The 54856-nt window shown below is 66.4% G+C and carries 58 protein-coding genes and 4 tRNA genes (1 of these 62 only partly in view); 35 read left to right on the forward strand and 27 right to left on the reverse strand.

Annotation, left to right across the window (positions count from 1 at the left end; translation table 11 throughout):
• The first annotated feature begins 31 nt into the window (after positions 1–31).
• From rbfA to pnp, 4 genes are all read left to right on the forward strand, one after another.
• Positions 32–415, forward strand: a complete 384-nt coding sequence (rbfA, locus tag TEP_RS05735; RefSeq protein WP_025876229.1) for a 30S ribosome-binding factor RbfA — start codon at positions 32–34, stop codon at positions 413–415.
• A gap of 109 nt (positions 416–524) precedes the next feature.
• Positions 525–1433, forward strand: a complete 909-nt coding sequence (gene truB, locus TEP_RS05740) for a tRNA pseudouridine(55) synthase TruB (protein WP_132824589.1) — start codon at positions 525–527, stop codon at positions 1431–1433.
• 178 nt (positions 1434–1611) lie between these two features.
• Positions 1612–1872 (forward strand): 30S ribosomal protein S15, encoded by a 261-nt coding sequence (gene rpsO / locus TEP_RS05745; protein ID WP_005410445.1) that lies wholly within the window; start codon positions 1612–1614, stop codon positions 1870–1872.
• A 147-nt stretch (positions 1873–2019) separates the two neighbouring features.
• On the forward strand, positions 2020–4128 hold the full coding sequence (gene pnp / locus TEP_RS05750; protein ID WP_132824590.1) for a polyribonucleotide nucleotidyltransferase: 2109 nt from the start codon (positions 2020–2022) through the stop codon (positions 4126–4128).
• Between the two features lie 124 nt (positions 4129–4252).
• On the opposite strand, the gene TEP_RS05755 is transcribed toward pnp, so the two are convergent.
• Positions 4253–5245, reverse strand: a complete 993-nt coding sequence (locus TEP_RS05755; protein WP_132824591.1) for a hypothetical protein — start codon at positions 5243–5245, stop codon at positions 4253–4255.
• Between the two features lie 205 nt (positions 5246–5450).
• Here TEP_RS05755 and TEP_RS05760 point away from each other — a divergent pair, with 205 nt between their 5' ends.
• Both TEP_RS05760 and TEP_RS05765 read left to right on the forward strand, forming a co-directional pair.
• On the forward strand, positions 5451–6641 hold the full coding sequence (locus tag TEP_RS05760; RefSeq protein ID WP_132824592.1) for a glycoside hydrolase family 18 protein: 1191 nt from the start codon (positions 5451–5453) through the stop codon (positions 6639–6641).
• Positions 6642–6744: 103 nt separating this feature from the next.
• On the forward strand, positions 6745–7137 hold the full coding sequence (locus TEP_RS05765; RefSeq protein ID WP_132824593.1) for a VOC family protein: 393 nt from the start codon (positions 6745–6747) through the stop codon (positions 7135–7137).
• Between the two features lie 26 nt (positions 7138–7163).
• On the opposite strand, the gene TEP_RS05770 is transcribed toward TEP_RS05765, so the two are convergent.
• From TEP_RS05770 to TEP_RS05780, 3 genes are read right to left on the reverse strand one after another with little or no spacing between them, the layout of a single operon-like run.
• Complete coding sequence (locus TEP_RS05770) at positions 7164–8723, reverse strand: PepSY-associated TM helix domain-containing protein (RefSeq protein ID WP_132824594.1); 1560 nt, start codon at positions 8721–8723, stop codon at positions 7164–7166.
• A gap of 10 nt (positions 8724–8733) precedes the next feature.
• Positions 8734–8997: a hypothetical protein gene (locus TEP_RS05775; RefSeq protein ID WP_093820578.1), complete on the reverse strand. Its 264-nt coding sequence runs from the start codon at positions 8995–8997 to the stop codon at positions 8734–8736.
• Positions 8997–9293: a hypothetical protein gene (locus TEP_RS05780; protein ID WP_025876254.1), complete on the reverse strand. Its 297-nt coding sequence runs from the start codon at positions 9291–9293 to the stop codon at positions 8997–8999. The genes TEP_RS05775 and TEP_RS05780 overlap by 1 nt, the downstream gene beginning before the upstream one ends.
• 427 nt (positions 9294–9720) lie before the next feature.
• Between TEP_RS05780 and thrS the strand changes: the two genes are divergently transcribed.
• From thrS to TEP_RS05830, 10 genes are all read left to right on the forward strand, one after another.
• Positions 9721–11622 (forward strand): threonine--tRNA ligase, encoded by a 1902-nt coding sequence (gene thrS, locus TEP_RS05785; protein ID WP_132824595.1) that lies wholly within the window; start codon positions 9721–9723, stop codon positions 11620–11622.
• Between the two features lie 49 nt (positions 11623–11671).
• Positions 11672–12214: a translation initiation factor IF-3 gene (gene infC / locus TEP_RS05790; RefSeq protein WP_025876259.1), complete on the forward strand. Its 543-nt coding sequence runs from the start codon at positions 11672–11674 to the stop codon at positions 12212–12214.
• A gap of 273 nt (positions 12215–12487) precedes the next feature.
• Complete coding sequence (gene rpmI / locus TEP_RS05795) at positions 12488–12685, forward strand: 50S ribosomal protein L35 (protein ID WP_002811096.1); 198 nt, start codon at positions 12488–12490, stop codon at positions 12683–12685.
• A 10-nt stretch (positions 12686–12695) separates the two neighbouring features.
• On the forward strand, positions 12696–13055 hold the full coding sequence (rplT, locus tag TEP_RS05800; protein ID WP_005410435.1) for a 50S ribosomal protein L20: 360 nt from the start codon (positions 12696–12698) through the stop codon (positions 13053–13055).
• A gap of 194 nt (positions 13056–13249) precedes the next feature.
• Positions 13250–14245 carry a phenylalanine--tRNA ligase subunit alpha gene (gene pheS, locus TEP_RS05805; RefSeq protein WP_032978609.1) on the forward strand — a complete coding sequence of 332 codons (996 nt, stop codon included), beginning with the start codon at positions 13250–13252 and terminating at the stop codon, positions 14243–14245.
• A gap of 83 nt (positions 14246–14328) precedes the next feature.
• Positions 14329–16710, forward strand: a complete 2382-nt coding sequence (gene pheT, locus TEP_RS05810; protein WP_132824596.1) for a phenylalanine--tRNA ligase subunit beta — start codon at positions 14329–14331, stop codon at positions 16708–16710.
• A gap of 27 nt (positions 16711–16737) precedes the next feature.
• On the forward strand, positions 16738–17037 hold the full coding sequence (locus TEP_RS05815) for an integration host factor subunit alpha (protein WP_005410432.1): 300 nt from the start codon (positions 16738–16740) through the stop codon (positions 17035–17037).
• Positions 17018–17374: a MerR family transcriptional regulator gene (locus TEP_RS05820; RefSeq protein WP_005410431.1), complete on the forward strand. Its 357-nt coding sequence runs from the start codon at positions 17018–17020 to the stop codon at positions 17372–17374. Before TEP_RS05815 ends, TEP_RS05820 begins: the two co-directional genes overlap by 20 nt.
• A gap of 67 nt (positions 17375–17441) precedes the next feature.
• A tRNA-Pro gene (locus TEP_RS05825) sits at positions 17442–17518 on the forward strand.
• 297 nt (positions 17519–17815) lie between these two features.
• Positions 17816–18700 (forward strand): hypothetical protein, encoded by an 885-nt coding sequence (locus tag TEP_RS05830; RefSeq protein WP_206140189.1) that lies wholly within the window; start codon positions 17816–17818, stop codon positions 18698–18700.
• 255 nt (positions 18701–18955) lie between these two features.
• Here the strand turns inward: TEP_RS05830 and TEP_RS05835 are convergent, their stop codons facing one another.
• Positions 18956–19459: a DUF3011 domain-containing protein gene (locus TEP_RS05835; RefSeq protein ID WP_132824597.1), complete on the reverse strand. Its 504-nt coding sequence runs from the start codon at positions 19457–19459 to the stop codon at positions 18956–18958.
• Positions 19460–19733: 274 nt separating this feature from the next.
• Between TEP_RS05835 and TEP_RS05840 the strand changes: the two genes are divergently transcribed.
• Positions 19734–20102 (forward strand): hypothetical protein, encoded by a 369-nt coding sequence (locus TEP_RS05840; protein ID WP_240790636.1) that lies wholly within the window; start codon positions 19734–19736, stop codon positions 20100–20102.
• A 51-nt stretch (positions 20103–20153) separates the two neighbouring features.
• Here TEP_RS05840 and TEP_RS05845 read toward each other — a convergent pair whose 3' ends face one another.
• Entirely contained in the window at positions 20154–20846 is a 693-nt protein-coding gene (locus TEP_RS05845) for an aspartate/glutamate racemase family protein (protein ID WP_132824599.1), read from the reverse strand.
• 137 nt (positions 20847–20983) lie between these two features.
• Between TEP_RS05845 and TEP_RS05850 the strand changes: the two genes are divergently transcribed.
• The 3 genes from TEP_RS05850 (at position 20984) to TEP_RS05860 (ending at position 22635) form a co-directional block, all read left to right on the forward strand.
• Entirely contained in the window at positions 20984–21616 is a 633-nt protein-coding gene (locus tag TEP_RS05850) for a cation transporter (protein WP_025876315.1), read from the forward strand.
• Between the two features lie 99 nt (positions 21617–21715).
• Positions 21716–22357 carry a LysE family translocator gene (locus tag TEP_RS05855; RefSeq protein WP_032978625.1) on the forward strand — a complete coding sequence of 214 codons (642 nt, stop codon included), beginning with the start codon at positions 21716–21718 and terminating at the stop codon, positions 22355–22357.
• Positions 22358–22461: 104 nt separating this feature from the next.
• On the forward strand, positions 22462–22635 hold the full coding sequence (locus TEP_RS05860; RefSeq protein WP_132824600.1) for a DUF1328 domain-containing protein: 174 nt from the start codon (positions 22462–22464) through the stop codon (positions 22633–22635).
• A 25-nt stretch (positions 22636–22660) separates the two neighbouring features.
• Here the strand turns inward: TEP_RS05860 and TEP_RS05865 are convergent, their stop codons facing one another.
• The 5 genes from TEP_RS05865 to TEP_RS05885 form a co-directional block, all read right to left on the reverse strand.
• Complete coding sequence (locus TEP_RS05865) at positions 22661–22993, reverse strand: SMR family transporter (RefSeq protein WP_025876322.1); 333 nt, start codon at positions 22991–22993, stop codon at positions 22661–22663.
• Between the two features lie 13 nt (positions 22994–23006).
• Complete coding sequence (locus TEP_RS05870; protein WP_132824601.1) at positions 23007–23579, reverse strand: TetR/AcrR family transcriptional regulator; 573 nt, start codon at positions 23577–23579, stop codon at positions 23007–23009.
• Positions 23580–23656: 77 nt separating this feature from the next.
• Positions 23657–24412 (reverse strand): transporter, encoded by a 756-nt coding sequence (locus TEP_RS05875; protein WP_165933891.1) that lies wholly within the window; start codon positions 24410–24412, stop codon positions 23657–23659.
• Between the two features lie 70 nt (positions 24413–24482).
• Complete coding sequence (locus TEP_RS05880; protein WP_049468868.1) at positions 24483–24716, reverse strand: DUF1653 domain-containing protein; 234 nt, start codon at positions 24714–24716, stop codon at positions 24483–24485.
• An 8-nt stretch (positions 24717–24724) separates the two neighbouring features.
• Positions 24725–24988 carry a hypothetical protein gene (locus TEP_RS05885; RefSeq protein ID WP_132824603.1) on the reverse strand — a complete coding sequence of 88 codons (264 nt, stop codon included), beginning with the start codon at positions 24986–24988 and terminating at the stop codon, positions 24725–24727.
• Between the two features lie 415 nt (positions 24989–25403).
• Here TEP_RS05885 and TEP_RS05890 point away from each other — a divergent pair, with 415 nt between their 5' ends.
• The 4 genes from TEP_RS05890 (at position 25404) to TEP_RS05900 (ending at position 26638) form a co-directional block, all read left to right on the forward strand.
• Positions 25404–25610, forward strand: coding sequence for a hypothetical protein (locus TEP_RS05890; protein WP_132824604.1), 207 nt, complete (start codon positions 25404–25406; stop codon positions 25608–25610).
• A gap of 94 nt (positions 25611–25704) precedes the next feature.
• Positions 25705–26103, forward strand: coding sequence for a DUF3011 domain-containing protein (locus TEP_RS20000; RefSeq protein ID WP_276321355.1), 399 nt, complete (start codon positions 25705–25707; stop codon positions 26101–26103).
• Positions 26081–26260 (forward strand): DUF3011 domain-containing protein, encoded by a 180-nt coding sequence (locus TEP_RS20005; RefSeq protein WP_276321356.1) that lies wholly within the window; start codon positions 26081–26083, stop codon positions 26258–26260. The genes TEP_RS20000 and TEP_RS20005 overlap by 23 nt, the downstream gene beginning before the upstream one ends.
• 174 nt (positions 26261–26434) lie before the next feature.
• Positions 26435–26638, forward strand: coding sequence for a hypothetical protein (locus TEP_RS05900; protein ID WP_032978640.1), 204 nt, complete (start codon positions 26435–26437; stop codon positions 26636–26638).
• Positions 26639–26811: 173 nt separating this feature from the next.
• On the opposite strand, the gene dxs is transcribed toward TEP_RS05900, so the two are convergent.
• The 7 genes from dxs to TEP_RS05940 all read right to left on the reverse strand — a co-directional run bounded on the left by dxs (position 26812) and on the right by TEP_RS05940 (position 33189).
• Positions 26812–28719 (reverse strand): 1-deoxy-D-xylulose-5-phosphate synthase, encoded by a 1908-nt coding sequence (gene dxs / locus TEP_RS05905; RefSeq protein ID WP_132824605.1) that lies wholly within the window; start codon positions 28717–28719, stop codon positions 26812–26814.
• Between the two features lie 105 nt (positions 28720–28824).
• The gene (locus TEP_RS05910; protein WP_025876340.1) at positions 28825–29490 is read right to left on the reverse strand and encodes an HNH endonuclease; all 666 of its coding nucleotides are present in this window, start codon (positions 29488–29490) and stop codon (positions 28825–28827) included.
• A gap of 284 nt (positions 29491–29774) precedes the next feature.
• The gene (locus TEP_RS05920) at positions 29775–31565 is read right to left on the reverse strand and encodes an acyl-CoA dehydrogenase C-terminal domain-containing protein (RefSeq protein WP_132824607.1); all 1791 of its coding nucleotides are present in this window, start codon (positions 31563–31565) and stop codon (positions 29775–29777) included.
• 65 nt (positions 31566–31630) lie between these two features.
• Positions 31631–32107, reverse strand: coding sequence for an LEA type 2 family protein (locus TEP_RS05925; protein WP_132824608.1), 477 nt, complete (start codon positions 32105–32107; stop codon positions 31631–31633).
• Positions 32108–32270: 163 nt separating this feature from the next.
• The gene (locus tag TEP_RS05930) at positions 32271–32822 is read right to left on the reverse strand and encodes a lipocalin family protein (protein WP_165933892.1); all 552 of its coding nucleotides are present in this window, start codon (positions 32820–32822) and stop codon (positions 32271–32273) included.
• A 173-nt stretch (positions 32823–32995) separates the two neighbouring features.
• Positions 32996–33071 (reverse strand) — tRNA-Phe (locus TEP_RS05935).
• A gap of 42 nt (positions 33072–33113) precedes the next feature.
• Positions 33114–33189, reverse strand: a tRNA-Phe gene (locus TEP_RS05940).
• 336 nt (positions 33190–33525) lie between these two features.
• On the opposite strand from TEP_RS05940, the gene TEP_RS05945 reads away from it, so the two are divergent.
• Positions 33526–34545: an NADP-dependent oxidoreductase gene (locus tag TEP_RS05945; RefSeq protein WP_165933893.1), complete on the forward strand. Its 1020-nt coding sequence runs from the start codon at positions 33526–33528 to the stop codon at positions 34543–34545.
• Between the two features lie 9 nt (positions 34546–34554).
• Here TEP_RS05945 and TEP_RS05950 read toward each other — a convergent pair whose 3' ends face one another.
• Positions 34555–35397: a methylated-DNA--[protein]-cysteine S-methyltransferase gene (locus tag TEP_RS05950; RefSeq protein ID WP_132824611.1), complete on the reverse strand. Its 843-nt coding sequence runs from the start codon at positions 35395–35397 to the stop codon at positions 34555–34557.
• A gap of 131 nt (positions 35398–35528) precedes the next feature.
• Here TEP_RS05950 and TEP_RS05955 point away from each other — a divergent pair, with 131 nt between their 5' ends.
• Positions 35529–36290 (forward strand): SDR family oxidoreductase, encoded by a 762-nt coding sequence (locus tag TEP_RS05955; RefSeq protein ID WP_132824612.1) that lies wholly within the window; start codon positions 35529–35531, stop codon positions 36288–36290.
• A gap of 6 nt (positions 36291–36296) precedes the next feature.
• On the opposite strand, the gene TEP_RS05960 is transcribed toward TEP_RS05955, so the two are convergent.
• Positions 36297–36782, reverse strand: a complete 486-nt coding sequence (locus TEP_RS05960) for a hypothetical protein (protein WP_132824613.1) — start codon at positions 36780–36782, stop codon at positions 36297–36299.
• 165 nt (positions 36783–36947) lie between these two features.
• On the opposite strand from TEP_RS05960, the gene TEP_RS19730 reads away from it, so the two are divergent.
• On the forward strand, positions 36948–37121 hold the full coding sequence (locus tag TEP_RS19730) for a hypothetical protein (protein ID WP_165933894.1): 174 nt from the start codon (positions 36948–36950) through the stop codon (positions 37119–37121).
• A 54-nt stretch (positions 37122–37175) separates the two neighbouring features.
• Here TEP_RS19730 and TEP_RS05965 read toward each other — a convergent pair.
• From TEP_RS05965 to TEP_RS05980, 4 genes are all read right to left on the reverse strand, one after another.
• Positions 37176–37251 (reverse strand) — tRNA-Ala (locus TEP_RS05965).
• Positions 37252–37389: 138 nt separating this feature from the next.
• Positions 37390–38304: an alpha/beta hydrolase gene (locus TEP_RS05970; protein ID WP_132824614.1), complete on the reverse strand. Its 915-nt coding sequence runs from the start codon at positions 38302–38304 to the stop codon at positions 37390–37392.
• On the reverse strand, positions 38294–39187 hold the full coding sequence (locus tag TEP_RS05975) for an alpha/beta hydrolase (protein WP_132824615.1): 894 nt from the start codon (positions 39185–39187) through the stop codon (positions 38294–38296). Before TEP_RS05975 ends, TEP_RS05970 begins: the two co-directional genes overlap by 11 nt.
• A gap of 20 nt (positions 39188–39207) precedes the next feature.
• Positions 39208–40263 (reverse strand): sugar phosphate isomerase/epimerase family protein, encoded by a 1056-nt coding sequence (locus tag TEP_RS05980; RefSeq protein ID WP_117310883.1) that lies wholly within the window; start codon positions 40261–40263, stop codon positions 39208–39210.
• A gap of 101 nt (positions 40264–40364) precedes the next feature.
• Between TEP_RS05980 and TEP_RS05985 the strand changes: the two genes are divergently transcribed.
• Both TEP_RS05985 and TEP_RS05990 read left to right on the forward strand, forming a co-directional pair.
• Positions 40365–40955 carry a TetR/AcrR family transcriptional regulator gene (locus TEP_RS05985; protein ID WP_132824616.1) on the forward strand — a complete coding sequence of 197 codons (591 nt, stop codon included), beginning with the start codon at positions 40365–40367 and terminating at the stop codon, positions 40953–40955.
• Positions 40956–41108: 153 nt separating this feature from the next.
• On the forward strand, positions 41109–43439 hold the full coding sequence (locus TEP_RS05990; protein ID WP_132824617.1) for a TonB-dependent receptor: 2331 nt from the start codon (positions 41109–41111) through the stop codon (positions 43437–43439).
• A gap of 68 nt (positions 43440–43507) precedes the next feature.
• On the opposite strand, the gene rnd is transcribed toward TEP_RS05990, so the two are convergent.
• Positions 43508–44587: a ribonuclease D gene (rnd, locus tag TEP_RS05995; RefSeq protein ID WP_132824618.1), complete on the reverse strand. Its 1080-nt coding sequence runs from the start codon at positions 44585–44587 to the stop codon at positions 43508–43510.
• Positions 44588–44671: 84 nt separating this feature from the next.
• Here rnd and TEP_RS06000 point away from each other — a divergent pair, with 84 nt between their 5' ends.
• Both TEP_RS06000 and TEP_RS06005 read left to right on the forward strand, forming a co-directional pair.
• Positions 44672–46558 carry a formylglycine-generating enzyme family protein gene (locus tag TEP_RS06000; protein ID WP_132824619.1) on the forward strand — a complete coding sequence of 629 codons (1887 nt, stop codon included), beginning with the start codon at positions 44672–44674 and terminating at the stop codon, positions 46556–46558.
• Positions 46559–46660: 102 nt separating this feature from the next.
• Positions 46661–47551 (forward strand): M48 family metallopeptidase, encoded by an 891-nt coding sequence (locus tag TEP_RS06005; RefSeq protein ID WP_132824620.1) that lies wholly within the window; start codon positions 46661–46663, stop codon positions 47549–47551.
• A 283-nt stretch (positions 47552–47834) separates the two neighbouring features.
• Here TEP_RS06005 and xseA read toward each other — a convergent pair whose 3' ends face one another.
• Both xseA and queG read right to left on the reverse strand, forming a co-directional pair.
• Positions 47835–49175, reverse strand: a complete 1341-nt coding sequence (gene xseA / locus TEP_RS06010; RefSeq protein WP_132824621.1) for an exodeoxyribonuclease VII large subunit — start codon at positions 49173–49175, stop codon at positions 47835–47837.
• Positions 49176–49220: 45 nt separating this feature from the next.
• Positions 49221–50291, reverse strand: coding sequence for a tRNA epoxyqueuosine(34) reductase QueG (gene queG / locus TEP_RS06015; RefSeq protein WP_132824622.1), 1071 nt, complete (start codon positions 50289–50291; stop codon positions 49221–49223).
• Positions 50292–50314: 23 nt separating this feature from the next.
• Here queG and TEP_RS06020 point away from each other — a divergent pair, with 23 nt between their 5' ends.
• The 4 genes from TEP_RS06020 to mutL all read left to right on the forward strand — a co-directional run.
• Positions 50315–51799: an NAD(P)H-hydrate dehydratase gene (locus TEP_RS06020; RefSeq protein ID WP_132824623.1), complete on the forward strand. Its 1485-nt coding sequence runs from the start codon at positions 50315–50317 to the stop codon at positions 51797–51799.
• Positions 51796–52278 (forward strand): tRNA (adenosine(37)-N6)-threonylcarbamoyltransferase complex ATPase subunit type 1 TsaE, encoded by a 483-nt coding sequence (gene tsaE, locus TEP_RS06025; protein ID WP_132824624.1) that lies wholly within the window; start codon positions 51796–51798, stop codon positions 52276–52278. The genes TEP_RS06020 and tsaE overlap by 4 nt, the downstream gene beginning before the upstream one ends.
• A gap of 82 nt (positions 52279–52360) precedes the next feature.
• Positions 52361–53938: an N-acetylmuramoyl-L-alanine amidase gene (locus tag TEP_RS06030; RefSeq protein WP_127564530.1), complete on the forward strand. Its 1578-nt coding sequence runs from the start codon at positions 52361–52363 to the stop codon at positions 53936–53938.
• Positions 53939–54082: 144 nt separating this feature from the next.
• Positions 54083–54856, forward strand: partial view of a DNA mismatch repair endonuclease MutL gene (mutL, locus tag TEP_RS06035; RefSeq protein ID WP_132824625.1) — the 5' portion only. 1131 nt of this gene lie beyond the right edge of the window; only the first 774 of its 1905 coding nucleotides appear in the window; it begins with the start codon at positions 54083–54085; its stop codon lies off the right edge, out of view.

Below are 54856 nucleotides of genomic sequence, written 5' to 3' on the forward strand. Positions count from 1 at the left end.
GGGGGGGCGACAACTGAATCAAGAGTCCCTCGTGCCCAAGACTTTCCATCGAACCGACCGTGTCTCCGCCCAGCTGCGCCGTGAACTCGGCACCCTGGTGCACAACGCCGTGCGCGAACACGGGTTGCCCTCGGTGAGCGTGTCCGACGTGGAAATCACCCGCGACATGGCTCATGCGAAGGTGTTCGTCACCGCGCTGATGCCGGAACGTTCGGTTGAAGCCGTGAAGGGCCTGAAGGAACTGGCCTGGGGCCTGCGCATGGAGCTGGCCCGCGCGATGAAGCTGCGGCATGTGCCGGAGCTGCATTTCCACTACGACGACTCGGTCGATCGTGGCGAGCGCATCGACAACCTGCTGCGCGACCTGCCAGATACCGTCGCCGCCGAAAAGCGTCGCGAAGGCGACGAAGAATAACCGCGCGACGCCGGGCATGCCCGGCGTTGTTGCATTCCGGCTGCGCGATGTCTGATGCAGATCGCGCTGCGCGCTCGCCGGGCATGGCCCGGCGCTATCCGTACCTGTCATGACCCGAATTCAGTTCCGCCGCCTGGATGGCATCCTGCTGCTCGACAAGCCGACTGGCATGAGCTCCAACGCCGCGCTGCAGGTCGCCCGTCGCCTGTTCCGTGCGGAGAAGGGCGGCCACACCGGCAGCCTCGACCCGTTGGCCACCGGCCTGTTGCCGCTGTGCTTCGGCGAGGCGACCAAGATCGCCGGCCTGCTGCTGGGCTCGGCCAAGGCCTACGACGCCGAGATCGTGCTGGGCCAGACCACCGATACCGATGACGCCGAGGGCCAGGTGCTGCTCGAGCGGCCGGTGCCCGTGATCAGCCCCGAGGCCCTGCAGGCGGCGATCGCGCCGCTGCTTGGCGAGATCCTGCAGCGTGCGCCGATCTATTCCGCGCTCAAGCAGGGCGGGGAGCCGCTGTATGTGAAGGCCCGCCGCGGCGACGCCATCGAGGCGCCCGAGCGCCAGGTGATGGTTCACGCCATCGAGATTGTGGAGCAGCAGCCCGAGCGGCTGCGGCTGCGGGTCACCTGCGGCTCGGGCACCTATATCCGCAGTCTGGCCCGTGACCTGGGTGAAACGCTGGGCTGTGGCGCGCACATCAGCGCCCTGCGGCGCCTGTGGGTGGAGCCGTTCCGCGAACCGGCGATGGTCACCCTGGAGCAGCTGAGGGCCCTGGTGGACGCGCAGGACGAAGCCGCCATGGACGCGCTGCTGCTGCCGCTGGCGGCGGGCCTGTCCGAGTACCCACGGGTCGACCTGGATGCCGGGCAGACCCAGCGCTTCTGCGTGGGCCAGCGCCAGCGCGACCTCTCCTGGCCGCGCGGCCTGGTGGCGGTGTTTGGTCCTGGATCGGTGGTGCAGGGCCTGGGCCAGGTCGACGACAGCGGTCTGCTGGCCCCGCAGCGCCGCTTCAACCTCTGAACGGGGAGGCCCGGTTCAGCCCCGGACCTTGTTCCAGAAGCCCCTGGCCGTTACAATTCCGCGGCCGTTTTACGGCAGCCTGCCGCAGGCGGGTTTCATCCATTTGTTGGTTCACGGCGAGCCAGGCGGTGCGCGAAAGCGCGTTCCTGCCGGCCACGCATCACAGAGAAAAAAAGACATGTCGATCGACACCCAGAAGGTCATTGAAGACAACAAGCGCAGCTCGGCTGACACCGGCTCCCCGGAAGTCCAGGTTGCACTGCTGACCGCCCGCATCGAACTGCTGACCGGCCACTTCAAGACCCACAAGAAGGATCACCACAGCCGCCGCGGCCTGCTGCAGATGGTCAACCGCCGCCGCAGCCTGCTCGACTACCTGAAGAAGAAGGACGTCGAGCGTTACAAGGCCCTGATCGAGAAGCTTGGCCTGCGTCGCTAAGCAACGAATACCCCGCGGCGCAGCGATGCGCCGCGGTTTTGTTTTGTAGCACCGCAATACCATTTTCAGACCGGAACGACCGGTCATCCGTTGGCGGCAAGGGTCGCCCACGGTCCATTCGCAGACAGCATCCCAAGGACACCATCCGTGGCAAAAATCACCAAAACCTTCCAGTACGGCAAGCACACCGTCACGCTTGAGACTGGCGAAATCGCCCGTCAGGCCGGTGGCGCCGTCATCGTCAAGTTCGACGACACCGTGCTGCTGGTCTCCGCCGTTGCCGCCAAGAGCGCGCGTGAGGGCCAGGACTTCTTCCCGCTGACCGTCGATTATCAGGAGAAGTTCTACGCCGGTGGCCGTATCCCGGGTGGCTTCTTCAAGCGCGAAGGCCGCGCGACCGAGAAGGAAACCCTGATCTCGCGTCTGATCGACCGTCCGATCCGTCCGCTGTTCCCGGAAGACTACAAGAACGAAGTCCAGATCATCGCCACGGTGATGTCGCTGAACCCGGACATCGACGGTGACATCCCGGCCCTGATCGGCGCTTCGGCCGCCCTGTCGCTGGCCGGCACCCCGTTCATGGGCCCGATCGGCGCTGCCAAGGTCGGCTACAAGGATGGCCAGTACATCCTCAACCCGACCGTGACCGAGCTGAAGGATTCGCAGCTGGAGCTGGTCGTCGCCGGTACCTCCAACGCCGTGCTGATGGTGGAATCGGAAGCCGCGCTGCTGTCCGAAGAAGTGATGCTGGGCGCTGTGACCTTCGGTCACCGCGAGATGCAGAAGGTCATCAACGCCATCAACGAGCTGACCGTCGAAGCCGGCACCAAGCCGTCGACCTGGGAAGCCCCGGCCAAGAACGAAGCGCTGATCAGCGCCCTGAAGGAAGCCATCGGCCCGCGTCTGGGTGAAGCCTTCCAGGTGCGCGACAAGCTGCAGCGTCGCGATGCCATCTCCGCGATCAAGAAGGACGTGCTGGAGACCCTGGCTGGCCGCGTCGCCGCCGAGGGCTGGAACCCGGCCGAGCTGTCGAAGGAATTCGGCGAGCTGGAATACAGCACCATGCGCAACTCGGTGCTGGACACCAAGGTCCGCATCGACGGCCGTGCGCTGGACACTGTCCGCCCGATCGCCGTGAAGACCAGCGTGCTGCCGCGTACCCACGGTTCCTCGCTGTTCACCCGTGGTGAGACCCAGGCCATCGTGACCATCACCCTGGGCACTGCCCGTGACGGCCAGGTCATCGACGCCGTCTCCGGTGAGTACAAGGAAAACTTCCTGTTCCATTACAACTTCCCCCCCTACTCGGTGGGTGAGTGCGGCCGCATGATGGGCCCGAAGCGTCGCGAGATCGGCCACGGTCGTCTGGCCAAGCGCGGCGTGCTGGCAGTGATGCCGTCGCTGGAATCCTTCCCGTACACCATCCGCGTCGTCTCGGAAATCACCGAGTCGAACGGTTCCTCGTCGATGGCGTCGGTCTGCGGCTCGTCGCTGGCCCTGATGGACGCCGGCGTGCCGGTGAAGGCTCCGGTGGCCGGTATCGCCATGGGCCTGGTCAAGGAAGGCGATCGCTTCGTCGTCCTGTCCGACATCCTGGGTGACGAAGATCACCTGGGCGACATGGACTTCAAGGTTGCCGGTACCGCTGAGGGCATCTCCGCTCTGCAGATGGACATCAAGATTGAAGGCATCACCGAAGAGATCATGAAGCAGGCTCTGCAGCAGGCCAAGGCTGGCCGTCTGCACATCCTGGGCGAAATGGCCCACGGCCTGACCGCCCCGCGTGAGGAGCTGTCGGACTACGCGCCGCGCCTGCTGACCATCAAGATCCATCCGGACAAGATCCGCGAAGTGATCGGCAAGGGTGGTTCGACCATCCAGGCCATCACCAAGGAAACCGGCACCCAGATCGACATCCAGGATGACGGCACCATCGTCATCGCTTCGGTCAATGCCATCGCTGCCCAGGCCGCCAAGGCCCGCATCGAGCAGATCACCTCGGACGTCGAGCCGGGCCGCATCTACGAAGGCAAGGTCGCCAAGATCATGGACTTCGGTGCGTTCGTCACCATCCTGCCGGGCAAGGACGGCCTGGTCCACGTGTCGCAGATCTCCAGCGACCGCGTCGAGAAGGTCGGCGACGTGCTGAAGGAAGGCGATGTGGTCAAGGTCAAGGTGCTGGAAGTCGACAAGCAGGGCCGTATCCGCCTGTCGATGAAGGCCGTCGAGGAAGGCGAAGGCGCCAGCGCCGAGTAATCGACCGCAGGTCGATTACGGTAGGTGTCAACCTTGGTTGACACGCCGCAGCTGACATCGCTGGAATGAAAAAGCGGGCTTCGGCCCGCTTTTTCTTTGCCTGTAACCTCTGCCGCGCATCAGCCTACGGCGACTGTTCCTCTGCTTCTTCCTGACCCAGCCACCACACCTGGCCCAGCTGCGGATCCTGCTGCGGGTGCTCACGGTGTTCGATCGCATCGAGCGCGCGCCCGGTGCCTGCCGCGGCCCAGGCCGACATCAGTTTTTCGACCGCAGCGCGGCCCTGTGCGGCAATACCGAGATTGCGTTCGCGCGCCCAGCTCCCGTCATCATCGTGGCTGTCGTCACCGTGCTGGTGAGGTGCGCCATAGCTGCAACGCAGGCACAGGTGACGTACCGAATGGGTCCAGTCTTCGACCAGGCCGATGCCGGGCAATGTCATTGCGCGCAGCGCGGCGATGTCGTCCTGCGAACCGCATTGCACGAACACGGCGTAGGTCGCCATGTCCGACTGCTGCAGGCGCTGCATGGCATTGAACACCGGTACGTCGCGCTCGCCGTAGGGGCGGCGCCCTGTGGAGGCACCGTCGTGCAGCACGATGTCGCCGAAGCGGAACCCGCTCTCTGGAAGCGGCACGTTCTCCAGCCGCGCGCGCACCGGATCGAGCCGCCGCATGTACACGGTCTCGCCGCTGGACCACGGGTTCAGGCGAACACAGGCAACGCCGAAATTGCCGTCGATCGGGCCTTCACCCTCGGGGAGGGTGATGCCGCAGCGGGTCCATTGCCGACGCGCCTCGGCCCAGTCACCGGCGCCGGTGGCGGCAATTCCGGCATTCCACGTGGTGGCCTCATCGACTTCATCGCGCAGCTGCTCGGCGCGGAGGTTGTCCTGCAGCGACAACGACCACTCGCGCAGGTACTTGTGTGCCAGCCCGCGCATGTAGTGCAGGTGGGGGATGTCGGGCGTCCATTCGACGAGCTGGCCGAACAGGACTGCTGCATCAGCCAGGTTGCCCGCATCGAAGGCCGCATAGGCACGGGCCTCCAGCGCCTGCAGTTTCTCCAGAGTCTCGTCGTCGAGCAGTGCGTCGTCTGCGTCGTGGTCGGTGGTCATGTCCGTGTGCCAGTGAAATTCCAGCGCTACCTTAGCCCAGCCGGGACCCGCGTTGTCCTGCTGCGGAATGCCGCAGCAACCCGTCGGCCACGTCGATGTCATCTTGCATCGATCTGCGCCTGTCCGTCGGACGACATGCACGGACATCTGCACCACGGGCCGATCTGTTTGCTAACGTGGCGGCGCCTTCGACCCGGGAGTTTCCATGTTCCGCCAGACCTTGGCCGTACTTGCAGTGCTGATCGCCGGCACCCTGCCCATTGCCGCGCAGGCGCAACCGGCGCAACCGCCGATCTTCGGTGCGTACTATCCCGGCGGTTCCGCCGAGCGCTATCCGGTATCGAGCATCCCGGCCGAACGACTCACCCATCTGTTCTATGCGTTTTCCACCATCGAGAACGGACGCTGTGCGATCGGTGCCGAGGCGCCAGCCAACTTCGCCGCGTTGGCCGAGCTCAAGCGCAGGCATCCGCATCTGCGCACGTTGATTTCGATCGGGGGCTGGGGCGCGGGCGGGTTCTCCGATGCGGCGCTGACCGAGACCAGCCGCAGGCGCCTGGTCGATTCGTGCATGGCGTTGTTCTTCGAGCGCCATGCCGGCAGCTTCGATGGCGTGGACATCGACTGGGAGTTCCCCGTCAGCGGTGGCCCGAAGGAACTGGCGCACCGGCCGCAGGACCGTGCCAACCTGACCAGGCTTGCGCAGGCCTTCCGGTTGGCGCTGGATGCCCGCGGCAGAATGGCGGGGCAGCCGATGCTGCTGACCGCCGCGCTGGCCGCCGGCCGCCTGCAGACCGATGGGCCCTATGACCCCGCCGCCAGCTACGATCTGCCGGCGTTGGCCAAGGTGTTCGATTTCATCAACCTGATGAGCTACGACATGGGCACTGGCTTCTCGGCGGTGTCGACTTTCAATGCACCGCTGCATGAAGTGCCTGCAGACCCGCTGGCGCCGGAACTGCGGCGCTGGAACAACGTGGCCGGTGCCGTGCAGTACTACCGCGAGCATGGCGTGCCGGCGACCAAGCTGGTGCTGGGCGTGCCGTTCTACGGGCGCGGCTTCAAGGTCACCGGCGAGTCGGCGGACGGCCTGTACCAGGCCTACAGCGCGCCGGCCGATGCCGGTGACTGGCGGGTGATCAAGGCGCGCTATCTCGACCAGCCGGGTTGGACGAAGCAATGGCAACCGCAGGCGCAGAGCCCGTGGCTGTACAACCCGGCGCAGAAGATCTTCATCAGCTACGAGGATCCGCGCTCCATCGGCCTGCGTGCGCAGTTCGCGCGCGAGCAGGGCCTGGCCGGTGTCTTCATGTGGGAGCTGACCGGTGACGACGAGCAGGCCAGCCTGCTCAACGCCATGCTTGCTCCGTGGCAGAAGGCCCGCGTCGGCGACTGACCGGTTCGACATTTTCGGCCAGAGGCCGGTCCGGCGGTGACGGGCAAACGCTGTGGCCCGAAACCGCACATCGGCGCCATGCACGCAGCGCTAAGCTGCGCGCATGATCATCATCGACCGCTTGGACCATCTGGTGCTTACCGTTGCCGACATCGAGCGCAGCTGCGACTTCTACCAGCGCGTGCTGGGCATGCAGGTCGTGCGCTTCGGCGCCGGCCGCGTCGCCCTGCAGTTCGGCCAGCAGAAGATCAACCTGCACCCGGCCAGCGCGCCGCTGCAGCCCCACGCGCTGCGACCGACCCGTGGCAGCGCCGATCTGTGCCTGATCACCCCGCTGGGCGTACAGGCGGTGCTGGCCCACCTGCAGACCCAGCAGGTAACGATTGAAGAAGGACCGGTGCCGCGTACCGGAGCGTTGGGGCCGATCGAGTCGGTGTACTTCCGTGATCCGGATGGGAATCTGATCGAAGTGGCCCGCTACGTGGAAGCCATGTAAACCCAGCGTGCTGCGAGCTGGCCTGGTCAGTTCGCCCACACGCTGTTGGGGTCACCGTTGCGGGCCCGCCGCTGGCTCGCGTACGCCAGGCGCGCAAAGCCAAACGCCATCGCCAGTGCCATCGCATCGATCCAGAACAGCGGCCAGTGACCGCGTGCGGCGGCCAGCCACAGCCAGTCACCGCTGAGTGCGCCATGTGCCAGCGGCACCAGCGCGGTACTGATTGCCGCCGCCCACAGCAGCTCGCGCGCGGCCTGTGCCGGGCGGCGCAGGGCTGCCCACAGCGCACACGCCGCCCAGGTCACGAAGCAGGCCCAGCGGATGCCGTGGTCGACCATGGCCGGCGCGGCCAGCTCCAGTACCTGCGCGGCAACGAACGCCACTGAGATCGCCACGCACAGGCCGATGCAGACGCCCACCGTGGCCCGCGCCATGTTGACGGCCGCGCGCAACTGCTGCGGCTGACGGCGCTTGCGGCGCGATTCGATCCACAGCAGGTTGCCCGAATAGAACAGGAAGGCGCCGCCGAGGCCGAGCAGGAAGTACAGCCAGACCACCACGCCGTTGCCGAACTCGCCGAAATGCAGGGCGTAGGCCGCACTGAGCGTGGCGTGGTTGGCATCGCGCTGGCCGGGCAGCTGGCTGGCCAGCACGCGGCCGCTCTCGACATCCAGTGCAACAGCGCCGAGCGGGCCGAGGGTGCCGCTGGCCTCGCCGGTGATCTCGATGGTCGCGTTGGCATCACCGCCATTGGCCAGCTTCAGGTACACCGGTTCGAAGTTGGCCACGCCCTGTGCGCGCGCCACTTCCAATGCCCGTGCATGCAGTTCACGCAGGCTGCCCGGTGCGGCAGGGATGCCACTGGCTTCGCGCAGCGGCGCCGTATCCATCGCCGTCGGTACCGCCTGCAGCGCCTTGCCGTCGTAGATCAGGGGATCGAGTACCGCCATCTGCATGAACACCAGGCAGAGCAGGGTGCCGGTCACCGAGAACATGAGATGGAACGGCAGGCTGAGCACGCCGATCACGTTGTGTGCGTCCTGCCACTGCTGCTTGAGATTGCGGCCCGGGCGCAGCGCGAACAGATCGCCCAGCAGCTTGGGCAGGTGGATCACCAGGCCGCTGAGCAGAGCCATGCCGTACAGCAGGCTGACGATGCCCATCACGTAGACGCCGGCCACCGGCAGGCCCAGGCTGTAATGCAGTTCGTTGACCAGTTCGGCCAACCCGGTCTGCGGTGGCGTCGGGCTGCCGCCGGTCTGTCCCGGCCATGCATAGCGCCAGCTGCCGTCTTCGGCCTGCCAGTAGGCCAGCGGCTGCGGATGATCGGCGCCCGGGAAGGTCATGCCGACGTGGCGTCGCGCTTCCGCATGCGTGGCCAGAACATCGTCGAGCAGGTACTGGGCGTCATCCAGGCCGGCGGGCAAGGCGGTTGCTGCGCCGGGCGTCTGCCATAGCGGCAGATCGTGGTGGAACAGGGTCAGTGCGCCGGCATAGAACGCCACGAACAGCCCGAAGCCGGCGACCAGGCCGACCCAGGTGTGCAGGGTGGTGAACGTGCGCAGGGTCTGTGAACTGAACTTCATGCAGTCGATCTCATTGTACTGCGCCGGCCAAGCGCAGCAGGCCGAGTACGGCGAAGCCAAGGGCCGCGCAGCCGGCCAGGGTCAGCCAGGCGCGCAACGCGCTGCGGAAACTGAACGCCCACAGCGCAGCCAGCATCCACAACGGGACGAACGCGATCAGGCTCGGCACCAAGGCCTTCTGCCAGGGGCCCGGCGGCAGCCATGCGACCAGGCCGGTCGCCGCAGCGGCAAGGAAGAAGCCGGCGAAGATGCCGGCCAGTGCGCGCGACCACATCAGCGCGGCTCCACATCGGGGCGGTGCCACGCGGCCAGTGCCGGCAGCAGCATGGCGGCCAGCATCCAGGTGCACAGCATCGCCACCAGGCCGGCGGCAAAGCCCAGTTCGGCCATCCACAGCCACAGCGCAGCAACGGCAGCGACCAGACCGATCTGCCGGCCCAGGCGCCCGGCACGGCGCAGGCGTGGCCAGCGGCAGTGCGGGGAGGCGGCATAGAAGGCCAGCGCGGAGAACATCGCCGACAGCATGCCGAGACTGCAGAAACCCAGGGTCGACAGGCCAACGGTGATCATCGGGGGCTCCGGGCTCGGCATATGGCCGGTGAACGCGGGGCACGGGCGGGACCGGCAGGCGCCGGTCGGGGCGGGTGGCGCATTGCAGGGTCCTGGGGGTCCTGGGGGAAGCGGGCAGGCTGGCACGGGGCGGGCTGCGCGGACATGGTAATCATTGCGTTTTCACGCCGCCAGCCATCGCCATTCAGGCACCGCTTGGGCTTTGTCCGCCGCTGGTTTAAGATCACGGGCAACCACATCCTGGAACCAAGGTGGCCCGCGCACTGCGCCGGCCGAGCGTGCGACATGAGCACTACCACCGCCCACTGTTGACCTGCCCCGAAGGCCCTGCATTCCAGGCGCCCTCGCGGCGCTTTTTTATTGCCCGGACGACCGCCCGGGAGCGCTTTCCAGCCCGCCACGGCGGGCCCCGCATGAAGTCATTGCAATGATCACGATTACCCTTCCCGACGGCAGCCGCCGCGAATTCGAAAACCCCGTCAGCGTCATGGACGTCGCCCAGTCGATCGGCGCCGGCCTGGCCAAGGCCACCATCGCCGGTTCGGTGGATGGCGTGCTGGTCGATGCCAGTGACGTCATCGACCACGATGCGTCCCTGCGCATCATCACCGCCAAGGACGAGGAGGGCGTGGAAATCATCCGCCACTCCAGTGCCCACCTGGTCGGCCACGCGGTCAAGCAGCTCTATCCGGACGTGAAGATGGTGATCGGCCCGGTGATCGCCGAGGGCTTCTACTACGACATCTACTCCGAGCGCCCGTTCACCCCCGAAGACATGGCGGCGATCGAAAAGCGCATGGGCGAGCTGATCGCGCAGGACTACGACGTCATCAAGAAGATGACGCCGCGTGCGGAAGTCATCGAGATCTTCAAGGCCCGTGGCGAGGACTACAAGCTGCGCCTGATCGAAGACATGTCCGACGACATCCAGGCGATGGGCATGTACTACCACCAGGAATACGTGGACATGTGCCGCGGCCCGCACGTGCCGAACACCCGCTTCCTGAAGGCTTTCAAGCTGACCCGCATTTCCGGCGCCTACTGGCGTGGCGATGCCAAGAACGAACAGCTGCAGCGCATCTATGGCACTGCGTGGGCCGACAAGAAGCAGCTCGAGGCGTACATCAAGCGCATCGAGGAAGCCGAGATGCGCGACCACCGTCGCATCGGCAAGCAGCAGGACCTGTTCCACCTGCAGGAAGAAGCACCGGGCCTGGTGTTCTGGCACCCGAAGGGCTGGGCGCTGTGGCAGGTGGTCGAGCAGTACATGCGCAAGGTCTACCGCAACAGCGGCTATGGCGAAGTGCGCTGCCCGCAGATCCTGGACGTGAGCCTGTGGAAGCAGTCCGGCCACTGGGACAACTACCAGGACAACATGTTCTTCACCGAATCGGAGAAGCGCACCTACGCGGTCAAGCCGATGAACTGCCCGGGCCACATCCAGGTGTTCAACCAGGGCCTGCACAGCTATCGCGACCTGCCGATCCGCTACGGTGAATTCGGTTCCTGCCACCGCAACGAGCCTTCCGGCGCGCTGCACGGCATCCTGCGCGTGCGTGGCTTCACCCAGGACGACGGCCACGTGTTCTGCACCGAGGCGCAGATCGAATCGGAAGTGACCGCGTTCCACCAGCAGGCACTGGCGGTATACCAGCACTTCGGCTTCGACGAGATCCAGATCAAGATCGCCCTGCGCCCGGAATCGCGCCTGGGTGACGATGCCACCTGGGACAAGGCCGAGGGCGCGCTGCGTTCGGCGCTGACCGCCTGTGGCGTGGAATGGCAGGAGCTGCCGGGCGAGGGCGCCTTCTACGGCCCGAAGATCGAGTACCACCTGAAGGACGCCATCGGCCGCACCTGGCAGCTGGGCACCATGCAGGTCGATTTCATGATGCCCGGCCGTCTGGGCGCTGAATACGTGGACGAGAACAGCCAGAAGAAGCATCCGGTGATGCTGCACCGGGCCATCGTCGGCTCGATGGAGCGTTTCCTGGGCATCCTGATCGAGCACCATGCCGGCCAGTTCCCGGTCTGGCTGGCACCGACCCAGGTGGTGGTGGCCAATATCACCGATGCGCAGGCTGAATACGTCTCTGCGGTGACCAAAAGCCTTGCGGATCAAGGCTTCCGCGTCAGCGCCGATTTGCGTAACGAGAAGATCGGCTATAAGATTCGCGAGCACACGCTGCAGCGCGTGCCGTACCTGCTGGTCATTGGTGACCGCGAGAAGGAAAACGGCGCTGTGGCGGTGCGTACGCGTTCTGGCGAAGATCTCGGCAGCATGAGCCTCCAGGCTTTCACCGAGCGGCTCCAGGCCGAGGGCGCGTAAACAAAGGTCCGGCCCGTGCGCATTGGCGCCCGGGCCGGGTTCGACACCCTTGGGAGATCGCAATATCAGTACCCCTGACAACAAACAGAACCGCAAGAATCAGGAAATCCGTGTGCCGCGCGTCCGCGTGATCGGCAGTGACGGAGAAATGATCGGCGTGTTGACGCGAGACGAAGCGTTGTCCATGGCCGAAGATGAAGGCCTGGACCTGGTCGAGATCCAGCCGCAGGCCGACCCGCCGGTGTGCAAGATCATGGACTTCGGCAAGTTCAAGTTCGAAGCCCAGAAGAAGGCCAGCGAGGCCAAGAAGAAGACCAAGCAGGTCGAGATCAAGGAAGTGAAGTTCCGTCCGGTCACGGACGAAGGCGACTACCAGATCAAGCTGCGCAAGATGCGCGGTTTCCTTGAAGAAGGCGACAAGATCAAGGTCAACATCCGGTTCCGTGGCCGTGAAATGAGCCACCAGGAACTGGGCCGCGAGATGGCTGGCCGGATCGAAGCCGATCTGGGCGAAGACATCGTCATCGAATCCCGTCCGCGCCTGGAAGGGCGTCAGATGGTGATGATGATCGCGCCGAAGAAGAAGACCTGACGCCTGACGGGCTGCCTCGCGGGGCGCCTGGCGGCTGAATGGATCAAGGTGAAGGGACGCCGCTGGCGTCCTTTTGCTTTTTGCGGGGCGGCGGGGCCGGCCTCGGTGTGAAAACGGTGTGGGGGCTGGTTACAGGGCGGATTTGCCTGTATCATGCCCGGCTCGACCCACCCAGGACGGGTCGTACGCCGATCATGGCAGGACGGAAAGAGCGGCCCAGGCCGCCGCCAGATCAGTCAGAAACCAGGGTCATATCCCATCAAGGACATTGCAATGCCCAAGATCAAGACCAACCGGGCAGCGGCCAAGCGTTTCCGCAAGACCGCCTCGGGCAAGTACAAGTGCGGCCACGCCAACCGTAGCCACATCCTCACGAAGAAAGCGACCAAGCGTAAGCGTAACCTGCGTCAGACGAATCACGTCCGCGCAGAAGACGCAGGCCGTCTGGACCGCATGCTTCCCTACCTCTGAGGACTGATACATGGCACGAGTAAAGCGTGGCGTACAGGCGCGTCGCCGCCACAAGAAAATCCTGGATCTGGCGAAGGGCTACTACAATGCCCGTCGCAAGGTCTTCCGCGTCGCCAAGCAGGCGGTCATCAAGGCACAGCAGTACGCCTACATCGGCCGTAAGCAGAAGAAGCGCAACTTCCGTTCGCTGTGGATCACCCGCATCAACGCGGCTGCCCGCATCAACGGCCTGAGCTACAGCCGTTTCATGAACGGCCTGCTGAAGGCTGGCATCACCCTGGACCGCAAGGTTCTGGCTGACATTGCCGTGCACGACGCAGCTGGCTTTGCTGCACTGGCCGAAAAGGCCAAGGGCGCACTGGCGGCATAAGTCCTTCCCGATGCCGTTGCCGTTCACGGAGAACGGTGTCAGGTAGAGGCAATGCATGGGGAAGGGCGCAAGTCCTTCCCCATTCTTTTTTGTGCCGGGCGCAGCCGTGCAGATGGCGGGCGACCGGCAAGCGGTTGCGACGGCGCGGCCCTTCGCGCATCGCGATGGCAGACCGACTGGAGTTCCGGCTACCCATGAGCGACATCCAATCCCTCACTTCCCAGGCGCTGGCTGACGTGGCCGCCGCGCAGAGCCCGGACGCGCTGGAGCAGCTGCGCGTGGCCCTGCTTGGCAAGAGCGGCAGCATCACCTCGCAGCTCAAGCAGCTCGGTGCGCTGCCGGCCGACGAGCGCAAGGCGGCCGGTGAGGCCATCAACCAGGCCCGCGACGCGCTGAGCAGCGCGCTGGGCGAGCGCAAGGCGGTGCTGGAAGATGCTGCGCTCGATGCGCGGCTGGCAGCCGAGGCGATCGACATCACCTTGCCGGGCCGCAGCGGCGAACGCGCCGGCCTGCATCCGATCACCCGTACCCTCGAGCGCATTACCGGCATCTTCGGCCGGCTGGGCTATGAGTTGTCCGAAGGGCCGGAGATCGAGGACGACTGGCACAACTTCGAAGCGCTGAATTTCCCGCCGCACCATCCGGCGCGCGCCATGCATGACACCTTCTACTTCGGTGACGGCCGGCTGCTGCGCACGCATACCTCCGGTGTGCAGGTGCGCTACATGGGCGAACACCAGCCGCCGCTGCGCATGATCGCCGCCGGCAAGGTCTACCGCAGCGACAGCGACCAGACCCACTCGCCGATGTTCCACCAGGTCGAAGGCCTGCTGGTCGACGAGCACTCGACCTTCGCTGACCTGAAGGGCACGCTGTCCGAGTTCGTGCGCGCGTTCTTCGAGCGCGATTTCGAGATGCGCTTCCGCCCCAGCTACTTCCCGTTCGTTGAACCCGGCGCGGAAGTGGACATTGCCTGGCAGCAGCCCGATGGCAGCACCCGCTGGCTGGAAGTGCTCGGCTGCGGCATGGTGCACCCGAACGTGCTGCGCAACGTCGGCATCGATCCGGAACGCTACACCGGCTTCGCCTTCGGCATGGGCGTGGAGCGTTTTGCGATGCTGCGCTACGGCGTCAACGACCTGCGCGCCTTCTTCGAGAACGACGTGCGCTTCCTCAAGCAGTTCGCGTAACGCATCAGGCAGCGCCGGGCCATGCCCGGCGGACTCAACAACGCAGGCCCAGGCGCATGCGCCGGGCCCACCAGGGTGACCCCATGAAATTCTCCGAAAACTGGCTGCGCAGCCACGTCCCGACCACTGCCTCGCGCGATGAGCTCAGCGCGGTGTTGACCGCCATCGGCCTGGAAGTGGAAGGGGTGACCGCGCTTGGCGACGGCCTGCAGCACGTGGTCGTCGCGCGTATCGTCGAAGCCGAACGCCACCCCGAAGCCGACCGCCTGCAGGTATGCAAGGTTGATGCGGGGCAGGCCGAGCTGCTGCAGATCGTCTGTGGTGCGCCGAATGCACGGCCGGGCCTGGTCGCGCCGCTGGCGATGGTCGGTGCGCAGATTGGTGAGTTGAAGATCAAGCCGGCCAAGCTGCGCGGCGTCGAATCCAACGGCATGCTGTGCTCGGCCAAGGAGCTGGGCCTGGACAGCGATGCCTCGGGCCTGCTGGAACTGACCGATGATGCACCGGTCGGCCAGTCCCTGGTGGAGTACCTCGGCCTGCCGGATGCCAGCATCGAGATCAAGCTGACCCCCAACCGCGCCGACTGCTTCAGCATCCGCGGCATCGCCTATGACGTTGCCGCAGCCACGCGCAGCGAAGTACTGGATTTCATCGCAGAGCCGATCGCTGCCCAGAGCACCCGCGAGTTGGCGATCCAGCTTGACGCCGGTGCCGAAGCGCCGCGCTATCTGGGTCGTGTCATCGAAGGCGTGAATGCTGCGGCGAAGACCCCGTTGTGGATGGCCGAGCGCCTGCGCCGCAGTGGCGTGCGCCCGGTATCGCTGCTTGTCGACATCACCCAGTACGTCATGCTCGAGCTGGGCCAGCCGATGCATGCCTACGATCTCGGCACCCTGCAGGGCACGATCGGTGTGCGTCGTTCGCGCGCAGGCGAAAGCCTGAAGCTGTTGGATGGCCGTGATGCTGCGCTGGACGACAGCTTCCTGGTGGTCACCGACGCTGATCGCGCGGTCGGCCTGGCCGGCCTGATGGGCGGCTTCGATACGCGCGTCACCGATGCCACCACCGCCGTGTTCCTGGAAGCGGCGCACTTCGCGCCGGCCGCGATCATGGGCCGCGGCCGCAAGCTGGGCCTGCACACCGATGCGGGACACCGCTTCGAGCGTGGCGTCGACCCGGCGCTGCCGCGTACTGCCATCGAATATGCCACCCGCCTGGTGCTGGACCTGGCCGGCGGTACCCCGGCGCCGGTTACCGAAGCGGTACGAGAGGCCGACCTGCCGCAGCCGGCGACGATCCTGCTGCGCCGCGCGCGCATCATCCGCGTGCTGGGCATCACCATCGAAGACGCCGAAGTCGAGCGCATCCTGCGCGCGCTGGGCATGGACGTGGTCGCCGCTGGCGAAGGCTGGCAGGTCACCGCGCCGAGCCGCCGCTTCGACATCGCCATCGAAGAAGACCTGATCGAGGAACTGGCCCGTATCCACGGCTACGAGGAGATTCCGACCACGCTGCCGGGCGGTGCCTCGCGCGTGGCGATGCCGTCCGAGACCCAGCTGGACGCGCTGAGCGTGCGCCGCCAGCTGGTCGCACGCGATCTGCAGGAAACCGTCAATTTCGCCTTCGTTGACGATGGCCTGCTGGGCCAGTGGCAGCTGCGCGAGGATCTGGTACCGCTGGCCAACCCGCTGTCGGCCGAACTGGCGGTGATGCGCCCATCGCTGCTGCCGGGCCTGGTCGCCACGTTGGGCCGCAACGCTGCCCGCCAGCTCGGCCGGGTGCGCCTGTTCGAGCTTGGCCGGGTGTTCGCGCAGCAGGCCGGAGACGGCCAGCCGGCGCCGCTGGAAACCCCGCGCGTGGCCGCCGCGGTCTGCGGTGAAGCGCAGGCGGTGCAGTGGGGCCTGCCGACCCGCAAGGTCGATTTCCATGACCTGAAGGGCGACCTGGAATCGCTCGCCGCAGCCAGTGGCGCGGTCCTGGAGTTCCGCCCGTCCACCCGTGCCTACGGCCATCCGGTGCGTTCGGCCGAGGTGTTCCGCGACGGCCTGGCCATCGGCTGGATCGGCCAGATCCACCCGCGCCTGGCCAAGGCGATGGACATCGACGTGGACGTGTACGCCTTCGAGCTGGACCTGGAGGCGCTGTCGGCCCGTGCGCTGCCGCGCGCCGGTGAACTGTCGCGCTACCCGGCAGTGCGCCGCGACCTGGCCTTCCTGGTGCCTGAACAGGTGGCTTGGAGTGACCTGGCGGCGACCATCCGCCAGGCTGCCGGTCCGCTGCTGCGCGAGCTGAACCTGTTCGATCGCTATGTCGGCCAGGGCGTCGAGCCGGGATTCAAGAGTCTCGCTATGGGCTTGATTTTGCAGGACAAGTCGCGCACTCTGACGGACCGCGACGTGGAAGCGGTAGTGGCCGAGGCGGTCACTGCCATCGAGCGTGAACACCACGCCCGGATCCGCGGCTGAGCGGGCAGCACTCGGGGGTAGCAGGCAATGGCATTGACCAAGGCGGAGATGGCGGAAAAGCTGTTCGACGAAGTCGGTCTGAACAAGCGGGAAGCCAAGGAATTCGTCGACGCGTTCTTCGATGTGCTGCGTGAAGCATTGGAACAGGGACGTCAGGTGAAGCTGTCGGGCTTTGGCAATTTCGACCTGCGGCGCAAGAACCAGCGCCCGGGTCGCAACCCCAAGACCGGCGAGGAAATTCCGATTTCCGCCCGTACGGTGGTTACCTTCCGTCCGGGCCAGAAGCTCAAGGAGAGGGTGGAAGCTTATGCTGGATCCGGGCAGTAACCGCGAACTTCCGCCGATTCCGGCCAAGCGCTACTTCACCATTGGTGAAGTCAGCGAACTGTGTGACGTCAAGCCGCACGTGCTGCGCTACTGGGAAACCGAGTTTCCCAGTCTCGAGCCGGCCAAGCGCCGTGGCAACCGTCGTTACTACCAGCGCCACGACGTGCTGATGGTGCGGCAGATCCGCAGCCTGCTGTACGAACAGGGCTACACCATCGGTGGCGCGCGCCTGCGCCTGGATGGCCCGGATGCGCGCGAGGAATCGGCCTTGAGCAACCAGATCATCAAGCAGGTGCGGATGGAACTGGAAGAAGTGCTGCAACTGCTGCGTCGCTGACCCATTTCCGCCGTAATCCGCTATACTTCACGGCCCGCCGCACTGGCGGGCACATCGCAGCATCAGTCGGGGCGTAGCGCAGCCTGGTAGCGCATCTGCCTGGGGGGCAGAGGGTCGTCGGTTCGAATCCGGCCGTCCCGACCAATACTGTCGATAGAACAAGGGCTTGCGCCATGCGGTGCAGGCCCTTTTTCGTTGTGGTCGCTTCGTATCCACAATTCCTCCACTATCGCGGTTTTGCGATATCCGTGGTCACTGGCCGCCAAGGAACTTCCTTGCTGACCATGCTTGATGACGAACGCAGAAGCGTCGCCACCATGGTCGGCGCCTGCAGCCGGCAGCGGCACGGTGATTGCGAGATGCACTTGGGCTGTGCCGCTGAGTGGCAGACAGGCCGTCTATCCGGGCAATCACGAGTGCATCTATGATCTTGCGTACGCCATGAAGAAATTCACCTACAAACACACCCAAAGGCCGAAGTACCTTGAAGGTTGTTTCTACTGGAAGGGGCGCGGATATCACTACCCGGAATGCCTGCCGACGGCAATCATCTCGGCGGACGAGTTGCCGATGGAGGACCCTTGGATCGCCTTGTCATGGGTCCTGGAACGCGCAAAGAGCGCAGACTTCAGCCACGTATCGAGGCTGAGACACTGGATACTGGATCAGCAAAATGATCCGACACTGGTATCGGCTTGCTTGGGTATCACCGCGGATGCTGGGCTTGATGACGACCTGGAGTTCCTTGCAGAGCTCATGCTCGAGGGGCCGAACTATTTACGCATCGAGGCGAGTCTCGCTGCGCAGTGGTCCGGCGTGCTTTGGTTGGTTCCCTTCATGCTTGAGGCTTGGCGTGCGCTGAGCCGTCGTGCCGATCGGACTGCCATCGAGACGGATATCGTCAACCTGCTGGATCCAATGCATGGCGAGCCACGGTTCTTCGCCAGTGGACTGAGCGACGTCGAGTACACCAGGGCCGTAGACGCGCGGCTGGTCGAGCTGAAGACCGCCCTTGGTGACGACGGGGCGTCGATCTCCGGCGGAGCGGCCGTCGATATGAATCAACAAGTCTGGCTCATGAGGAAATCGCTGGTACCGAAGGACAGCGCACAGTGGATCGATTGGGGAAGCTTCCTGGTCTGGAGGCGTAAATTTGAAGTGTATTCTGGAGTGGACTGCTTCAGGTTCTACGGTGATGGAGGCATGTTTCAGCCCAAGGAGGCATCTGGCATCCTGGACCGCTATCTCGCGTCGCCCATGCACTTTGATGTAGGGGAGCGGTACTTCTTTGGCCACTTGGTGCCGCGGCGAATGAAACCTGTCTGAAGGGGGCGGCAAGGCTGGTGGGTCACCGGATTCATCCGCGTCGCAACGTGCGTCGCGGACCGGGGCGGACCGGGGCGGACCGGGGCGCGAACAAGGCCCGTGTAAGGTGGAGCTCGTCCCGCCCGGCTGCAGCGAAGCCTGGGTAAATGAGGGGGGGCGACGCCCAGCGCGCCACTAGCGCATACCAGCGTCGCACGCGCTGCTTCCTGCTGTGGGAGCCTCGTTCCAACGAGGATGCAGCCGCAGCCATCGCACTCAGTAGACGCGGAACTCGGCGCGGCAGCCATCGCTGACCCATACACCGCGTCGGTCCCAGCCCCAGTTGCGGTCCTCGATGCAGGGGGTGACCGATTTCTGCTTGACCAGCCGCACGTCATGACGGACACGGATGCGGCACTGCTTCTCCTTGTTTTCGTAGGATTCGCAGACCAGACGCTCGCCATCGCGATCACGGTCACGGCCGGGCCAGCGGCCACGCCCGCGCTCTTCGGCGACGAATTCGGCGCGGCAGCCGTCGGTAACCCACAGCATGCCGCGGCGCTGTCCCCAGTTGTCATCTTCAACGCATCGCGTCACCGACAGCTGCCGCGCCAGTCGCGCGCGTCCTTCGAACGGGCACTGCTGGGTCTTGTTGAAGTGCGATTCGCAGGTCGTGCGCGGTGACGATTCGCTGTCGTAATCCTGTGCCGAGACGGTGGTTGCGGCCAGCAGCAGGGCAAGTGCAGAGCCGCCCAAAGGCAGTAGCAGGCGAAGGCTCATTGAAACCTCGGGTTGGGGGATGGGACGCAAGAATGGCGCACGTGCGACGCTCTGCGACGACGGGGGCATGCGCTGGCTCAGGACGGATTTATAAGTGTGCGACGGCGCATGCAGGCCGTGACATCCCGTATCATCCCGGGCACATCCGATTGCATCGGCTTACAGTTTTTTACACGTTCCAGCGCTTTCGGACGCGGCCTTCGGGCATCGCCCGTGGCCGCTGGCGCGGGTGCGGACAAGGATGTGCGGACCACGACGACCACAGGGGGTTGCGTTGATCAGCAGTATCGTCATTCATCGGTCGGCCGGCACAGGCGCGGCCGACGTGCAGGTCCTGGACACGACGTTCAAGGGCAAGCGTGTTTTTGTTGCGTGGGGCCTGCGTGGCCTGGAACTGACCCGTGAAGCCGAGCCGGAAGATACGGTTGCGGCCCGCGATGCCTTGCGGCGGGTTTCCCGCCAGGCCGACGGGCCGCGCAGCAGCGAGATCTTCATTGCCAGCCAATCGGGCGTGACCATCAGTGTCTACCGGATGCTGACCGAAGCCCGCAGCGGCGACGCCGTGTTCTTCCTGTGCGATTCGCCACCGGTGGTGGAATGGCTGGTTACTTCGCTGGAAGTGCAACCCGAATCGCCTGCCTGACCGGACGCCTGACCGTGCAGTCGAGCCTGTTCGACTGCACCCTGCCGTGGGTTACGCCAACGCTGCGTCCACTGCCGCGCGCGCATGCAGGGTCGTGGTGTCGAACAGCGGCACCGGGCTGTCTTCGGCGCGTAGCAGCAGCATGATCTCGGTACAGCCGAGGATGATCGCCTGGGCACCGCGGGCAACGAGGCGTTCAATCACCTCGACGTACACCTGTCGTGATCGCTCGTTGACCACCCCGGCGATCAACTCCTCGTAGATGATCGCGTGTACCTCGCGGCGGTCATCGGCCTCCGGAACCAGTACGTCCAGGCCGAAGCGCTCGCTCAGGCGGCCACGGTAGAAGTCTTCCTTCATGGTGAAGGCGGTGCCGAGCAGGCCGACGCGCTGCAGACCGGCCTGCACGATCGCCGTGGCAGTCGGGTCGGCGATATGCAGCAAGGGCAGCGGGCAGGCCGCCTCGATCTCAGCAACGAGTTTGTGCATGGTGTTGGTGCAGATCAGCAGCAGGTCGGCGCCACCGGCCTGCAGCCGCTGCGCGGCATCGACCATCTCGTTGCCCAGGGCATTCCAGTCGCCGTCGTGCTGCAGCTGCTTGATGCGGGCGAAATCCAGCGACCACATCAGCAGCTGCGCCGAATGCGCGCCGCCCAGCCGCGCGCGTACCTCTTCGTTGATGAGGCGGTAGTACTGCGCCGAACTCTCCCAGCTCATGCCACCGATCAGGCCAAGCGTCTTCATGCGTGTCTCCGTGCCGGGGAAGCGCCATTGCAGCACAACAGGGGCCAGTGCGCGCAATTGTGGGTGGACCCGTCGCAGCAGCTGCCGACGGGCCTGATCGGCGTGATAATGGGGTACGACAGGCAGAGGGCAGGGCGATGGGCGAGTGCTGTGGCTGCGGCAAGACGCTGGATGTGGCAGCCATGCAGGCGCGTCACCGGCGCGTGCTGTGGATCGTCCTGCTGATCAACCTGGCGACGTTCCTGATGATGGTCGGCGCGTCCTGGTACAGCCACTCGTCCTCGCTGCTCTCCGGTGCGCTGGACAACCTGGGCGATGCGGCGACCTATCTGCTGAGCCTGCTGGTGGTGGGGGCCGGCGTGGCGGCCAAGGCGCGGGTTGCGTTGTTCAAGGGCGTGCTGATCCTGGCGGCGGCCGTGGCAGTGGCGGCACAGATCGGATGGCGGCTGGCGCATCCGCAGGTCCCCCTGTTCGAAAGCATGGGCCTGGCCGCGCTGTTGAACCTGGCTGCCAACGGTTTCTGCCTGTGGCTGCTGACGCCGTATCGCAATGATGACGTGAACCTGGCATCGGCCTGGGAATGCGCACGCAACGATATCTTCGAGGGCGTTTCGGTGGTGCTGGCGGCGGGACTGGTGGCGCTGTTCGGTGCCGGTTGGCCGGACCTGCTGGTCGCCATCGCGCTGCTGGTCGTGTTCCTGCGCTCGGCGCTGCGGGTGCTGCGCATCGCGATGACCGAGCTGCGCGCATCGCGCATTGCCACCGGCTGAGCCGCAGCAGCTGTAACCGTCGAATCGACCCCGGACTGTACATGGTGGTGACAGCCGCTGCGCACTATCCTTGCAGGGATTATTACGGTGGATGAAGTGATGGCCCTGCATACCTGGTGGTGGTTCCTGGCGACAGTCTTCGTGCTGTGTGGCACGCCGGGCCCGAACATGCTGCACATCCTGGGGCGCAGCGTCGGCCTGGGCTTCCGTCGCAGCGTGCCGGCCATGGCCGGTTGCCTGCTGGCGATGCTGCTGGTGCTTGCGGCGTCCGCGGCCGGCCTGAGCGCGGTGCTGCGATCATCGCCGATGCTGTTCGATGTGCTGCGCTACCTGGGTGTGGCCTACCTGGCCTGGCTGGGCATCAAGGCGTGGCGGGACAGCTACCGGCAGGCGCCGGTGGCGACAGACGTCGATGCAGCAGCGCTGGCGCCGGTGCACGGTGCCTGGGCAGTGTTCCGTGGTGGCCTGCTGGTGGGGTTGAGCAATCCCAAGCTGCTGCTGTTCGCCGCCGCGTTCCTGCCGCAGTTCGTCGACCCCGCGCGTGGCCAGGCCGTGCAGTACACGGTGCTGGTGGCGACCTTCGCCACCTGCGAACTGTTCTGGTACGTGATGTATGCCGCAGGCGGACATGGGCTGCGCCGTTGGCTGGCAAAGCCATTTGCGCAACGCTGGTTCGAACGCCTGGTCGGCAGCGTGTTCCTCGCTTTCGCAGTGGCGCTGCTGCGCTTCCGGCCGCGCTGAGCGGCTTCGTTTCACGCCGCGCCTGCGACCTGTTCACGCGTGTGGCATCGCGGCGTACCTAACCTGATCCCACCTTCAGTATTCCCGCCAGGGAGAGGATCGACATGATCAAGTGGGCCATCATTTTCGCCATCATCGGCCTGATCGCCGGTGTGCTGGGTTTCGGCGGCATCGCCGGCGCTGCCGTGGGCATTGCCAAGTTCCTGTTCTGGGCCGGCATCATCATTGCCGTTGTGCTGTTCGTGCTTGGCATGACCGTCGCCAGGAAGGTCGCCTAGCGCGGCGGGTCGTGCAGCGGCGCGCTCAATGTGCGCTGCTGTGCGAGAACAGGTTGATGACCAGCACGCCGGCACAGATCAGGCCGATGCCAATCAGTGCCGGCGCATCCAGGCGCTGCTTGAACACCAGCAGGCCGATCAGCGAGATCAGCACGATGCCGACGCCGGACCAGATGGCATAGGCAATGCCGGTGGGGATCGACTTCATCGTCAGCGACAGGAGGTAGAAGCACACGCCGTAACCGGCGAGCGCGCCCAGCGTGGGGCCGAGGCGGGTCATGCCTTCCGATGCCTTGAGCAGGGACGTGGCGATCACCTCCAGCACGATCGCACCGGCCAGGTAGACATACGGGTTCATCGAATCCTCCTGCTCATGCCGGTTCGCACAGCTTCAGCGCCTCAAGGGCCATGGCCTGGGCATTCTGGCGCTCGTTTTCGTCCAGCGGCCGCCCATAGGCGGTGGCCCAGTAACCATCGGCAACGCAACGCGCGGCGTACAGGCGCGGATCGCTGGCTTCATCCGGGAACTCGGCGAGCATGCTGCGCAGCCACGTGCGCCAGTAGACCAGAAGCGCCGGCTCCAGCATGTTGCCCATGGTGAGCCCGATGTCGTTGATCTGCTCCTGCTGCAGCAGATGCTCGAAATTCACCTGCACATAGGCACGGCTGAAGCGGCCATGGCGGGCCGGGGACTGTCGCAGCACCGCACGCACTCTGTCTTCGAAGTCAGCGATGAGCGAGGTCAGCGTCGCCTCGACCAGGTCCTGCTTGCTGCTGAAATGATGGAACAGCGCGCCCTTGCTGACACCCGCAGCATCGGCGACGTCCTGCACGGTGAGCGCTGCCAGCCCATTCTGGCCGAGGGTGTGGGCGGTCGCGTGCAGCAGTGCCTGGCGCACGCTGTCGGGCGCCTTGCGGCGCGAGCGGGAAGGGGATTCTGTCATGGGGGGAACGAAACCGACTGGACGGTATGATTGTAGCGCGGGGCGATGCGCCCGGCGCGCACGATCAGGTCGTGAGCTCACTGCAGATAGAACGCGATGCCGGTGCCGAGCTGCAGGTCGGGGCTGTTGCGATTGAGGCCCAGGTCGAACGAGGCGTCCAGCTGCACGTTCGGCCGCAGCATCCAGGTCAGCCCTGCGCCGGCGATGGCCTGGTCGGGTTGCTGGTTGGCGTGGGTGAAACCGGCTTCGAGATAGGTGCCCAGCCGTTCGGTCACGCTCAACGAGAGGCTGGGCGACCAGGTGGTGCTGCGCTGGCCGGCGCCACGCTGATGACTGCCATACAGCGCGCCGCTCCAGCGGTCGTTGAAGCTGTGCTCGACGCTGGCGGCCAGCGCGTACTGGCGGCCGTCGCTGAAGGCTGCATCGCCACGCGCGATCACCCCGCTGGCCAGCAGCGCCCACGCCGTGCGCTCGGTACTGCCGGGACCTGCCCATTTCACTCCGACGGTGCTGTCGCCGGCGCCGCGCTGCTGCGTGCGCGGCATGTCGGGGCCACGTTCTCGCTGACGCTGCCATGGCGTGGACGCCAACTGCAGTTCCCAGCCCGGCGCCAGGCCCGTGCGCAGCAGCAGGTCGCTGGACAGCGTCGTCGTGCGCAGGCCGTCGCGATCACGCTCACGTTGATAGCTGGGCAGGCCCAGTTCGACGGCAAGGCCGCCACGCGGCACCGTGTCGGTGCCGAAGCCAATGCCGGGACGATCAAAGCTGGGAGGCTCCGCGCCCAGCACCGGGGTACTGGCCAGCGACAGGGCGATCAACAGGGTGTGGCGCATGCGGGTTCCGTCTCGCAGGGGGTCTTCAGCATGCCCGGCGATACCGTGCGCGCGGCGTGAGCCGCACCGCTCAGTCGCTGATGCGGGCGAAACGCGCCTGCGGGCCGTGCTCGCCGGGCACCTGCTCGATGAACATCGTATAGGGTCGCACCCACAGGCCGCCCTCGCCATACAGAGCGCGGTAGAGAACCATCGGCTGCAGCGTCTCACTGCTGCGGACGATGTCGATCACTTCGTACTCGCCACCTTTGAAGTGGCGGTAGCGGCCGGGTGCCAGCGCGGGCAGCGGGGTCAGGTCAGTCATGGGGGGCGTTACCTGCGTGCCGGCGACGCCGGGGTGGCGCAGTAGGCATCGATGGCTTCGGCGGTGTTGGCCAGGCCCTGCGCCTGTGCCAGTTCCCACGGGCGCTCGCAGCGCTGGCTGCGTTCGCACCACTGATAGCCGGCCGAACCGATGCAACCGTGCGCATCGCGATCGCCACCGACCACGGATGTGGCGGCGTCACGGGTGACGGGTTTTTCCGGGCTGGCACACGCGGCAAGGGCCAGCAGCGGGATCAGCATCAGGACTTTCATGGGCGCGGCTCCGTGCCGTAAACCGACAGTCTGTTCGGTCCCGGCAGCAGCGGCAAGCACCGCTGTCCGATCCTCAACTCAGCGATGCGCGGACCAGTTCTTCGATCAGTACCACGTAGCTGGCGGCGAAATACAACTTCAGAAGCGTCGAACGCTGCAGCGGAAGCGAGGTGCGCATGTGGAAGGGGCCCCTGTTGATGACGGTAGTGTGAAGCGCGGCTGACTTCGTGACAAGGGTCACGGAACGAATTTCCTAAATCGGCTCAGGGATGTGAGGGGGGTGCTTTCTGAGGCGATGGTGGGGAGTTTTCGGATAAATCCGATAGGTCTTCCCCGGGGCGCTGGCTAGGCTGGTCAGGCATCGGAGATTGGCCTTGCGCCGTTCCCCGATTTCCCAGAACCGCAGGAGCCCAACATGGTCATCACTGTCCAATGCAACGCCCAGCGCTGGTCCGTCCTGGATCCGCAGACACGCACGACCGAAGTGTTCAGCACCGGTGCGGCCGCCTTCGATGCCGCCGCCTCGCGGGCCAGCGAACATCACTGCCGTACCGGCCAGCACAGCACCGTACGCGTGGAAGCGCTGGGCACCGCGGTCGACGCGCTGCACTTCGGCCGCTGAGCCACCGCAGCCGCAGTCAGTTGCGGTTGGGTTGGTTGAATGGGGGAAAAACCGCCGTCGCAGCTCCCTCTGTGCGGCACGCCGGGAATCGCTGATGCTTGCCTCCACCGTATTCACCTGGAGACGAGGGATGGGCAAGGGACTCACTTGGCGCACCGTGGCGTGCACCCTGTTGCCGATGATGGCTGCCGCTGGCGGCGTGCAGGCGCAGAACTATGGCTACGACGATCGCTACGATGATCGTGGTGGCAATGGCATCGTGCGCTGCGAATCGGTCAAGAACCGCAGCAACGAATGCCGGCTGGAGGGGCGTGCGCGCATGATCCGCCAGTTGTCCGGCTCCCCCTGTGTGGAAGGTGAGACCTGGGGCCAGTCCCGTTACGGTGTATGGGTCACCCAGGGCTGCCGTGCCGAATTCGTCGGTGAATACCGGCGGCCGGGCGGTGGCGGCGGTGGTTGGGGGTGGCCAGGTGATTGCCTGCCATTCCAATGACCGGCGCCAGCAGTACTGCGATGCGCAGGTTCGTCGCGGCGTGCGCCTGGTACGGCAGGAATCGCGCAGTGCCTGCGTCGAAGGCCAGACCTGGGGCTGGGACCGTCGTGGCATCTGGGTCAGCAATGGCTGCAGGGCCCAGTTCCAGGTGAACTGAGGGGCTGTCGCAATCGGCTCAAGATCAGAAAAATCTGATAGCGATCACACTTCTTTCCTCGTATTGTCGACTCCCGGGACGCCTTGCGCGTCCCGGTTCGCACTGGCCATTCCTGTCGTGCCTGGTGCGGTCATTCTCTCGTCGTCGATACGCTGTTCAAGGAGTGAGCAACGCATGTTGATCCGACTGCAATGTGAGCAGCGCCAATGGCGCGTGCTGCACCCGGACAAGCCGGAACCGATCGAGTTCCGTGATGGCGTCCGTGCCTTCGATTTCGCCGAAACCCTGGCCCGCCTGCATTTCACCGATACCGGCCAGCGCGCCTCGGTGCGGGTGGAGTCCAGCGGTGCGTTTGTCGAGGCGATCAGCTACGGCTGAGCACGCCGTTGTCGGCATGGTCTGCGCCATCCACGCATGGCGTGGATCTACCTTTACCCTGGTAGATCCACGCCATGCGTGGATTATTTCTGCGCCACCGGTACCTATCCACGCCATGCGTGGATGCGGGGCCTGGGGAGCCACGCATGATGGCCCCATGACCCCCGCGGCGCTCAGCCCGCCGCGCTCAACGGCGGGTTGCCGGCGGCCAGATGCGGCCAGCGCTTGAGCAGGGCCGCACGGATGCCGGCCGCATCGATGCCGGCCTCGGCCAGCAGATCCTCGCGGCTGGCGTGATGCTGGAAGGCATCGGGCAGGCCCAGGTGCAGGATCGGACGCAGCACGTCCTCGGCATTGAGCAGTTCGGCCACGGCCGAGCCGGCGCCGCCTGCGACCACGTTGTCCTCGATCGTCACCAGTGCGTCGTGCTGGCTGGCCATCGCCAGCACCAGCTCGCGATCGAGTGGCTTGATGAAACGCATGTTGGCCACGCTCAAACCCAGTTCGCGACCCACCTGTTCGGCGGCGGCGACGGTGCTGCCGAACGCGAGCAGAGCGACGCGGTTGCCCTGCAGGCGCAGCTCGCCCTTGCCGATCGGCAGGGTCGACAGATCGCTGCCGGCATCCACGCCTGTACCGCTGCCGCGCGGGTAGCGCACCGCAGCCGGGCCGGGGTGCTGCAGGCCGGTGCTGAGCATCTGCCGGCACTCGGCCTCGTTGGAGGGGGCCATCACCACCATGTTCGGCACGCAGCGCAGGAAGCTGAGGTCGAGGTTGCCGGCGTGGGTTGCACCGTCCGGGCCGACGACGCCGGCGCGATCGATCGCGAACAGCACATCCAGGTCCTGGATGGCCACGTCGTGCACCAACTGGTCGTACGCGCGCTGCAGGAAGGTGGAATAGATCGCCACCACCGGCTTGCCGCCCTGGGTGGCCATGCCTGCGGCCAGGGTTACCGCGTGCTGCTCTGCGATGGCCACATCGAAGTAGCGCTGCGGATATTCCCTGCTGAAGCGCACCAGGCCCGAGCCTTCGCGCATCGCCGGGGTGATGCCGTACAGGCGCGGCTCGGCCGCGGCGGCGTCACACAACCAGTCGCCAAACACGTCGGTGTAGGTCGGCTTCTTCGCGCCTGTCTTGGCCACCAGACCCTTGTCCGGATCGAACGGGCCCACCGCGTGGTAGCCGATCTGGTCGCCTTCGGCCGGCTCGTAACCCTTGCCCTTGGTGGTCATCACATGCAGCAGCTTCGGCCCCTTGGAGGCCCGCAGCGTCTTCAGCGCGGACAGCAGCGCCGGCAGGTCATGACCATCGATCGGGCCGGTGTAATGGAAGCCCATTTCCTCGAACATCGTGGACGGCACGAACATGCCCTTCCAGTGTTCTTCCCAGCGCTTCACGAAACGCGCGGGATTGTTCTTCTTGTCGCCGAGGATCTTCTTGCCGCCTTCGCGCAGCGCATTGAGCGTGCGGCTGCCGGTGGCGCGGCCGAGCATCTTGGTCAGCCCGCCCACTGCCTCGGAGATCGACATGTTGTTGTCGTTGAGGATCACCAGCAGGTTCGGTTCCGGGTCCATGCCGCCGGCGTGCATCAGCGCTTCGAACGCCATGCCGGCGGTCATCGCACCATCGCCGATCACGGCCACGATCTTGCGGTCGTCACCTTCGGTCTGGCGCGCGATGGCCATGCCCAGCGCCGCCGAGATCGAGGTCGAGGAGTGGCCGACACCGAAGGTGTCGTACTCGCTTTCCTCGCGCTTGGGGAACGGCGCGACGCCATCCTTCTGCTTGACGGTATGGATCTCGTCGCGGCGACCGGTGAGGATCTTGTGCGGATAGGTCTGGTGGCCGACGTCCCAGACCAGCTGGTCGAGCGGCGTCTGATACAGGTAGTGCAGGGCCACGGTGAGCTCGATCACGCCCAGGCCGGCGGCGAAATGGCCACCGCTTTTGCCGACCGATTCGATCAGGTAGGCACGCAGTTCATCGGCGACCGCCTTCAGTTCGGATTCGTCGAACGTGCGCAGGTCATCCGGTGTCTGGATGCGCGCGAGGCGGGGATAGCGGGCAGAGTCGATCATCATGTTCGCACTTTTTCTGAACGCCCATTTTCGCCCTCAAACGGGGGTGGGGCAAGCAAACGCCGCCGCCCGTGACAGGACGGTGAGGGTTGCATTCCCGGATGTTCAGGTGCAGAGCTTGGAACGCTTGGGCAGCTGGGCCCTCAGGAACGCCATCTGGTCGGCCAGGATGTTGCGGTTGGACAGGATCAGGTGCTCGATCCAGCTCGGCCGGTAGGGCACCGCCAGCAGCGGCATGCCGGCCTGTTGCGGGGTGCGGTCGCTCTTGCGCGAATTGCAGTGGAAGCAGGCGGTGACTACGTTTTCCCAGGTATCCAGGCCGCCCTTGGACAAGGGCATGACGTGGTCGCGGGTCAGGGTAGGGCGTCCGAATTGCTGGCCGCAGTAAAGGCAGAGATGGGCGTCGCGGGCGAACAGGGCCGGGTTGGTCAGGTTCGGTGTCGGGTCCAGTGCACGCGAGCGGGCATGGCCGCGCGCGGCGATGATCGGGTGCAGGTCCATTCCGCTCTGCATGCCGCTGCGACGATTGGTCCCACCGTGGATGTGCAGGCAGGGATCGCCGAGGGTCCAGGCGACGGCATCGCGGGCGTAGAGACAGGCCGCGTCCTGCCAGGTGATCCAGTCCAGGACCCGGCCATGACCATCCAGTGAGAGCAACCGGACCGTGCCGGGGCGATGCAGCGTCGTGGCGTTGGGCGATGCTTCGGCGCCCGGAGCAGAAAACGGAGCTCCGGCTTCGATCAGACCCAAGCGTGTAGTGTCTGTCTCCATCGGGAAAACAGCTTATACCTGAATGTTGACGATTTGTGTATCGCCCGCTGGGCGATACACAAATACCAACAGCCGCGGGGAATTGTCAAAGGCGGGGTGGGTCCGGTTGCGGGGGCGTGAGCGCCATGGATGGCGCGATCGAGGCTACAGGGACGTACTTGCGCCGTCCCCCGCAATTGGACCCACCGCGCCATCCCGCAGGAAACCAGCTGTTGCTGTTGCTCCAGCTGTTGCGGTTGCCGGCCAGCGGCCGGCACCACCGTGGGTGCCTGCTGCGGCCCGGCTCAGGCGCCGAAGCGTTCGTCGTCCATTGCCATCAGCGGTGCGGCGCCCGCCTGGATGGCGGCGGCGTGGCTGAGGGTGCGTGGCAGCACGCGGGCGAAGTAGAAACGTGCGGTCTCGCGCTTGCCCTGGGCGAATGCCGCGCCGTGTGCGCTGGCATCGGCGGCGGCAACGCTGCGGGCCCACCAGTAGGCCAGCACCACATAACCCGAATAGAACAGGTAGTCGTAGCTGGCCGCGCCCAGTTCGTCCGGATTGGCGGCCGAACGCTGCAGCACGTCCATCGTCAGCTTGCCCCATTCGGCGGCCTTGGCGCGCAGCGGGCCGATGAACTCGGCCAGGCTCTCGTTGCCTTCATTCGCCTTGGCGAACGCCTCGATCTCGGCCAGCATCAGTTTCAGGCCAGCGCCCTGGCTGGACGCGGTCTTGCGGCCGATCAGGTCCAGCGCCTGGATGCCGGTGGTGCCTTCATACAAGGTGGTGATGCGCGCATCGCGGGCCAGCTGTTCCATGCCGTGTTCGCGGATGTAGCCGTGGCCGCCGAAGCACTGCAGGGCGTTGTAGGTGTTCTCGATGCCCCATTCGGTCTGGCAGGCCTTGGAGATCGGGGTCAGGAAGCTCACCAGGGTGTCAGCGCGCTCGCGTTCGCCGGCATCTTCCGCATGGTGGGCGACGTCGATCAGGGTGGCCGCGTGCAGGGCCAGCAGGCGGCTGCCTTCCACCAGCGACTTGATGGTCAGCAGCATGCGACGCACGTCCGGATGCACAAGGATCGGGTCGGCCGGCTTGTCCGGGAACTTGGCGCCGCTGAGCGAGCGCGACTGCAGGCGCTCGCGGCTGTACTTCAGCGCGTTCTGGTAGGCGCGCTCGGACAGGCCGATGCCCTGCAGGCCGACACCCAGGCGCGCAGTGTTCATCATGGTGAACATCGCCTGCAGGCCCTTGTGCGGCTGGCCGACCAGGTAGCCCTGGGCGCCATCGAAATTCATCACGCAGGTGACCGAGCCCTTGATGCCCATCTTGTGCTCGATCGAGCCGCAGCGCAGCGCGTTGCGCTCACCGACGTTGCCGTCGCGGTCGACCTTGAACTTCGGGGTGACGAACAGCGAGATGCCCTTGGCACCCGGGGGCGCATCGGGCAGCTTGGCCAGCACCAGGTGCACGATGTTGCCGGTCAGGTCGTGCTCGCCGGCGGTGATGAAGATCTTGGTGCCGGTGATCGAATAGCTGCCATCGGCGTTCGGCTCGGCCTTGGTCTTGAGCAGGCCCAGGTCGGTGCCGCAATGCGGTTCGGTCAGGCACATGGTGCCGGTCCAGCGGCCCTCGATCAGCGGCTTCAGGAAGGCCTCGTGCTGCCAGGCTTCGCCGTGCTGCTTCAGCGCTTCGATGGCGCCGTGCGACAGCAGCGGGAAGTTGCCCCAGGCCAGGTTGGCGGCGTTGATCATTTCATTGAGCGGCACGCCGAGCGTGTGCGGCAGACCCTGGCCGCCCAGTTCCGGCGATGCGGTCAGGCCGGTCCAGCCGCCGTCGACGAACTGGTCGTAGGCCTGCTTGAAGCCGGGTGGCGTGGTCACTTCGCCGCTGGCCTGGTCGAGCACGCAGCCGATCTCGTCGCCAACGCTGTTGAGCGGGGCCAGCACGTTGGCGCTGAAGCGGCCGGCTTCTTCCAGCACCGCATCGACTACATCGGCGGTGGCGTCGGTGAAGCCAAGACGGGCGAACAGCGGCTCGACCTTCAGCACATCGTGCAGGCCGAAACGAAGGTCGGAAAGCGGGGCGGTGTAGCTGCTCATCGGTGCGTCTCGATTTGATCAGTAACAGGGGGAGCGGCGCGATGCGTCGCGGCGGAAAGCGGAGATCAGCGCAGCACGCCGGGCAGGCCCGGGGCCTGGTTGAGCGTGCTGCGGCTGTTGATATCGAAGGTGCGCTGCTTCTTTTCCTGCGGCGTGGCCGACACCGTGCCCTTCAGGCTGTAGGCGAGGGTGCGGTTGCTGGCCAGTGCGTCGGCGATCACCAGGCGCGCGGCCGGGCTGGGCTTGAAGTTCACGTTGATGACATCGGCAGAGACGCCGCCGATGGAGATGCCCGGCTTGGCTGACAGGGGGCCTGCTTCGGTGTCGCCGATGGTCAAGACCAGTGCGACATCGTCGAAGCTCATCGGCATCGAACTGTAGTTCTGCAGGCGCAGGGCGACAGTCCAGTCGCCGTTGGCCTGCACGGTCAGCTGCTGCAGGCTCGCGGCCGGTTCCGAAACGCGCTTGACGATGCCCTCGCCGCAAGCGACCAGGGCCAAGGTGCACAGGACGATCAAGACGGTACGGAAGCGGTGGAACATGGGCGCAGGTCCTCTGAAGGCGGTGCGTGGGATAAGCATACTACGGCGTATGGTGGAAAGGGTCGCCCGTGGCGACCGGCCACAGAGGGTAGCGCGTGAAGATGCACGTCAGGCGTGCGTGATGCTGGATTACGGGCGTGGCGTGCGCCGGTTGGGCGCCGCCTCAATCGGCGGGCGTGTCGCGCAGGGGCGCCATCATGCGCAGTGGTGCGAGGTCGTAGCCCATCGCTTCGGCCTTTGCCTTGAGCCGGTCGAACAAGGCGCGGTCCATCTCCGGCAGGCGCGCGAGGATCCACAGATACCTGCGGCCGGGTTCACCGACCATCGCCCACTGGTAGTCCGGGTCCAGCGCGATCACCCAGTAGTCGGCCCAGACCAGGGGCACCCAGCTCAGCCAGTCGGGAACGAAGCGTACCTGCAGTTGGCCGGGCTGCCCGGCAACGGGCCGCGCCACACCCTCGGCGACAATCCGCTCGCCATCGGCCTTGCGGCAGGCGTTGGTGACGCTGATCCGGCCATCGCGGCGCAGCCCGTAGTTGGCAGTGATCTCGCCCACGCATTGCTTCTGGAACGACACCGGCAGATGGGCGATCTCGTGCCACTGGCCGGCATAGCGATCGATGTCCAGTTCGCTGACCGCGCGCAGGGGCTCGGCAGCGAGTGCCGGTGCGGCGAAAAGCAGCAGGCAGGCGAGCAGGGCAGGGTGCAAGCGCATTGGTCGGCTCCGGGCAGGACTCTGGAGCGTAGGGTGCACGGCGCGCGGAGGTGTGAATGTTTCGTCAACCCACGTGCCGCATCCGCGCAGGATCGATGCGGCGCGATCCATGTCGTGCGTGGACGCAAAGTCACGGACAAAAAAAGACCTGCATTTCTGCAGGTCTTTGAACATGGTGGCCGAGGACGGAATCGAACCGCCGACACGGGGATTTTCAATCCCCCGCTCTACCAACTGAGCTACTCGGCCATGTAGAAAAAAAAGACCCGCATTTCTGCAGGTCTTCGAAAGTGGTGGCCGAGGACGGAATCGAACCGCCGACACGGGGATTTTCAATCCCCTGCTCTACCAACTGAGCTACTCGGCCACTTGTTTCGTTGCAGCGATATCGCTGCCGAGGACGCGCATATTACGGACGTAGGACAGGTTCGGCAAGCGTTTTGGAAAAAAACCTTCACATTGGTGTCTGTGGCCGGCGGAAGACGCTGCAAGTGGTTGATCCTGCGTTGAGCCAACCGGATGGGATTACCTGACGCGGAAAACAGCGGCCTGCCGATGACACCAAACCTGACGCGGCAGGCGATGCAGCGGCGGAGCAGGGAAGGCGCCAATGGAACGCTGTTTTCATGGCATCCACGAGGGCAGGGCGCGGCGTACTGTCGCGGTTCCCCTCCCGACGCTGCCCGCAGCAGAGCCATTGGACATGTCCAATTCAACTACCCGCATCGTGCTTGCCTCGCGCCCGCAAGGTGCGCCGGTCGCCGCCAACTTCCGCCTCGAGCAGGTGCCGCTGCCGGCATTGGCCCCGGGCCAGGTGCTGCTGCGCAACCGCTACCTGTCGCTGGACCCGTACATGCGCGGACGCATGGACGACGGCCCGTCGTACGCGCCGCCGGTGGCAGTGGATGCGGTGATGGAGGGCCAGACCGTGGCCGAGGTGCTGCAGTCGCAGGCGCCTGGCCTGGCGGTGGGCGAGCTGGTGCTGGCCCCCGGCGGCTGGCAGACGCATGCCGTGGTGGCGGGTGATGCGATCAGCCGGCGCCTGGATCCGGCCGGGCTGCCGCTGAGCACAGCGTTGGGCGTGTACGGCATGCCGGGGTTCACCGCGTACTCCAGCCTGATCGAAATCGGCAAGCTGCAACCCGGCGAGACCCTGGTGGTGGCCGCTGCCAGTGGACCGGTCGGCGCCACCGTGGCCCAGTTGGCCAAGCTGCAGGGCGCGCGCGTGGTTGCCATCGCCGGCGGTGAGGACAAGCGTGCCTATCTGGAAACACTGGGCGTGGACGTGGCGCTGGACCATCGCGCCTCTGGTTTTGCCGAACAGCTGCGCGCTGCCGTGCCGGATGGCATCGACGTGTACTTCGAGAACGTGGGTGGGCATGTGCTCGATGCCGTGCTGCCGCTGCTCAATGATTTCGCGCGCATTCCGGTGTGCGGCACCATCGCCACCTACAACGCCCGCGGCGTCGCGCAGCCGGGGCCGGATCGGCTGCCGGCGCTGTTCAGCCAGATCCTGCGCCAGCGCCTGACCGTGCGTGGCTTCATCGTCCATGACTTCAAGCATCTGTGGCCGGATTTCGAGCGTGACATGCCGCAGTGGCTGCGCGATGGACGCATCCAATACCGCGAAGACGTCGTGCAGGGTCTGCAGAATGCACCGGAAGCCTTCTTTGGCCTGCTGCAGGGGCGCAACTTCGGCAAGCTGGTGGTGAAGCTGGATTGAGCGATCGCGTCAGCGACGGGCCATCTTTTCCCGCCTCAGCAGTTCGCGCTTGCGTTCAACGCCCCAGGCATAGCCGGACAGATCTCCGTCGCGCCGCACCACGCGGTGGCAGGGCACCGCCACCGCGAGAGGATTGCTGGCACAGGCGCGGGCTACCGCGCGACTGGCACGCGGAGCGCCGATGCGCGCTGCGATGTCGGAGTAGGACGCGATCTGCCCGTGCGGAATGCGCTGCAGTGCCTGCCATACCCGCTGCTGGAAGGCGGTGCCACGGATATCCAGCGGCAACGCGGTGCCGCGCGCGGGCTCTTCGACCAGGCCGATGACCTGTGCAATGAGATGTTCGTAACCCGGGTCAGCACCTACCAGTTCAGCGTGTCGAAAGCGCTGCTGCAGGGAGTGCAGCAACGCTTCTGGATCATCGCCCAGCAGGATCGCGACCACGCCGGTGCTGCTGCTTGCCACCAGTACGCTGCCCAGCGTGCTCTGTGCAATCGCGAATCGGATGATCTCGCCGCCGCCGCCGGCGCGCCAGCGCTTGGGTGTCATCCCCAACAGGCGGGGTGCATTTTCGTAGAAGCGCCCACTGGAACCGAATCCGGCCTCATGGAAGGCATCGGTGATGCGGTCCTGGCGCTGCAGCCCTTCGCGCAGGCGGTCGGCGCGCAGGGCGGTGGCGTACTGCTTCGGCGTCAGGCCGGTGGCCTGCTTGAACAGGCGGTGCAGGCGGGTCGGGCTGCAGCCGGCGATGTCGGCCAGTTCCTGCAGCGACGGTTCGTCGACGCTGGCCTGCAGATGACGGCAGACCCGTTCGATACGGGAATCCAGGGCGATGGCGGCGGTGCTGTCCATGCCGTGATTCTGGCATGCACCAGGGCGGCGGAAACTCCGTTTCCTGCACCCACTGCCGGGTCCGGAAACGGAGTGTCGGCAGCGCTGCACAAGCGCATGGTGACTGGCACATCCCAACCCGGAGCACACCCATGCGGCTGCACGACAAGATCATCCTCATCACCGGCGCCAGCGCCGGCATCGGCCGCGCCAGCGCACTGCGTTTCGCCGCCGAGGGCGCGCGACTGGTCCTCAATGCGCGGCGACCACAGCCGCTTCATGAACTGGCTGCACAGATCCGCGCAAGCGGCGGCGAAGTGGCCGTGCATGCGGGTGACGTGGCCGATCCTGCCACCGCGCAGGTGCTGGTCGATCTGGCCGAGCAGTCGTTTGGCGGATTGGACGCCGCCATCAACAACGCCGGCATGCTGGGCCCCAGCCTGCCCACCGCAGAGCTACCTGTCGATGCCTGTCGCGAGGTGGTGGCCACCAACCTGGATGCCGCTTTCCATGCCGCGCGCGCGCAGTTGCCGGCACTGCTGGCTCGCGGCGGTGGCTCGCTGGTGTTCATCGGCACGTTCGTCGGCCACACCGTGGGATTCCCGGGCATGGCGGCCTATGCAGCGAGCAAGGCCGGGCTGATCGGCCTGAGCCAGGTGATCGCCGCCGAGTACGGTGCGCGCGGCGTACGCAGCAACGTGCTGCTGCCCGGCGGCACCGACACCGAGATGGGCCGGCAGGCCGCGCCCACGGGCGACGCGCGTGAGTTCGTGCGCTCGCTGCACGCCCTCAAGCGCATGGCTGAGCCGGAGGAGATCGCCAACGCGGCGTTGTTCCTGGCCAGCGATGAAAGCAGTTTCGTCACGGGCAGCGCGATGCGTGTCGAGGGAGGAGTGTCGATTACCCGCACCTGAGCATGCTCACCGGCGTGGCCGGTAGCGGATGCCGCTGCTGGCCATGAACCCCTTCGGATCGAAACGGGCCCAGGCCTCGCCCCAGTCGAAGCGGGCGTGCCCACCGGCCAGCGTCCGCCCCAGTGCCGCGCCGAGCGTGTGCTTCATGAAGGCAACTTCGGCGTCGATGGCCGCCTGGGTCGGCCAACCCTCCTGCAGTGTTGCACCGGGCAGCTCGACGCCCATCGCCACCATGTCCAGTTGTTGGCCGTGGAAGCACAGGCTGATCCCTGCGCTGGCGCCGCCCAGGCTCAGCCCCTGCAGGCTCAGCCACAGATAGCCTGTGCCGACATCGCGTTCGCCGTGGATCCACGCGGCAAACGCGATGCGCGCCTGGTCAAGTGACAGCGCGGGGCCGATCCGGGTCGGCAGGTTGCCGATCTGGATGCGTCCTTCGGCGGCGTCGATGGTCATTGGCGCTGCTGGCGAAGCGGACTGCGCACGAGAGGGCATGGCAATTTCCAATAGACATGATGCGTTCTGATTCTGGAGGTGGGCCGGTTGCGGTCGCAAGGCCGTGGCTGCACACCGTGTTGGCGCTGGACTGACCTGCGGCTCACGCCGCACGCCTTAGCGTTGCCGGAAGCATCGGCCTCCCGCCGAGTGATGGAGCTTTCGATGAGCGAGCGCGACAAGGAACAGGCTGACCCCAAGCATGGCGTGCAGGAGAGCCGGCAGGACCAGCGGCAGGATGAGGTGGCAAAGCAGCGGCCCGGGCAGCGCGATGAGCAGGTGCGCGATACCCATTCGCGCAGCCCGCAACGCAAGGACGGCAGCCAGGACCCGGCTTGAGCGTCTGGCCAAAACAGAAAGCCCCGGCAGTGCCGGGGCTCTCTGTTTTTCATATGGTGGAGCCAAGGAGGATCGAACTCCTGACCTCGTCATTGCGAACGACGCGCTCTCCCAGCTGAGCTATGGCCCCATGGGTGTAATGCATCCCGTGGGCAGCGGAGCTGGCGCCACGTGACGGCCCTAGCATAACGCCGTCACGTGGCGGCTGCCAAGTGGGGCGCAAGGCACGCAGCGGAGTCGTCGCTGCGTCCCACTGCGGCCCGTCGTTTCAGGGCAGCAGGGCCGCCGCGCGCTGGATCGCGATGTCGGTCGCCGCTGAAATACCATGCAGGTGGATGCAGGCGTGGATCATCCCCGGCAGGCGCTCCAGCGTGCAGTCCACACCCGCGTCGCGCAGTTTCGCGGCGTAGTGTTCAGCTTCATCGCGCAGCGGATCGAACTCACAGCTCAGCACCGTGGCCGCCGGCAGGCCACGCAGATCGCGGGCGAGCAGGGGCGAAGCCAGCGCCTGTCGGCGGTCACTGTCGCCGAGATAGGCCTGCCAGCAGCGCTGCATCAGTCCGGCGCTGAGGTAGTAGCCGTCGGCGAACTCACGGTAGGAGCCGCTGGCCATGGTGGCATCCAGTGCCGGATACAGCAGCAGTTGATGCGATGGCAACGGCAGTCCCTGATCGCGCAGCAGCAGGCAGCACGCGGCGGCGAGATTGCCGCCGGCGCTGTCGCCGCCGATGACCAGACGCGCCGGATCAAGACCCAGCGCGGCGGCATGGGCCTGCAGCCACAGCCAGGCATCGGCGACGTCGTGCAGCGGCGTCGGGAACGGATGCTCCGGCGCCAGGCGATAGCCGACGGCAGCGATGACATGGCCGCTGGCATTGGCCAGGGCCCGGCAGGGGCCGTCATAGACCGCCAGCGAGCACTGGAACCAGCCACCGCCGTGGGCGAACAACAGGGCCGGGCGCGGTTCCGTGCTGATGGCTGCGGGCGTGTACAGGCGCACGACCAGTGCATGGCCGTCGCGTGCGCTCACCACGTGCTCCACGACATGCGATACCGCCTCGGTGGCACCCTGCAGCGTGGGCAGCGCCTGTTCGCTGAGTGCACGCACTTCCAGCAGATCGTCCGGCAATGGTTGCGCCGCCACCGCATCCACGAACGATTGCAACGCAGGTTCAAGCGGCATGCTCAGCCTCCTGCAGGAACGGCAGCAGCTGGGCGAGGAAGGCGTCCGGTGCTTCTTCCATGATGAAGTGGCCACAGCCTGGCACGACGCTGCCGCGCAGGTCATCGGCGTGCGGCTGCAGGGTCAGCATGGGGGCGTTGCCGGTGGCGTGCTCGGCGCCGATGGCCAGTACCGGCATCGTCAACCGGCGTTGTGCGCGGAGCTGGTTCTGGCGGATGGTTTCCGGAATCGCGCGGTACCAGGCAAAGCCTGCACGCAACGCGCCGGGGCGGCTGTAGGCGGCGATGTAGGTTTCGCTGGCTACCGCGTCGCGCCGGTAGGACCAGCGGTCGAACATGAAGTCCAGGTACGCGCGTTCGCGACCGCTGATGAGAGCCTCGGGCAGATCGGCCACCTGGTTGAACATGAAGTGCCACAGGAAGATGTTGTCGGCCGGCGCGGCGAAGATGCCCGGCTCAGGCGCCAACCCGGGAATCACCGCTTCGGTCACGGCCAGGCGCTGCACCGCCTGCGGCTGGTCGCTGGCCAATGCATAGGCGATCCACATGCCGATGTCATGGCCGACCACCTGATAGCGCTCGTGGCCCAGCGCCTGCATGGTCTGGTGCAGTACTGCGGCGGCGCTGCCGGTGTCGTAGCCGTGCGCAGGGCGATCGGATTCGCCGATGCCGGGCGGGTCGACCGCGATCGCTTCGAAGCCGGCCTCGGCCAGGGCATGCAGCACGTGGCGCCAGGCGTACCAGGTCTGCGGCCAGCCGGGAATCAGCAGCACCGGTTGACCGCTGCCGGCGGAGACGCAATGCACGCGCTGGCCGTCGATGCGCCGGTAGTGGTGGCGCAGGGTGTCGTCGCCGGGGGTACCAGCGGTGGAAAAATTCGTCATGGGGATGTTCCTGTGGGGGCTCAGGCGATGCCGAGCATGTGCTGCATCTGGGCGCTGCTGATCGGCGCGCCGGCGAAGTCGTCGAAGATCTTGTCGGTGACCGGGATGATGTGGTCGCGGATGAAGGCGGCACCTTCGCGCGCACCGGCTTCCTGGTCCTTCAGGCAGCACTCCCATTCCAGCGTTGCCCAGCCGGCGTAGTCGTACTGCGCCAACTTGGAGAAGATCGACCTGAAATCGACCTGGCCATCGCCCAGCGAGCGGAAGCGGCCCGCGCGTTCGGTCCAGTCGGCGTAGCCACCGTAGATGCCCTGGCGGCCGTTGGGACGGAACTCCGCATCCTTGACGTGGAACATGCGGATCAGCGGATGGTAGATGTCCAGGAACTGCAGGTAATCCAGCTGCTGCAGCACGAAGTGGCTGGGATCGAACAGGATGCGGCAGCGCTCGTGCTGGCCCACACGCTCGAAGAAGCGTTCGAAGCTGGTGCCATCGTGCAGGTCTTCGCTGGGATGGATTTCGTAGCAGAGGTTGATGCCGTTGTCCTCGCAGGTATCGAGGATCGGCCGCCAGCGGCGCGCCAGCTCATCGAATGCGGCATCGATCAGGCCCGGCGGACGCTGCGGGAAGGGGAACAGGTAAGGCCAGGCGAACGAGCCGGAGAAGGTGCCCATGTCCTGCAGCCCGAGCCGGCGCGAGGCGCGGGCGGCCAGATGCAGCTGCTGCTGTGCCCATTCGCTGCGTGCCTGCGGATTGCCGCGCAGTGCTTCCGGTGCGAAACCATCGCACAGCTCATCGTAGGCCGGATGCACCGCCACCAGCTGGCCCAGGATGTGGGTGGTCAGCTCGCTGACCTGCAGGCCGTGCTCGGCCAGGGTGCCACGCAGGTCATCGCAGTAGTCCTGGCTGTCGGCGGCGGTGGCCAGGTCGAACAGGCGCGCGTCCCATGCCGGAATCTGCAGGGCCTTGAAACCATGACCGGCTGCCCAGGCGGCGATGCCGGACAGGCTGTCGAACGGCGCCTGGTCGCCAGCGAACTGCGCCAGATGCAGGCTGGGGCCTTTGAGGGTTTGCATGTGTTGCTCCAATTTTTTGTCGGTCGACAAAGAATAGGCGCGTGCATCGGGATGGTCAACACCCGCGTTACACTGCGCGCCTCAGAACGGCAGGCAGGCAGATGGCAGGGCGACCGCGCGAATTCGACAGGGACGAGGCATTGCGCAAGGCGATGCTGCTGTTCTGGCAGCACGGCTATGAGGGCACCTCGATGTCGGCCCTGGTCGAAGCGCTTGGCATTGCCTCGGCCCGCATCTACGCCGCGTTCGGCAGCAAGGAGCAGCTGTTCCGCGAAGCGGTGGCGCTGTACGAGGAAGGGGAGGGCGGCTTCGCGCCGCGCGCGCTGGAGCAGGCGTCACTGCGCGATGCGATCGGCAGCATGCTGCGGGATGCCGTGTTGACCTACACCCGTCGCGGTCGTCCGCATGGCTGCCTGGTAGTGTCCTCGGCCAGCAGCGTGTCACCGGATGGCGAGGGCGTACGCGACTGGCTGGCCAGCCACCGCCGCCAGCGCACGGCGGCGATCATCGCGCGGCTGCAGCAGGCGCAGGCGGCTGGCGAGCTGGCGGCCGATCTATCCGTGCAGGCGCTGGGCGATCATTTCGCCACGGTGCTGCATGGCATCTCGGTGCAGGCGCGAGACGGCATCAGCCGCGAACGCCTGCTGGCGATGGTCGAGGTCGCGTTGGCGCCGTTACCGCAGCAGGGCTGAGGCCGGACTGTGCCGAAAACGGCCTGATACCCCTGCTGTCTGCCGGCGCAACGAAATTGTAACAATTTGGAGGATAATGGCCGCTTGCGCAGTTTTCCTCCTATTTGCCGCCCGGCCAGCGCAGGCCGCACGGACGCCTCCTCAGAGCTTTCGATGCCTTCCCATTCCGATTCCCGCCGTTCGTCGGGCATGTCGTCCTCCTTCGTTTCCTTCCGTCGCCATCCGCTGGCCCTGGCCTGTGCAGGCCTGGCGCTGGCTGCCAGCTTCGGTGCTGCCGCGCAGGACAGTGCACCGACCCCGACCGGGCTGGACACCATCACCGTGACCGCCGAGCACCGCGAGCAGAACCTGCAGGAAGTGCCGGTGTCGGTAGGCGTGGTGCAGGGCGAGCGCATGCGCGACTTCACCGCCGGCGGCGACGACACCCTGCTGGCGCTGTCCGGCCGCGTGCCGAGCCTGTATGCGGAAACCACCACCGGCCGCATCTTCCCGCGCTTCTACATCCGCGGCCTGGGCAACATCGATTTCTACCTCGGTGCCTCGCAGCCGGTGTCGATCATCCAGGACGACGTCGTGCTGGAGCACGTGGTGCTGAAGTCCAACCCGGTCTATGACGTGGACCAGGTGGAAGTGTTGCGCGGTCCGCAGGGCTCGCTGTTCGGTCGCAACACCACCGCCGGCATCGTCAAGTTCGACACCCTCAAGCCGACCCAGGACTACAGCGGCCGCGTCAGCGCCAGCTATGCCTCCTACAACAGCGTGTCGATCGACGGTGGCTTCGGCGGCCCGATCAACGACATCGCATCGTTCCGCGTGTCGGCGCTGTACCAGCACCGCGACGACTACGTCGACAACACCTACACCGGCCCCAGCGCCGATGGCACGGTCAGCCCGAAGAAGAACGCCATGGGCGGCTTCGACGACCGCAACGTGCGCGCGCAGCTGCTGCTGACCCCGAGCGACCAGTTCTCGATCCTTGCTTCGGCCCACGCCCGCGACTACGAAGGCACCTCGACCCTGTTCCTGCGCAACGCACTGACCAAGGGCTCGAACCAGACCGACGTGCCGCGCGACCAGGTCGCCTACGACGAGGCCGACAACAACCCGCAGGCGTACAAGACCTACGGCGGTTCGGTGAAGGCACGTTATGACTTCGGCGCGATCGACTTCACCTCGATCACCGCTTACGAGACCACTTCCGGCTACAGCCGCGGTGACACCGACGGCGGCGCTGCGGTCAACTTCCCGGTCAATGGCGTGCCGAACGGCTACGGCCAGTCGATGGGCCAGATCCGTGACCTGGACCAGTGGACCCAGGAGTTCCGCCTGGCCAGCCATGACGACAGCGCCCTGCAGTGGCAGGCCGGTGCGTTCTACTTCAACGGCAGCGACACCACCGACTTCTACCAGCGCGCCTGGTTCCTGAAGGGCGCTGCGCGCAACCCGAACAATTGGGTGCGCCTGCGCAACAAGAACACCTCCTGGGCCGGTTTCGGCCAGCTCAGCTACGCCTTCACCGACAAGTTCACCGTCACCGCCGGCCTGCGCCAGACCCGCGATGAGAAGCACACCCGTCTGCTGAAGACGGCCGATACCGCTGCCGGCCTGGTCACCTACAAGGGCCGCACCGACGTCAAGATGACCGACACCACCCCGAGCTGGGATCTGAGCGCGATGTATCAGATCACCCCGGATGTGAGCGTCTATGCGAAGGTTGCCCGCGGCTTCCGTGGCCCGACCATCCAGGGCCGTTCGGCGGTGTTCAATGCCGACTTCACCACCGCTGATTCGGAGACGATCCTGTCGTGGGAAGCGGGCGTGAAGAGCAGCCTGTGGGACAACCGCCTGCGCCTGAACGCCACCGCGTTCACCTACACCGTCAACGACATCCAGCTCAACGGCAACGATTCGGACGGCAACGGCGTGCTGTTCAACGCAGACAAGGCCAAGGCCTACGGCTTCGAAGCGGACATGGAGCTGCGCCCGATCCAGAACCTGACCCTGAGCGCCGGCCTGAGCCTGCTGCACAGCGAGATCAAGGACAAGCGCGTCTACGCGCAGGTCTGCGGCCTGAACGGCCAGGTGGTGTGCACGGTGAACGATCCGACCATCAAGGTCGGTGCCAACACCTTCGCACAGATCGATGGCAACCCGCTGCCGAACGCACCGAAGTACAACATCAACCTGGCAGCGCGCTACGACTTCCCGGTCAGCGACGCGGCAACGATGTTCGTGTCCACCGACTGGAACAAGCAGGGCTACACCAGCTTCGTGCTGTACGACAGCAAGGAGTTCAACTCCAAGGGTGATTTCGAGGGTGGCCTGAAGATCGGCTATTCGGGCAACTACGGTGCCTACGAAGTGGCGCTTTTCGCGCGCAACATCACCAACGAGAAGAACCTCAAGGGTGTGATCGAGAACTACATGGCCGCGGTCTACAACGAACCGCGCACCGTGGGTGTCTCGCTGAACATGAACTGGTAAGCACTACCGGTTGGAGTATCGAAAACGGCGCTCATCGAGCGCCGTCTTTCGTTGTCCGTCCCGGTTCCTCAGGCTGCGGGCAACAACGCCTGCAACCGCGGCTCCAGTTCCTGCTGGCGCCAACCGGCCAGTGCAGCCGGCCACTGGCGATGCTCCAGATAGCTTTCCAGATGCTTGCGTGAGGCCAGCACGCCGTCGGCCAGGCCGAGCTCGCGGCTGCGTTCGGCCACCGCATCCTGCAGCTTCTTCAGCAGCTGCTTGCTGGCATCGCTGGCCTGCATCGCCAACGGCGCATCGGCTTCGTCGGCCAGCGGCGTGTCCAGCGCCTGCCATACCGCAGCGGCCAGCTTGCGCGGCGCCTTCGGGAACTGTTCGAACAGCTTGCTCACTGCAGCGGCATCGGCTGGCGGAGTGCGTGCCAGGGTAGCGGCCAGTTCATTGTCCAGGATCCAGCTGCGCGGGCGGTCGCTGGCGCGCGCCTGCACGTCGCGCCAACGCAGCAGGCGCAGCAGGCGGCGCTGCGCGGGCGCGTCCAGGAACTGCGCCGAGCGCATGCCCAGGTGGGGCCAGCGGTCTTCGTCATTGGCCACGCTGGCCAGCAGCCGCTCGCCATCGTCGTGCAGCCACTGCTGGCGCCCCAGCGTTTCCAGCTTGGCGGAGATCGCGTCGTGCATCGCGAACAGATGCTCGACGTCGTCGGCGGCGTACTTCAGCTGGGAGTCCGACAACGGCCGGCGCATCCAGTCAGAGCGGGTTTCGCCCTTTTCCAGTGCCACGCCGGTGATCTCCTGCACCAGCTTCTGGTAGCCCATGCCAGCACCGATGCCAGCCAGCGCGGCGCCGATCTGGGTGTCGAACAACGGACGTGGCAGCACGCCGCAGGTCCACTTGAACGCCACCAGGTCTTCGCTGGCGCTGTGCATCACCTTGGTGATGGATTCATCGGCCAGCCACGGCGCCAAGGCCTCGGGCATGCCGGGAATCAACGGGTCGATCAGCAGGACGTCCTCGCCGACGGCCATCTGCACCAGCGCCAGCTGTGGCCAGAAGGTGCGTTCACGGATGAATTCGGTATCCAGGCCGATGCGGGTCGGCCGCTGCTGGCGGTATGTGTCCAGCTCGGCGGGGGTGGTGATCCAGGTTGCCACGTGTCAGGGCCTACTACTCGGGTTTGCTCAGGCAGGGGAGAATAGCCTAACGTCGGTCCGCATCCGTGCCGAAGGAGGCCCTGCTTGCGTTTTCTGCTGTCGCCCGCGCTGTTTACCGCCTTGGCCTTGGGCCTGGCCGGTTGCACGCCGTCGCCCCCGGCGCAGACCTCCGGTGGCCCCGCAGGCCACCCGGCCGATCCCGCACCAGAGGCGGCCGGGCCGGCGCCAGGGACCGGGCAGGGCACGGTGACCATTGCCGGCGCCGATGCGGCCGAGGACGTCCAGCAGTGGACGCCGCCGCGGGTCGATCGCCAGGGACGTACGCTGGCACAGCTGCGCCGGGCTGCCGAGCAGGCGTTCGCGCAGGGGCGTCTGTATGAAGACGGCGATGCGGCAGTGCCCCTGTGGCTGGCAGTGCAGGAGGAAGACGCAGACGATCGCCAGGCGCGCCTGGGCCTGCAACGTGCCAAGCAGCGCCTTCTGCAGCAGGCCGATGCCTTGTTGCAGCGACCATTGCAGCAGCGTGAGGCGCTGGCCGAAGCCGGGCGCCAGGCGCTGGTGCTGCTGACCCTGGCGCCGAAGGATGAGAAGGTGCGCGCGCTGCAGGGGCGGGTCGAGACTGCGCAGCGCGTGGTCGCCTACAACCGCGCGGGCGAAGACGATCTGCGCGCCGATCGGATAGGGGAAGCCGGCGATGGTGCGATTGGCAACTTCCGTGAGGCGCTTGCGCTGGACCCGGCAAATCGCCGCGCGCGGCAGGGCTTGGCAGCTGCGGAAAGTGGGCTGATCCGGCGTGCCGAGGATGCCGCGCGCATCCGCGATTTCGCCAGTGCCGGCGCCTGGTTGGCAGAGGCAAGCAAGGTAAGGGATTCGTCACCGACGATCGCCGATGCGTTCGAGCGCATCGAGCAGATCCGTGCAGCGGCATTGGTCCAGCTGCGCGATGGCGGCCTGCATGATCTGACCACCCCGCAGGGGCTGAAGCCCGCGCGCGAGAAGCTGGCCGAAGCGCTGCGCATCGCTTTGCCGGGCGACGCGGTGGTGGCGCAGCTGCGCGAACGCATCGAACTGGCCACCCATTACGGCAGCTTCCGGCCGGGGCAGGTGTTCAGCGATGCGCTGCGTGATGGCGGCCGTGGACCGCAGATGATCGTGGTACCGCATGGCGGATTCCAGATGGGCGCCAGTGATACCGAGCCGGGCGCAACCGACGCAGAGCGACCATCGCACTATGTACGCTTCGAGCGCGGTTTCGCGATGGCGATCACCGAGATCACCGTGAGTGATTTCGAGCGCTATGTGAAGGCGACCAATGCCCGCCCGCGTGCAACCCGGCGTGGCCATTCGGTGGTCTATGACGAGCGCAGCGGCAATTTCATACGTCGCAGCGGCGTGGACTGGCGGTCCGACTATGACGGCGGGCGGGCACTGGGCAATTCGCCGGTGATGCACGTGAGCGTGCGTGATGCGGAGAACTACGCGAACTGGCTGTCCGAACAGACCGGCCGCAGCTACCGCCTGCCCAGCGAGGCCGAGTTCGAGTACGCGATGCGTGCCGGCAGCAGTGGTCGCTACCCGTGGGGCGATGCCGGGCTGCCACCGGAAGGCAGTGGCAATTTCACCGGTAGCAAGGATGTTTCGCCTTCCGGCAGGCATTGGCACAACGCCTTCGTCGGTTACGGCGATGGTTGGTGGGGACCGGCCCCGGTCGCCAGCTTCCAGGCCAACGCGTTCGGGCTGCATGACATGGGCGGCAACTTGAGCGAGTGGGTGGCCGATTGCTGGCATGCCAGCTATCGGCGCGCGCCGGCTGATGGTGTGGCGTGGTTCAACCCGGGTTGCCGTTCACGGGTGATCCGGGGTGGCAACTGGGCCAATGCCCCGGAGCAGACCCGGGCGGCGTGGCGCCAATCGCAGGATTCGGATACCACCAACGCGCGCATCGGCTTCCGACTGGTGCGAGGGATCTGACGGGCACGACTGGCTCGGCGCCGGTTTCACCCGCCGCAGGCAGCGCCGCACTAAGATTGCGCCGTACCCGCCGGCCGGCGGGGTCAGCCGGAAGACCTGCCGATGCGCAACGATCTTTTTTCCCGCTCGCCGCAGCAGCGGCGTGGCCTGTTCGGCAACATCCGCTGGTGGGTGCTGCTGCTTGCCGCCGGCTATGCCGCGTTCTACTGGTTCTCCAACCGCGCGGTCGACCCTTATACCGGCGAGAAGGTGCTGATCGACAGCAGCCTGGACGCCAGCCAGGAGAAGGCGCTGGGCCTGCAGGCCTACCAGCAGATCCTGTCGCAGGAACGCCCTTTGGGCCCGAATGAACAGGTCTCGCGGGATGTAAGGGCGATTGCCGAGCGACTGATCGCCAAGGTGGACGTGGTCGAAACCGCGCTGGCGCAGGAACACGGGTTGCAGCCGGCACACTTCGCACGCGACTTCGAGTGGGAAGTGAACGTGATTCCGTCCGAGCAGGCCAATGCCTTCTGCCTGCCCGGTGGCAAGATGGCGGTCTACACAGGGCTGATCCCGGTGGCGCGCACCCGCGATGCGATGGCGGTGGTGATGGGCCATGAGATCGCCCACGCATTGCTGCGCCATGGTGCACAGCGCATGGCCCAGCAGAAGCTGACCCAGATCGGCCAGGTGGCCGGCGCCGCCAGTGGCATGGATGCGCAGCAGCAACAGATGATGATGTCGGCGATGGGCTACGGGTACCTGTTGCCGTACGCGCGCAGCCACGAGACGCAGGCCGATGAAGTGGGCCTGATGCTGGCGGCCGCGGCGTGCTTCGACCCGCGCGAGGCGGTGCCGCTGTGGCAGCGCATGGGCCAGGCCGGGGGTGGCCAGTCGCCGCCGGAGTTCGCCTCGACCCACCCCAACCCGGGCACCCGCATCCAGAACCTGCAGGCGTTGATGCCGAAGGCACTGGAGTATCGGCAGAAGTTCTGCGAGCAGGCCAGGTAAAGGGTATTTCGGCAGGGCTGCGCCCTGCACCCGCAGAAGCAATGGCAACGGCCGAAGCAACGGCAGAAGCAACGGCAGAAGCGGGTTTCCTGAGGGATGGCGGAGCGGTGTCGGATTGCGGGGACGCCGCCGCGGCCAAGCCTACACGGACGTACTTGCGGCGTCCCCGCAATCCGACACCGCTCCGCCATCCCACGGTATGCTCGCTGTTGCTGTTGCTACTGGGGTTGCCGGCCAGCGGCCGGCACTACCGCGGGTGCAGGGCGCAGCCCTGCCGCACCCCTTACTTGACCGCAGTCACCTGCACGTCGATCACGCCGTCGCCGACCCGGGCCTGCAGTGCGTCACCTGGTTGCACCTGCTCGATCCGGCGCACCAGCGCGCCATCCTCTGCACGGGTCACGATGCTGTAGCCACGCGCGACGGTCGCCAGCGGACTGACCGCTTCCAGCGAACGTGCAAGGCCACGCAGGCGCAGCGCATCACGCTGCATCAGGCGCTGCAGCGCCGCTTGTGGGCGCCCGCCCAACGCGGCAAGGCGACGTCGCAGCGCCTCCATCTGCCGCTGCGGATGATGGCCCCGCAACACTGCGGCAGCGTGGCGCAAACGCGCTGCGCGACGCTCCTGCTGCTGGTTGTGCGCCGCATGCAAGCGACGTCCGAGATCCAGCTGACGACGGCGCAGCAGATCCAGTCGTGCCTGCGGACTCTGTGCGTTCAAGCGCAGCAGGGCGCGATCAGCGCGCTGCATGGCCTGCTGCATGGCGTGGCGTTGCAGCTGCACCATGCGAGCCGCGTTGCGGCGCAGGCGCAGGGCCAGGTCGCGCTGATCGGGTACCAGCAGTTCCGCGGCCACCGATGGCGTAGGCGCGCGCAGGTCAGCAGCGAAATCGCTGAGACTGAAGTCGGTTTCGTGACCCACCGCCGAGACCACCGGCGTGCCGCTGGCGGCGATTGCGCGGGCCAGCGCTTCATCGTTGAACGCCCACAGGTCTTCCAGCGAGCCACCACCACGGGTCAGCAGGATCACGTCGTAGCGGCCGCTGGCATCGGCGGCCTGCAGCAGGCGGGTGATCTGCGCGGCAGCGGTTGCGCCCTGTACCAGCGTCGGCAGCAGATCCACTTCCAGCAACGGGAAGCGGCGGCCGAGCACGCTCAGCACATCGCGCACGGCGGCACCGGTGGGCGAGGTGATCACCGCCAGGCGCTGCACGTGGGCCGGCATCTGCCGCTTGCGGGCCGGGTCGAACAGTCCCTCGGCCTCCAGCCGCGCCTTCAGTTCCTCGAACGCGCGACGCAGCGCGCCTTCGCCGGCTTCCTCCATGTGGTCCAGCACCATCTGGTACTCGCCACGGGCGTCGTACAGGGTCACCTTGCCGCGCACCAGCACGCGCATGCCCTCGCGCGGCACGAACTTCAGGTACTGCGCCTTCATCCTGAACATCGCAGCGCGCAACTGCGCTCGCGCGTCCTTCAGGGTGAAATACAGATGGCCGGACGCCGGCCGCGCCACGCTGCCCAGTTCGGCTTCCACCCAGATCGCCGGGAAGCTGCCTTCCAGCAGGTCGCGCGCCAGGGTGTTGAGCTGGCTGGGGGTGAGGACGTCGTTGTTGCGTGGCTGCATGGTTACGGCGTGGGGCAGATGGAGCAGGGGGCTCAGGATCGCACGTCAGCGCTGGCCGTGCTGGGCCAGTGCCCATTGCACGTGTTCGCGGACCACGGGCGAAGCAGCCTCGGCGCGCGTCTGCAGCGCCGACAGCGTCTCAGCCGTGGTTGGCGCATTGCCCAGTGCCACGGCGATGTTGCGCAGCCAGCGCTCATGGCCACTGCGGCGGATCGGGCTGCCTTCGGTACGGCGCAGGAATTCAGCTTCGTCCCAGCCGAACAACTGGTCCAGGCGTGCGGTGTCCAGGTTGTTGCGGGCGCGGAAGTCAGCTTCGTCGGTGCGCTTGGCGAACTTGTTCCAGGGGCAGACCAGCTGGCAGTCGTCGCAGCCATAGATGCGGTTGCCGATCAGCGGTCGCATCTCCACTGGAATCGCACCGTCATGCTCGATGGTCAGGTAGGAGATGCAGCGGCGCGCATCCAGCCGCTGCGGGGCGGTGATGGCCTGGGTCGGGCAGACGTCGATGCAGCGCGTGCAGGTGCCGCAGTGCGCGCTGGCCGGCGTGTCGATCGGCAGCGGCAGGTCGATGTAGATCTCGCCGATGAAGAACCACGAGCCGCCGTGGCGGTCGATCAGGCAGGTGTGCTTGCCGATCCAGCCCAGCCCCGCGTTGCGTGCCAGCGCGCGTTCCAGCACTGGCGCCGAATCGACGAAGACGCGGTAGCCCAGCGGCGCCACTTCATCGTTGATCTGCGTGGCCAGCTTCTGCAGGCGGTTGCGCATCAGCTTGTGGTAATCGCGGCCGAGCGCGTAGCGGGCGACGTAGGCGCGTCCCGGATCGGCCAGGGTCGCCCACGCCTCGGTGTCGTCCCTGTGGCTGTAGTCCATGCCCACCGAGATCACCCGCACGGTGCCGGGAAGCAGCTCTGCCGGGCGCGCGCGCAGGGTGCCGTGGCGTGCCATCCAGTCCATCGTGCCGTACAGGCCCTGGCCCAGCCAGTCGGCCAGGTGCGCCTCGTCCTCGCTCAGTTCGATGCCGGCGATACCGCAGCGCTGGAAGCCATGCGCGCGCGCCAGATCGCGGATGCGCAGTACGGCCAAGGCCGGATCGAGGGGGGCAGGGACGGGGGACATGTGCACCAGTATAAAATCCCCGCATGGCCAACCTCGCCGATCTGTTCGATTCCCGTGCCGCACGCACACTCGATGCCCGGGCCTCCGCGCTGGCGGGCGATGGTGGCTGGGGCCTGATGGCCCAGGCGGGCCAGGCGGCCTGGCAGAGCCTGCTGCAGCACTGGCCGCAGGCGCGGCGGATCGGCGTGGTGGTTGGCAGCGGCAACAATGGCGGCGATGGCTATGTGCTGGCCTGTCATGCGCTGCAGGCCGGGCGGCAGGTGCAGCTGATCGCGCTGCCGGGCAGCCCACCTTCCACGGCGTTGGCGCAGCGCGCCGCAGCGGATTTCAGGTCCGCGGGCGGCACCGTCACTGATTTCAACGGCGAACTGGCCCAGGCCGATATATGGGTCGATGCCCTGTTCGGCCTTGGCTTCTCCAGGGCACCAGAGGGCGCGGCACTGGCCTTGATCGAGGCGCTGAACGCGCAGCAGGCGCCGGTGCTGGCGTTGGACGTACCCAGCGGTGTCGACGCCGACCATGGCTGCGTGCCGGGCGCAGCCGTACGCGCGGCCCTGACAGTGCAGTTCATCGTCGCCCACCGCGGCCTGTACACCGGAGACGCACTGGAATACATCGGGCGCAGGCATCTGGCACCACTGACGCTGGCCGATGCGGCCTGGCAGGGTGTCGTCGCTGCTGCAGAGTGCTGGACGCAGTCGCGGCTGCCCGATCTGCTGCCGCCGCGCCGTGCCAACAGCCACAAGGGCGAATCCGGCCATGTGCTGTGCGTGGGCGGCAATCATGGCAGCGGCGGTGCCATCGCGATGGCCGCCGAATCTGCGCTGCGCGCCGGCGCGGGCCTGCTGAGCATCGGCACCCGCCGCGACCATGTCGGCCCGCTGCTGGCGAGGTTGCCTGAAGCGATGACGCACGCGCTGGAAGATGGCTCAGCGCTGCCGGCGTTGCTGGCAAAAGCCAGGGTGGTAGCGATCGGCCCGGGCCTGGGCCAGGACGAATGGGCGCGCGCGCTGTATGCGCGTGTGCTGCAGTCAGGCCTGCCGCTGGTGATCGACGCCGATGCGTTGAACCTGCTGGCGCAGGATGCACATGCGCTGCCCGATGCGATCCTGACCCCGCACCCCGGCGAAGCCGCGCGCCTGCTGGAAACCACCACGGCGGCAGTCCAGGCCGATCGCTATGCCTGCGCGCAGGCGCTGGCCGAGCGCTATCACGCAGTGGTCGTGCTGAAAGGGGCGGGCAGCATCGTCGCCGCGCCCGGCCACGCACCGCGACTGATTGCGGCCGGCAACCCGGGAATGGCGGTGGGTGGCATGGGCGACCTGTTGACCGGCATCATCGCCAGCCTGCGCGCGCAGGGCCTGCCTGCGTTCGATGCGGCGGCAGGCGGTGCGCTGCTGCATGCCCTGGCCGGCGATGTCGCTGCCTCCGACGGTGCACGCGGCCTGCTTCCTACTGATCTGCTGGCGCCCCTGCGGCGGCTGGCCAACCCGGAACGTTCCCGATGACCGAATTCTTCCTTGCTGACAGCAACGCCACCGAACTGCTGGGGCAATGGCTGGCAGCCACCCGTCCGCCGCAGGCGCTGGTCGAGCTGCGCGGTGATCTTGGCGCCGGCAAATCGACCACGGCGCGCGCGCTGCTGCGGGCGCTGGGCGTGCAGGGGGCGATCCGCAGCCCCACCTATACCCTGGTCGAGCGCTATCCGTTGTCCAGTGGCGGTGAGGCCTGGCACATGGACCTATATCGCATCGGCCAGGCCGGCGAGCTGGATTTCCTCGGGCTGGACGAGGGCAGTGCCGTGCTGTGGCTGGTCGAATGGCCAGAGCGCGGTGCCGGTGCGCTGCCGCCAACCGATCTGGTGGTCGCACTGGAGATTGAAGGTCAGGGGCGTCGAGTTCGTCTCACCGGTATCAGCGACGCGGGACGTGAATGGCTGCAGCGGCTTCCCGAAGGTGGCGACTTGCAGGCCCTTTCTGTCGGCTGACGAGAACAAACACCGGCAGGTTACGGATTATTAAGGAAAAAGATGTTGCATTCCGTTCAGTGCGGTGATTGAATCCTGAGTCATGCGCCCGGGGAATCGACTCATTGCCATCTGTGCCGCCGTCGGACTTGGTCTGGCGAGCGTCAGTGCGTGGGCCGGTGAGGTCCGCCAGGTGCTGCTCAATACCGGTGCGACCGGAACCCGCGCGGAAATCGCGCTGGTCGGCAGTGGTGGCTACAAGACCCTGTCGCTGGCCGGTCCGAACCGGCTGGTGGTCGATTTCCCTGATTCCAGCGCGGTGCGCAACCTGAAGATGCCGTCGCCGCAGGGCGTGGTGACTGCGGTGCGCACCGGTCAGCCGGTGCCGGGCACTTTCCGTGTCGTATTCGACCTGGCCGAGACGGTCGCCCCCTTCCGCCCGCAGATGCAGCGCGAAGGCAATGAATCCAAGCTGGTGATCGAGTGGCCGGGCGATGGCCCGGCCGTGGCCGCCGGTCGCCCCGCGCCGACGCCTGCGCCGACGCAACCGCCAGCGGCATCTTCGGTGAGTCCGGCTGCGGTCCCGGGCCCGACCCCGGCACAAACCGCACAGTCCCGTGGTGATGCCGCGCGAGCCACTGCGCTGTTGACCGCGCAGGTCCAGCAGCAGGCCAGTGCCAGCGCAGCGGCACCCGCCGCGCCGACGCCGGCGCCGAGCACCACCCCGGTGCAGATGGCGGCAGCAGGCACCACCGCCAGCAGCACGCCGACCTCATCGCCGGCAGCGATCCTGGCTGGTCAGGCCACCACTGCGGTTGTGGCCACCCAGCCGAAACCGGTGCCGACACCTGTCGCGCCGACCGAGTCGCCGCGTCCGACCATGCCCAGCGATGCCTCGCGCATCCGCATGCAGCCGGGCATGCGTCACCTGGTGGTGGCGATCGACCCGGGCCATGGCGGTCAGGATCCGGGCGCCATCGGCCCGACCGGCAAGCGCGAGAAGGATGTCACCCTGGCGGTGGCGCGTGAGCTGGCCCGCCAGGTCAACGCCACGCCTGGCCTGAAAGCCTTCCTCACCCGCGACAGCGATGTGTTCATCCCGCTGCCGATGCGTGCGCAGAAGGCGCGTGCGAACAAGGCCGACATCTTCATTTCGATCCATGCCGACGCCGCCGAAAACCGCTCGGCCACCGGTTCGTCGGTGTATGTGCTGTCGACCAAGGGTGCGTCTTCGCAGCGTGCACGCTGGCTGGCGGACAAGGAAAACGCGGCCGATCTGGTCGGTGGCGTGCGCCTGCAGCAGACCGAAGGCACGCTGGCCAACGTCCTGCTGGACCTGGCCCAGAGCGGTTACATGAAATCCTCCGAGGACGCAGCCGGGCACGTGCTGGGCGGCCTGAAGCGTATCGGCAACAACCACAAGCCGAACATCGAGCGCGCCAACTTCGCCGTGCTGCGCACTTCGGACATGCCGGCGATGCTGGTGGAAACCGCGTTCATCTCCAACCCCGACGAAGAGCGCCGCCTGATCGACCCTGCCTACCAGCGCAAGGTCGCCGGTGCGGTGCTGGATGGCGTGCACACCTTCTTCAGCCGCCAGCCGCCGCCGGGCACCTTGTACGCCGCGCGCGCGCAGGCCGAGATCGACGCTGCAAGCACCGTGGCGGGCGGCAGCAAGTAACCCGCGCAGCGGTTTACGGTAGCGCCGGGCCATGCCAGGCGGATTGGATCGCGCAGCGGGTTACGGTAGCGCCGGGCCATGCCCGGCGGCGGATGTGCAGCTCCGTTATCATCAGGGCATGAAGTCTGAAACCCAGCCAGCCCCATGAACGCGCCCGATCCGCGTCCGATCCGGCCGTTGCCGGAAATCCTGATCAACCAGATTGCCGCCGGTGAAGTGGTCGAACGACCCGCATCGGTGGTCAAGGAACTGGTGGAGAACGCGATCGATGCCGGCGCCAGCCGCGTCGATATCGAGCTGGAAGAAGGCGGTGTGCGCCTGATCCGCATCCGCGACAACGGCAGCGGCATTGCCGCAGAACAGTTGCCGCTGGCGGTTTCGCGGCACGCCACCAGCAAGATCGCCAACCTGGATGAGCTGGAAGCGGTGGCCACGCTGGGTTTTCGTGGCGAAGCGCTGCCGTCGATCGCCTCGGTCAGTCGTTTCACCCTGGCCTCGCGCCGTGCCCATGATGAGCACGGTTCGGCACTGCAGATCGAAGGCGGCAAGATCGGCGAGGTGACCCCGCGCGCGCATGCGCCCGGCACCACGGTGGAAGTGCGCGAGCTGTTCTACAACGTGCCGGCGCGGCGCAAGTTCCTGCGCGCCGAGCGCACCGAACTGGGGCATATCGAAGAGTGGCTGCGTTCGCTGGCGCTGGCCCGTCCCGATGTCGAGCTGCGCGTCTCGCACAACGGCAAGGCCTCGCGTCGCTACAAGCCGGGCGACCTGTATTCGGACGTGCGCCTGGCCGAGACCCTGGGCGAGGACTTCGCCAACCAGGCCGTGCGCGTGGACCACAGCAGTGCCGGCCTGCGCCTGCATGGCTGGATCGCGCAGCCGCACTATTCGCGCGCCAGCACCGACCAGCAGTACCTG

Source organism: Stenotrophomonas sp. TEPEL, assembly GCF_004348785.1.
In the GTDB taxonomy this organism is placed as follows: domain Bacteria; phylum Pseudomonadota; class Gammaproteobacteria; order Xanthomonadales; family Xanthomonadaceae; genus Stenotrophomonas; species Stenotrophomonas indicatrix.

Coding starts and splice junctions, on each gene's coding strand:
- TEP_RS05835 (WP_132824597.1), bottom strand. CDS start 19,459: ATGAGCCTTCGCCTGCTACTGCCTTTGGGCGGCTCTGCACTTGCCCTG.
- TEP_RS05775 (WP_093820578.1), bottom strand. CDS start 8,997: ATGTGGTCGCGCGCACTGGCCGGCATCTTCGCCGGCTTCTTCCTTGCC.
- rplT (WP_005410435.1), top strand. CDS start 12,696: ATGGCACGAGTAAAGCGTGGCGTACAGGCGCGTCGCCGCCACAAGAAA.
- TEP_RS05870 (WP_132824601.1), bottom strand. CDS start 23,579: ATGACAGAATCCCCTTCCCGCTCGCGCCGCAAGGCGCCCGACAGCGTG.
- TEP_RS05945 (WP_165933893.1), top strand. CDS start 33,526: ATGTCCAATTCAACTACCCGCATCGTGCTTGCCTCGCGCCCGCAAGGT.
- TEP_RS05960 (WP_132824613.1), bottom strand. CDS start 36,782: ATGCCCTCTCGTGCGCAGTCCGCTTCGCCAGCAGCGCCAATGACCATC.
- pheS (WP_032978609.1), top strand. CDS start 13,250: ATGAGCGACATCCAATCCCTCACTTCCCAGGCGCTGGCTGACGTGGCC.
- TEP_RS06020 (WP_132824623.1), top strand. CDS start 50,315: ATGGCCAACCTCGCCGATCTGTTCGATTCCCGTGCCGCACGCACACTC.
- tsaE (WP_132824624.1), top strand. CDS start 51,796: ATGACCGAATTCTTCCTTGCTGACAGCAACGCCACCGAACTGCTGGGG.
- TEP_RS19730 (WP_165933894.1), top strand. CDS start 36,948: ATGAGCGAGCGCGACAAGGAACAGGCTGACCCCAAGCATGGCGTGCAG.
- rpsO (WP_005410445.1), top strand. CDS start 1,612: ATGTCGATCGACACCCAGAAGGTCATTGAAGACAACAAGCGCAGCTCG.
- TEP_RS05845 (WP_132824599.1), bottom strand. CDS start 20,846: ATGAAGACGCTTGGCCTGATCGGTGGCATGAGCTGGGAGAGTTCGGCG.
- TEP_RS05770 (WP_132824594.1), bottom strand. CDS start 8,723: ATGAAGTTCAGTTCACAGACCCTGCGCACGTTCACCACCCTGCACACC.
- TEP_RS05815 (WP_005410432.1), top strand. CDS start 16,738: ATGGCATTGACCAAGGCGGAGATGGCGGAAAAGCTGTTCGACGAAGTC.
- TEP_RS05920 (WP_132824607.1), bottom strand. CDS start 31,565: ATGAGCAGCTACACCGCCCCGCTTTCCGACCTTCGTTTCGGCCTGCAC.
- TEP_RS05855 (WP_032978625.1), top strand. CDS start 21,716: ATGGCCCTGCATACCTGGTGGTGGTTCCTGGCGACAGTCTTCGTGCTG.
- TEP_RS05880 (WP_049468868.1), bottom strand. CDS start 24,716: ATGACTGACCTGACCCCGCTGCCCGCGCTGGCACCCGGCCGCTACCGC.
- TEP_RS05930 (WP_165933892.1), bottom strand. CDS start 32,822: ATGCGCTTGCACCCTGCCCTGCTCGCCTGCCTGCTGCTTTTCGCCGCA.
- TEP_RS05980 (WP_117310883.1), bottom strand. CDS start 40,263: ATGCAAACCCTCAAAGGCCCCAGCCTGCATCTGGCGCAGTTCGCTGGC.
- TEP_RS06030 (WP_127564530.1), top strand. CDS start 52,361: ATGCGCCCGGGGAATCGACTCATTGCCATCTGTGCCGCCGTCGGACTT.
- TEP_RS05970 (WP_132824614.1), bottom strand. CDS start 38,304: ATGCCGCTTGAACCTGCGTTGCAATCGTTCGTGGATGCGGTGGCGGCG.
- TEP_RS05955 (WP_132824612.1), top strand. CDS start 35,529: ATGCGGCTGCACGACAAGATCATCCTCATCACCGGCGCCAGCGCCGGC.
- TEP_RS05780 (WP_025876254.1), bottom strand. CDS start 9,293: ATGATCACCGTTGGCCTGTCGACCCTGGGTTTCTGCAGTCTCGGCATG.
- TEP_RS05820 (WP_005410431.1), top strand. CDS start 17,018: ATGCTGGATCCGGGCAGTAACCGCGAACTTCCGCCGATTCCGGCCAAG.
- TEP_RS05865 (WP_025876322.1), bottom strand. CDS start 22,993: ATGAACCCGTATGTCTACCTGGCCGGTGCGATCGTGCTGGAGGTGATC.
- TEP_RS05755 (WP_132824591.1), bottom strand. CDS start 5,245: ATGACCACCGACCACGACGCAGACGACGCACTGCTCGACGACGAGACT.
- TEP_RS05950 (WP_132824611.1), bottom strand. CDS start 35,397: ATGGACAGCACCGCCGCCATCGCCCTGGATTCCCGTATCGAACGGGTC.
- TEP_RS05885 (WP_132824603.1), bottom strand. CDS start 24,988: ATGAAAGTCCTGATGCTGATCCCGCTGCTGGCCCTTGCCGCGTGTGCC.
- TEP_RS05900 (WP_032978640.1), top strand. CDS start 26,435: ATGTTGATCCGACTGCAATGTGAGCAGCGCCAATGGCGCGTGCTGCAC.
- TEP_RS05990 (WP_132824617.1), top strand. CDS start 41,109: ATGCCTTCCCATTCCGATTCCCGCCGTTCGTCGGGCATGTCGTCCTCC.
- truB (WP_132824589.1), top strand. CDS start 525: ATGACCCGAATTCAGTTCCGCCGCCTGGATGGCATCCTGCTGCTCGAC.
- rpmI (WP_002811096.1), top strand. CDS start 12,488: ATGCCCAAGATCAAGACCAACCGGGCAGCGGCCAAGCGTTTCCGCAAG.
- queG (WP_132824622.1), bottom strand. CDS start 50,291: ATGTCCCCCGTCCCTGCCCCCCTCGATCCGGCCTTGGCCGTACTGCGC.
- xseA (WP_132824621.1), bottom strand. CDS start 49,175: ATGCAGCCACGCAACAACGACGTCCTCACCCCCAGCCAGCTCAACACC.
- TEP_RS06005 (WP_132824620.1), top strand. CDS start 46,661: ATGCGCAACGATCTTTTTTCCCGCTCGCCGCAGCAGCGGCGTGGCCTG.
- TEP_RS05985 (WP_132824616.1), top strand. CDS start 40,365: ATGGCAGGGCGACCGCGCGAATTCGACAGGGACGAGGCATTGCGCAAG.
- TEP_RS05975 (WP_132824615.1), bottom strand. CDS start 39,187: ATGACGAATTTTTCCACCGCTGGTACCCCCGGCGACGACACCCTGCGC.
- TEP_RS05850 (WP_025876315.1), top strand. CDS start 20,984: ATGGGCGAGTGCTGTGGCTGCGGCAAGACGCTGGATGTGGCAGCCATG.
- TEP_RS05910 (WP_025876340.1), bottom strand. CDS start 29,490: ATGGAGACAGACACTACACGCTTGGGTCTGATCGAAGCCGGAGCTCCG.
- TEP_RS05765 (WP_132824593.1), top strand. CDS start 6,745: ATGATCATCATCGACCGCTTGGACCATCTGGTGCTTACCGTTGCCGAC.
- thrS (WP_132824595.1), top strand. CDS start 9,721: ATGATCACGATTACCCTTCCCGACGGCAGCCGCCGCGAATTCGAAAAC.
- pheT (WP_132824596.1), top strand. CDS start 14,329: ATGAAATTCTCCGAAAACTGGCTGCGCAGCCACGTCCCGACCACTGCC.
- dxs (WP_132824605.1), bottom strand. CDS start 28,719: ATGATCGACTCTGCCCGCTATCCCCGCCTCGCGCGCATCCAGACACCG.
- TEP_RS05890 (WP_132824604.1), top strand. CDS start 25,404: ATGGTCATCACTGTCCAATGCAACGCCCAGCGCTGGTCCGTCCTGGAT.
- TEP_RS05875 (WP_165933891.1), bottom strand. CDS start 24,412: ATGCGCCACACCCTGTTGATCGCCCTGTCGCTGGCCAGTACCCCGGTG.
- TEP_RS05760 (WP_132824592.1), top strand. CDS start 5,451: ATGTTCCGCCAGACCTTGGCCGTACTTGCAGTGCTGATCGCCGGCACC.
- TEP_RS05830 (WP_206140189.1), top strand. CDS start 17,816: ATGAAGAAATTCACCTACAAACACACCCAAAGGCCGAAGTACCTTGAA.
- TEP_RS05925 (WP_132824608.1), bottom strand. CDS start 32,107: ATGTTCCACCGCTTCCGTACCGTCTTGATCGTCCTGTGCACCTTGGCC.
- TEP_RS20000 (WP_276321355.1), top strand. CDS start 25,705: ATGCTTGCCTCCACCGTATTCACCTGGAGACGAGGGATGGGCAAGGGA.
- TEP_RS05860 (WP_132824600.1), top strand. CDS start 22,462: ATGATCAAGTGGGCCATCATTTTCGCCATCATCGGCCTGATCGCCGGT.